Here is a 57531-nt window from a genome sequence, read left to right as displayed (position 1 = left end):
CGCCGGCCAGAAGATCGTGGCCAACGGCAAGCTTGCCGGCGGAGGCAAACCGGTGGTCCTGCTGCGGCCGGAAAAGCTCTCGCTTGCCGGCACCAACACGCCTCCCGCCGCCGGGCAGAACAGCCTCACCGGTGAGGTCAGCGAGGCGATCTATCTGGGGTCGGGTTCGAAATACCAGGTGACGCTTCGCGATGGCTCGGTCGCCATCGTGCGCTCGTCGCTGGAAGCCACACCGTTCTCGATTGGTGACACGGTCGATCTGCGCTGGTCGGTAGTCGATGCAAAACTTCTTGCCGACGACGATCGCGCCGACATGACGATGACCTGATCGCTCTTTTCCCCGCAGGATTTTTAGACATGGACGCCAAAGTCAACGGCAACGTCTCGTTCTGGTATGCCGACATCGGGCTGCCGGCCTATCGCGCGCCGCTCCCGGGTGACCTCGAAGCCGATGTCTGCATCGTCGGCGCCGGCTACACCGGCTTGTGGACAGCTTACTATCTGAAGAAGGCCGATCCTTCGATCCGCATGGCCATCGTCGAAAGGGAGTTCGCCGGCTTCGGCGCGTCGGGCCGCAATGGCGGCTGGCTGTCCGGCGGCTTCAGCTGGTCGCGCGAGAAATATCTGCGGACCTCGACGCGCGGCGCCGTCATCGACATGGAAACCGCCATGCATGGCACGGTCGACGAAGTGATCGCGGTGACCGAGGCCGAAGGCATCGATGCCGACATCCGCCGCGTCGACAATCTGACGGTCGCCACCAACCCGCCGCAGCTCGAACGGATCAAGGCCGCCTATGCCGATGCGATCGGCTGGAGCGTGCCGCAGGACCGCGTCAGCCTGATTGGCCAGGCAGAGGCCAAGGCCCGCATCAACATCAAAAATGTGCTTGGCGGCTATGTCCACCACGGCACCGCGCGCGTGCAGCCGGCCAAGCTGGTGCGTGGGCTCTCCGAAGCCGTCGAGCGGCTTGGCGTGCCGATCTACGAGCAGACCACCGTGACCGGCATCGAGAAGGGCAAGGTCACGACGAACCGCGGCACCGTGCGCGCGCCGATCATCATCCGCGCCACGGAAGGGTTCACGGCCGGCATATCAGGCAATGAGCGGCTCTGGCTGCCGCTCAACAGCGCGCAGATCATCACCGAGCCGCTGCCGCAATCGCTATGGGACGAGATCGGCTGGGAGGGCCATGAGCTTCTCGGTGACGCCGCGCACGCCTATTGCTATGCGCAGCGCACCCGGGAAGGCCGCATCACCATGGGCGGGCGCGGCGTGCCCTATCGTTACGGCTCGCAAACGGATGTGCGCGGCCAGACGCAGCAGGCCACGATCGAAAGCCTGCACGCGATCCTCACCCGGCTTCTGCCGCAGACAGCCGGGCTTCGCATCGACCACGCCTGGTGCGGCGTTCTGGGCGTGCCGCGCGACTGGTGCACGACATCAGGCCTCGACCCTGAAACCGGCATCGGCTGGGCCGGCGGCTATGTCGGGCTCGGCGTCTCAAGTTCCAACCTTTCGGGCCGCACGCTGCGCGACCTTATCCTGCGCCGCGACACCGAACTGACCCGCCTGCCCTGGGTCAACCGCCAGGTGAGCAAATGGGAGCCCGAGCCGATGCGCTGGCTCGGCGTCCACTCGATGTATCAGCTCTATCGCGTCGCCGACGAGCGCGAGGAAGCCGGCCTCCAGCATACGTCGAAACTGGCCGCAATCGCCGACCGCATCACAGGACATTGAGAGACCGCCATGACCGACTTCCAGACCTTCGCCCATCTCGCTTCCATCGACCTCGGCGAGCCTGAGCCCAAGCCGACCTCGATCAGCGGCGATCAGCTCGAAGCAGCGAAGACGCTGTGGACCTCGCCTGACGGCACACTGGAAGTCGGCGTCTGGGAGTGCACGCCGGGCCGCTTCACCGCATCGCGCGAGAGCAATTCCGAAACCTGCCACATCGTGTCAGGTCGGGTCTCGCTGCATGGTCCCGATGGCCGCAGCGAGGACGTCGGTCCGGGCGAAATGCTGGTGCTGCCGAAAGGCTGGAAAGGCGAATGGACGATCCACGAGAAGACGCGCAAGCTCTATATCCTGCACTTCGAGGCGTGAGCTGACTGGAACAGCCGCTACTCGTCGTCTGAACGATCATCCTCGGCAACAACAGGCTTGCCTTCTATCGCCTGCCGCAAGGCGTCGTTGATGCGGTCCTGCCAGCCCGGCCCATCCTCCTGGAAGTGGTCCAGCACGGCGCGATCGATCCGGATCGAAACAAGCTCCCTGACGCCTGGAGCGGCGGAGGGCTCACGAACCGGCGCGGCCGGCTTCTTCACCGGCTTGAAAGCCGCCTCGGCGGCCGTCATCGGATTTGTCGGTCGACGCGGGGGATTTGCCATCGGATGACCCTGACTGAAGACGATTCGTGCACGACGTGGCACGCTTGCGCCACCATAGCCCAACCAGCGCCGTCGCGCAGGCCCCTTTGGTCGGGACAATCACTCGGCTGCTTGAAGACTCTGCGCGTCGATGATGACCCTGATCTCGGCGCGGCAGGAGCCGCAATTCGTGCCGGCATGCAGGGCCGTGCCGATCGCCGCAACGCTGCCGCAGCCGCCGCGCACCGCTTCCGCGATCTGGTTGGCGCCGACGCCGAAACAGGAGCAGACGATGGCGCCGCGGTCGACGTCGATCCCGCCCGGTCGTCCGGCTACGATCGCCAACCTGCCGCGCCGGTCGACATGATCGGCACTCAACTGTTCCGCCGCCCAGCCGCGCGACACGGCGACCGGGCCGGGTGCGACGAACAAGGCGGCTGACAGTTGATCGCCGTCGAAGGCGGCGATGCGATGCTGGCCGGCGTCGCGGTCATGATAGGCGAGCATTTCCGCACCCGGTGACACGCCGAACAGTGACCCGGCAAAGCCAGCCCAATCGATGTCGTCTTCGGCAAAGGCAAGCTCGACCCGCCAGCCGCCCTTGCATTTGGCCACGGCCCAGTAGGCCGCGGTATCAGGCTCAGGCCTGCGCCGCGTCACCGCAAAGCCAAAGGCCTTTGCGGCGAATTTCTCGATGCGGGCGGCGACATGTTTCAGCGCCGGCTGGCCGGAAATGGGATCGGTCAGCGGCGCGGTCAGCGTGTCGAGCCGGCCCCTTGCCGCAAACTGATCGGTCCAGTGCATCGGCGCAAACAGGCTGCCCTGGCGCTGGCGCGCCGTCACCAGCGCGCGCACCAGCACGTCGCCGCGCGGGCTGGAAACCCGCGCGATGTCGGCGTCGCCGATGCCGAAGCGCTGCGCATCCGCCGGGTGGATTTCTACGAAGGGCTCGGCGATGTGCTGCGACAAACGCGGGCTTTTGCCGGTTCGCGTCATGGTGTGCCAATGGTCGCGGATACGGCCGGTATTGAGGATCAGCGGATAGTCCGGGCTGGTGCGGACTTCCGTGGTGGGGCGGATGGCGATGAAGCGCGCTTTGCGGTCGGGCGTGTAGAAATTGCCGTCGGCGAAGAAGCGGGTGGTGTTACCTTCCAGCCTCTGCCCGGCCCGAAGATGCTCGTCCGACTGATGTCGAGCCCAGCCACCCCCCTCTGTCCTGCCGGACATCTCCCCCGCAAGGAGGGAGATTGGCAGCTTTGATGCTCGCATATCTCCTGCATTGTTTGTAATTGGCGAAGGCCGTGGTGGCAGCCGATCTCCCCCCTTGCGGGGGAGATGGCCGGCAGGCCAGAGGGGGGTGGCTGGGCTCGGCGCCGGCCATTGGAACGGCTCCAGCGCCTCATACTCCTCCGCATCAACCCCGGCATAAGCACCAATATCGAAATCCCGCGCGCCATCATTCTCGAATCCTGACAGCGCGGCATGCTCGGCAAACACCTCCCCTGGCGTCGCATAGGAAAACGCCTCGCCAAACCCCATCCGCTTGCCGACCTCAGCGACAATCCGCCAGTCGGGCCTTGCCTCGCCGGGCACGGGCAAAAACGCGCGCTGGCGCGACACACGGCGCTCTGAATTGGTGACGGTGCCATCCTTCTCGCCCCAGGCGGCGGCGGGCAGCCGGACATGGGCGTGGCGGACGGTGTCGGTCTGGGCCAGCACGTCCGACACCACCACGAACGGGCACGCCTTGATCGCCGCCTCGACGGCATCGGCGTCCGGCATCGAATCGACCGGGTTGGTGGCCATGATCCACAGCGCCTTGATCCGCCCGTCGGCCAGCGCCTGGAACATCTCGACTGCCTTCAGGCCGGGCTTTCCGGCAATGGCCGGCGCGTTCCAGAAGCGCTGCACGCGGTCGCGATGGTCGGGGTTTTCGATTTCCATATGCGCGGCGAGCATGTTGGCCATGCCGCCGACCTCGCGGCCGCCCATGGCGTTGGGCTGGCCGGTCACCGAAAACGGCCCTGCTCCGGGTTTGCCGATGCGGCCGGTGGCGAGATGGCAGTTGATGATGGCGTTGACCTTGTCGGTGCCGGATGACGACTGGTTCACACCCTGGCTGTAAACCGTCACCGTTTTCGCCGTTGCCGCAAACAGGCTGTAGAAACGGCCAAGCTCGTCCTCGCTCAGGCCCGTGCCGGCAGCGACGCCGGCCAGGTCGAGCGCGGAGGCCGCGAAAAGCGCTTGCCCGAAGCCGGTCGTGTGCGTCGTGATGTAGGCGCGGTCGAGCGCATTGTGCTGGCCGAGATAAGCGAGCAGCCCGGTGAACAAAGCGACGTCGCCATCCGGCGCGATCGCCAGATGCATGTCGGCGATGTCAGCGGTCATGGTGCGCCGCGGATCGACCAGGACGATCTTCATCTCCGGCCGCTTTTCCCGGGCAGCCGCGATGCGCTGGTAGAGCACCGGATGGCACCAGGCGAGATTGGAGCCGACCAGCACGATCAGGTCGGCCAATTCCAGATCCTCATAGGTTCCCGGCACGGTGTCGGAGCCGAAAGCGCGGCGGTGGCCGGCGACCGAGGAGGCCATGCACAGGCGCGAATTGGTGTCGATGTTGGCCGAGCCGACAAAACCCTTCATCAGCTTGTTGGCGACGTAATAGTCCTCGGTCAGCAACTGGCCCGAAACATAGAAGGCGACCGCATCCGGGCCATGCTCGGCGATGGTTTGCGAGAAGGTCGAGGCGACAAGGTCGAGCGCCTCGTCCCAGCCGGCGCGGCGGCCGTGGACCTCCGGATGCAGCAGCCTGCCGTCGAGGTCGATGGTCTCGGCGAGTGCCGAGCCCTTGGAGCAGAGCCGGCCGAAATTGGCCGGGTGGTCGGGGTCGCCGCGGACGGACACCTGCCCGTCCGCGGTGGCCTTCGCCAGCACGCCGCAGCCCACCCCGCAATAGGGGCAGGTGGTCCTCACCTCGCGCGCTTCGTCGATCTCCATGGGTTCAGGCCGCGCGGCTGGCCAGCGCTTCCAGCGCAATGAACAGACGCTCGCCTTCGACCCGCACCGGAATGGTGCGCACCGCGCCCTCGTCGGCGCCGAGCGCCTTGCCCGTCTCCAACGAAATCACCCAATTGTGCAAGGGACAGGTCACCGCCGCACCGTGCACGATGCCCTGGCTGAGCGGTCCGCCTCTGTGCGGGCAATGGTCGTCGATGGCATAGACCTGATCGTCCAGGGTGCGGAATACGGCGATTTTTCCCTCGGGCGTTGCGACGCAGCGCGCGCCGCGGCGAGGGATGTCGGAGATGGAGCCGATTGCTACCCAGTTCATCTAGATTTCCTCTTTGCGCGTGTTCTTGACCGAAAACCGGTTTCCACTTTTCGGGAACACGCTCACTCCGCCGCCTGCGCAAACCCGACCGAGGCCATCGGCCGGAATTCGTGCTTGTCCTTGCCGGAAACGCGTTCCGACCACGGGTCGACCTGGGCGAATTTCTGGCTGAAGACGAAACGGTCGTAATAGGCCTTGCGCTTGTCGCCATCGTCCATGATCTGACGCTTGATCTCGGGGATGCCGATGCGCTTGGCCCATTTGTAGATGCGCTCGAGATAGCGGCCCTGCTCGCGATACATCTGCGTCAGCGCCACGATATGCTCCAGCGCCTCGTCCTCGGTCCTGACCAGGCCGAGCACCTCGGTGCCCTTGATGTCGAGGCCGGCCGCCCCGGCAAAATGGATCTCATAACCACTGTCGACGCAGATCACGCCGACATCCTTGCAGGTCGCCTCGGCGCAGTTGCGCGGACAGCCCGACACCGCCATCTTGACCTTGGCCGGCGTCCACGAGCCCCACATGAATTTTTCGATGCGGACGCCGAAGCCCGTAGAATCCTGCGTGCCGAACCGGCACCAGTCTGAGCCGACGCAGGTCTTCACCGTGCGCAACCCCTTGGCATAGGCGTGGCCGGAGACGAAGCCGGCCTGACCGAGATCGGCCCACACTGCCGGCAGGTCCTCCTTGCGGATGCCGAGCATGTCGATGCGCTGGCCGCCGGTGACCTTGACCATCGGAATTTCGAACTTGTCGACGACGTCGGCGATGGCGCGCAGTTCGGCGGCATTGGTCACCCCACCCCACATGCGCGGCACCACCGAATAGGTCCCATCCTTCTGGATGTTGGCGTGGACGCGCTCGTTGATGAAGCGCGACTGGTAATCGTCGGCGTAGTCATCCGGCCAGTCGCAGACGAGGTAGTAGTTGAGCGCCGGCCGGCATTTGGCGCAGCCGCAGGAGGTCGTCCATTCCAGTTCCTGCATGACGGCGGGAATGGTCTTCAGGCTCTTGGCCTTGATCAGCCGGCGCACCTCGTCATGGCCGAGGGTGGTGCAGGAGCACATCGGCTGCACGGCGGCGGGGTTGTACGTGTCGCCGAGGGTCAGCACCATCAGCTTTTCAACCAGCCCGGTGCAGGAGCCGCAGGAGGCCGACGCCTTGGTGTGGGCGCGCACGTCGTCAAGCGAGGTCAGGCCCTTGGCCGTGATCGCGCCGGTGATCTTTCCCTTGCAAACGCCGTTGCAGCCGCAGATTTCCGCATCATCCGGCAAGGCTGCAACGGCCGCCATAGGGTCCAGCGGGGCACCCCCCTGGTAGGACTGGCCGAAGATGAGCGTGTCGCGCATTTCGGAAATGTCGGTCTGCTTCTTCTTGAGGTCGTTGAACCAGGCGCCGTCAGCCGTCTCGCCATAGAGCACGGTGCCGATGATGCGGTCATCCTTCAGCACCAGGCGCTTGTAGACGCCTGCGGCGGCGTCGCGCAGCACGATCTCCTGGCGATCCTCGCCCTCGGCGAAGTCGCCGAGCGAGAACAGCTCGATGCCGGTGACCTTGAGCTTGGTCGGCGTGTCCATATGGACGAAGGCCGCCGCCGCGTCGCCGGCAAGCTGGCTGGCGGTCACGCGCGCCATCTCGTAGAGCGGTGCGACGAGGCCGTAGACTTGGCCGTTGACCTCGGCACATTCGCCGAGCGCGTAGATGTCGGGATCGTTGCTGCGCATGCCGGCGTCGACGACGATGCCCCTGTTGACGGCGATGCCGGCCTGTTTCGCCAGCGCCGAATTCGGCCTGATGCCGACGGCCATCACCACAAGCGTTGCTGGGATAATGGTGCCGTCAGCGAGCTCCACCTGCCCGACCTTGCCGTTGCCTGTGATCGCCTGTGTGTTGGCCTTGGTGATGACCTTGATGCCGCGCTGTTCCACCGCACGCTGCAAGAGATAGCCGGCCGCGGGATCGAGCTGGCGCTCCATCAGCGTCGGCATGACATGCAGCACGGTGACGTCCATGCCTTGCGCGTTCAGCCCTGCTGCCGCCTCCAGCCCGAGCAGGCCGCCGCCGATGACCACCGCCTTGGCCCGCGACTGGGCGGCAAGCATCATCGCCTGCACGTCGTCGAGATCGCGATAGGTCAGCACGCCCGGCAGGTCATGGCCGGGCACCGGAATGATGAACGGCACCGAGCCGGTGGCGATGACGAGCTTGTCATAGGGTTCGGTGACGCCATGATCGGAGGTGACGGTCTTCGCCGCTCGGTCGATGGCGACGATCTTGTGGCCCTTGTAGAGGGTGATGTTGTTGGCGATGTACCAGCCGTCGCCGTGGATGATGATCTCCTCATAGGCTTTCTCGCCCGACAGCACCGGCGACAGCATGATGCGGTCGTAATTAACGCGCGGCTCGGCGTTGAAGATGGTGACGGTGTAGCGGCCCGGAGCCTGTTCCAGCAGGTGCTCCAGCATGCGCCCCGGGGCCATGCCATTGCCGATGATGACAAGTCTTTCGCTCATGGTGCTACTCCGCGGCTTCGACGAAGCGGTGGCGTTCGTAGAGGAACTTCAGCACCGCCTCGCGGCAGCGCAGGAAGGTCCGGTCGGAAGAGAGTTCGACGCGCCGGCGCGGCCGCGCCAGCGGCACGGCAAGCACTTCGCCGATGGTTGCCGCCGGGCCATTGGTCATCATGACGATGCGGTCGGACAGCAGCACCGCCTCGTCGACATCATGGGTGATCATGATCGTCGTCGAGCCGAGCCTGGAATGGATGTCCATCACCGCGTCCTGCAGATGCGCGCGCGTCAGCGCGTCGAGCGCGCCGAACGGCTCGTCGAGCAGCAGGATCTTCGGCTCCATGGCCAGCGCCCGGGCGATGCCGACGCGCTGCTTCATGCCGCCCGATATCTCGGCCGGGCGCTTGTCCTTGGCATGCGCCATCTGCACGAGGTCGAGATTGCGCATGATCCAGTCATGCCGCTCGGCCTTGCTTTTCGAGCGACCGAAAACCTTCGACACCGCCAGGTTGATGTTTTCATAGACGGTCAGCCACGGCAGCAGCGAGTGGTTCTGGAACACCACGGCGCGTTCGGGACCGGGGCTGTCGACCTCCTTGTCCTCGAGCAGCACGGCGCCGGCGGACACCTTGGTCAGCCCGGCGATCAGATTGAGCAGGGTCGACTTGCCGCAGCCGGAATGGCCGATGATGGAGACGAATTCGCCCTTGTCGATGGTCAGCCTGATGTCCTTCAACACCTCGCTGACCTGGGCACCACGCGAGAAGGATTTGTCGATATGGTCGAGCTTCAGATAGGCCGTCATCGCCCTCTCCTCACTTTGCCGTTGTGCCGCGGGTGACGAAGGCGCCGACCGCCGCGACCAGACGGTCGAGGCAGAAGCCGGTGACGCCGATATAGGCGAGCGCCACGATGATGTCGGGCAGCCGCGACGAGTTCCACGCGTCCCAGATGAAGAAGCCGATGCCGACGCCGCCGGTCAGCATTTCGGCGGCGACGATGGCGAGCCAGGACAGGCCGATGCCGATCCTCAGGCCGGTGAAGATGTAGGGCGCGGCGGCCGGTACCATGATCTTGACGAAGAATTCGAACTGGTTGAGCCGCAGGATGCGCGAGACGTTGCGGTAATCCTCGGGGATGTTGCGCACGCCGACGGCGGTGTTGATGATGATTGGCCAGATCGACGTGATGAAGATGACGAAGATCGCCGACGGGCTGGAATCGCGGAACGCCGCCAGCGACAGCGGCAGCCAGGCCAGCGGCGGCACCGTGCGCAGGATCTGGAACACCGGGTCGAGGCCGCGCATCGCCCAGATCGACTGGCCGACCAGCGCGCCGAGCGCGACGCCGACCACCGCCGCCAGGCCGAAACCGATGGCGACACGCTGCAGCGAGATCAGCACGCGCCATGCCAGGCCGATATCCTGCGGGCCATTGTCGAAGAACGGATGCGCGATCAAATCGTAGGCCTCGTTCCACACCTGGGTCGGCGGCGGCAGGCTTGATGTGGGCGACGAACAGGCGATCTGCCAGACGACCAGCATGACGGCGATGACTACGATCGGCGGTAGCAGCGCGCTCGCCAGTTTGCCGGCAATCGCCAGCGGATCGAAGCGACGTCGTGCCTTTGCGGTGAAGGCGATGACCTCCGCCGGCTTCGCAGGAAAGGCCTTCACCTTGGTGTCCTCGATAGTCTGGATCGACATGTCTGGGGAAAACTCCGTGGGGCAGATAATTCGAGCGACAAACGGCGCAATGCGCCGTTTGCGCAGAGGTTCAAGCCGATGCCTTGATCTTCAGGCTGTCGAGATAGGCCGACGGGTTGGCCGGATCGAAGATCTTGCCGTCGAAGAAGGTCTCGACGCCGCGCGACGACGACGCCGGAACGTCGGCTGCCGCGACGCCGAGATCCTTGGCCGCCTCGCGCCACAGATCCTCGCGGTTGACCTGATCGACCAGCGCCTTGATGTCGGTGGTCGGCGCGAATTTGCCCCAGCGGATGTTCTCGGCGAGGAACCACGCATCATGGCTCTTGAACGGATAGGAGACGCCACCTTTCCAGAACTTCATGTAGAGATCGGTGCCGTTGGCGACGCGGCCATTGCCGTAGTTGATGTCGCCCTTGAGGCGGCCGATGATGTCGGCGACAGGCACGTTCATCCATTGCCGCTTGCCGATGATGGCGGCCATCTCGTCCTTGTTGTCGCTGGCCTCGCACCATTGCTGGGCTTCCATGACGGCCATCAGGATCGCCTTGGTGGCGTTCGGGTATTTCTCGATGAATTCGGCACGCAGGCCGAGCGCCTTTTCCGGATGGCCCTTCCACAATTCGCCCGTCGTGGCGGCGGTGAAGCCGACGCCCTGATGGACGAGCTGCTCGTTCCACGGCTCGCCGACGCAGAACACGTCCATGTTGCCAACCTTCATGTTGGCCACCATCTGCGGCGGCGGCACGACGATGGTCGAAACGTCCTTGTCGGGATCGATGCCGCCGGCGGCCAGCCAGTAGCGCAGCCAGAGATCATGGGTGCCGCCCGGGAAGGTCATGGCGGCCTTGATTTCCTTGCCGGCCGCCTTCTTGGCGGCAAAGGCGTCTTTCAGCTTCGAGGCATCGAGGCCGACGCCGGTGCCGGCATATTCCTGGGCGACCGAAATGCCTTGGCAGTCGTAGTTGAGCCGCGCCACGATCGCCATCGGCATCGGCTGGTTGTTCTGTGTCACCTTGCCGGTGTGCATGAGGTAAGGCAGCGGCGTCAGAATATGGGCACCGTCGATGCCGTTGGCGGCGCCGCCGAGCATCAGATTGTCGCGCGTCGCGCCCCAGGAGGCCTGCTTGAGCACCTCGACATCGGGCATGCCGAACTTGGCGAACAGCCCCTTCTCCTTGGCGATCATCAGCGGTGCCGCATCGGTGAGGGCAATGAAGCCGAGCTTGGCGCCGGTGACCTCCGGAGTGGCGGTCGCAGCATAGGCGCCGGAAGGGAAGAGCTTGCGGGCCGCCACGAACAGGCCGGCCGTCATTGCACTGCTGACCAGAAAATCGCGGCGCGTCATGTCTTTGAGGGTCGTTCCAGTCCTGATCCGTTTCGTCATCGTCGTCTCCGGTTGGGCGCGGCTTGGGATCCGCGTCGTCGATTGTGTGTTGATCAAAACAAAAAAGCCGCCAGCCAGGTCTTCGCGTCCGGGTGACCGGGAGCGCGTATTAACCTGAGCGGCAGCTTTGCCTGTGGCGCCCGCCATTGGGCGCCTGTTCCGTGACCCGCGAAGGGCCTGTCTATTTCAAAGCAGGAACCGTGCCAGTTTTGAGAGAGGCGAAAAAGATCAATTAAATCAGTAACCAGCGCCGATCGCGGACGCGCCGGGTCCTATGGCCGGAAGGTCAAAGATTGCTCATTCGGGCAATCGCGCGCACAATTTTTGTGCAATGCACAAGAATGACGCGGAAATGATCAGGCTTCCGCGCGAGCCGATTTCTGGCCGGTAATGTACGCGTCGACCTCGTCCGGATCGAAGATCTGGCCGTCGAAGAAACCGTCCGGACCGAGCACAAGGCCGGCGCCTGTCGCGCCGACCGCGGTTGCAACTTGGAGCGCGCCCTCGACCTTCGAATTGGCGCCGGGAAGTGCGATGCCGAGCGGCTTCAGCGCCGAACGATAGAGATCGGGACGATAGCAATCCCGCGCGATGGCGAGGTTTTCAGGCGTATGCGCCACATGCCCCCAACGCACCATCTGCGTGTAGAACCACAGCGCATGGCTCTTCCACGGAAAGTTCGCCGCCTTGTCGAAGGGGAGGAAGAAGTCGTCGATGCTCCGCTCCGCGCCGCCGCCCAGTCGGAGATGGCCGGTCAGGATCGGCATCTGCACGGCCGGCGGCAGGCCGAGAAAGCCGGCCTGCGCCATGACGGCAGCCAATTCGCCATGGTTGGCCGGATCCTGGCACCAGCGTGCCGAGTGATGCAGCGCGCGCAGCAGCGCCGCCAAGGCCTCGGGGTTTTCGTCTGCCCAGGCCTTGCGCACGCCGATCACCTTCTCCGGGCTGTTACGCCATATCCGCGCCTTGACGGTGACGATATGCCCGGTGCCGGCGGCAACCGCAGCACTGTTCCAGGGTTCGCCTACGCAGTAGCCGTCGATGCGGCCGGCGGCCAGTGCATCGGCCATGAAGGGCGGCGGCACGATGACGATCTCGATTTCGCGCGTCGGATCGATGCCGCAGGCGGCGAGCCAATAGCGCAATTCGTAATTGTGCCCGGAATGCGGATGCACCACGGCGAAGCGCAGCGGGTCGCCACCGGCCGCAGCGCGCTCGCGAATGAGCGCGCGCAGCGCCGCACCGGCGCGCGCGGGGTCGAGATCGGCTTCGGCGCTGTGCGCCACCATTCCGGCCCACACAGTGTTGGAGACGGTGACGCAATTGCCTCCGAGTCCGAGCGAGAACGGCACGATGGTTTCCGAAGCGAGCGGCGTCAGCCCGAGATTGCAGGCGAGCGGCATCGGTCCCAGCATATGCGCCAGATGGAAGTGACCGATGGCGATGCGGTCGCGGATGTTAGCCCAGGACGTCTCGCGGTGCAGGGTGAGGTCGATGCCTTCTCGTGCGGCAAAGCCAAGCTCACCGGCCGCGACCAGCACGGCGCTGTCGAAAAGCGGCATGAAGCCAGCGGTGATCTGGTGCGCGGCGTCCATGCTCATTCGTCCTCCGCCGGCCCCAGCAACCCGGCGGCAGTCACCAGGCTCTGGGCGATGTCGCCGATCTTGCGGTTCTGGTTCATCGCCGTCTTGCGCAGCAGCGTGTAGGCGGCCTCTTCGGAGAGGCCGCGCGACTTCATCAATATGCCCTTGGCACGATCGATCACCTTACGGCTCTCGAGCTCGCCGCGAACCTCTTCCAGTTCGCGCGCCATGCGCGAAAAAGCGTTGAAGCGGCTGACCGCCATGTCGAGAATGGGTTTGACGCGCTCTTGCCGCAGACCGTCGACGACATAGGCCGAAACGCCGGCATCGACCGCCGCCTCGATCGAGGCCTGGTCCGAGCGGTCGACGAACATGGCGATCGGCCGTTTTACGGCACGCGAAAGCTGGAACATGTTTTCCAGCATGTCGCGATTAGGGTTTTCGAGATCGATGACGATGACATCGGGCTCGATCTCGGCGATCCGCCGCGCAATGCCGGTCACATCATGGATGACGGTGACCCGCTCATGGCCGGCCTCGCGCAACCCCGCCTCGATGATCGCGGCGCGGATGCGGTTTTCGTCGATCACCAGGACGGCGAGTGCGGTTCGAACCATGCCTGCATTGTGACCAAGCGGAGGAATTGTGCAATGCGGTATGGTTGAACAACCCGAGATTCGCTAACCGCGCCGCAGGCGCCTAATCCGCCGCCAGCGCCGTGACCTCGCGGCGGAAGGGCAGTGCGTCGCCAATATCGGCTTCGTCCAGCTCGCGGGCGAAGCGGTGGCCGGCGTAGGTTGCCCAGGCGATCGGACCCGGCGCCTCGGCATCGCCGATGATTTTGATCGAGCGGATGCCGCTGTCGGCCCACTCGTCGCGCCGCGCCTTCAGCTCGTGCCAGACGCTATCGTCCTGCTGGCGCGATGTCACCAGCACTACTGCGTCCACGGCGATGTCAAATTGGCTGCCCGTATAGGCGCAGGCCGTGGCAACACCGCCCGGTACGATGCGCGTCACGATCCGGTTCAACACGATCTCGACGCCGAGTTCGGCCAGCCGGCGGTGGATGGCGCCCTGCTCCAGCGTGTTGCGGGTCCAGTCGGACACATAGGCGGACGGTGTCACCAGCGTCACCTTCGCGCCCTGGCGCGCCATCAGCTCGGCCAGAACGCCGCCCATGTAATAGTGATCGTCATCGAACAGCACGACAGTGCCGGTGGGCACATTGCCGCCCATCAGATCGTCCGGCGTATAGACCGGCATGGCCGGGTCCGCCGGCATCGGCACGACATGCGCGCGCGCCACGCCGTCACGGCGCCATGTCGATCCGGTGGCAAGCGCAATGTTCTGAAAGCCGAAGTCCAGTATCTCCTGCGCCGACAATCGGCTTTCGAAATAGACGTCGACATTGGACATCTGGCTGATCTGGTACTGGCGGTAGTCGCGCACGCGTCCCCATGCCGAGAGACCGGGCAAGCGGCATTCGCGCGCCACGCGGCCGCCGAGTTCGGTGCCGGCTTCGGCGATGGCCACCTGATAGCCGCGCAGGCCGAGCGCACGCGCCGCCTCCAGCCCGGTCGGGCCGGCGCCGACGATCAGCACGCTGTCGCTGTCGCCCTTGGCCTGCATGCGTTCGGGATGCCAGCCCTTGCGCCACTCTTCCATGAAGGTCGGGTTCTGCGTGCAGCGCGAGATCGACATGGTCATGTCGCCGGTGATGCAGATGTTGCAGCCGATGCATTCGCGAATGTCCTCGATCCGACCCTCCTCCACCTTCTTCGGCAGAAAGGGATCGGCGATCGACGGGCGCGCGCAACCGATGAAATCGAGCGTACCGGACTTGATCATCTTCACCATCACATCCGGCGAGGTGAAGCGGCCGACACCGACGACCGGCTTGGAGGTCAGCGTCTTGATGCCGGACACCAGGCTCTCCTGCGCGCCCTCCTCCTTGAACCGCGACGGCCCCGAACAATCCTCCCACGCGCCATGCGCCAGGTCCCAGAGGTCTGGCAGGTCGGCGTGCATCTCGATCATGTCGCGCACTTCGGAGTTGGCGAAGCCAAGCTCGCCGATCATCTCGTCCAGCGACAGCCGCAGCGTCAGGCCGCACGTGTCGCCGATGGCATCCCTGCCCTCTTCGATCAACTCACGCATCAACCGCGAGCGGTTTTCCAGCGAGCCGCCATATTCGTCGCTGCGCTGGTTGGTGGCGGTGGACAGGAAGTGCTGGATGATGCCGAAGCCATGCGCGCCGTAGAGGCAGACCAGGTCGAAGCCCGCAAGCCTGGCACGCTTGAATGCATTGCGGTGCCAGCGGCGCAGGTCGCGTATATCCTGCTTGTCCATGGCGCGCGCCTGAACCGGATCGTTGGTGAAGGTCCGGATCGGCAAGGCCGATGGCCCGCGCGGCACTTCCTTGGTGTAGAGGTTCGGCCCGTTGATGCCTGAATAGGCCAGCTGGATACCGGCCAGCGCGCCATGCTGGTGCATGGCCTTGGCCATCTTCGCCAGTGCCGGGATATCGGCATCGTCCCACAGCCTGAGCTCGATGAAGGGCGTGATCTCCGAAGTATGGTGCATCTCGGTCTGCTCGGTGAAGATGACGCCCCAGCCGCCTTCCGACTTGATGCGGCGCATCTCGGCTGCGGCCGAAGGGTCGCGGTAGCCGCCGCCATTGCAATGCGGAACCTGGTAGAAGCGGTTCTTGGCGGTCACCGGACCGATCTTCACGGGCTCGAACAAAATGTCGTAGCGCGGATCGCGCATGGAACGTGCCTTCCTGCCAGCGTCGCCTTGCACATGCCCGATCATGGTTTCGAGCCAAGGTGCAAGCCGGCCAGCCCAGTGGGTTGATGCCTTGAGACCATTCATAAATTGCGACAAGCGCCGGGAAACAACAGATTTCTTCTGTGCCGGTTAGGACGCGCCTAATCGCCCGCCGGGATTAGCATCCGCTGAATCCCGGCTGAGCCAAATGCGACTTCAAGGCCGCCGCCGCGCGATGTTAGATAGCGCGCACGCCCAATGAGACACAAGACGCATGGACAGCATCCAGATCCTTGAAAAACTCATCGCGTTCCCGACGGTGAGCCGCGATTCGAACCTCGCCCTCGTCGGCTACGTGGCGGAGCTGCTGGACGCGCATGGCATTGCCAGCCAGATCATCCACAGCGAGGATGGCCACAAGGCCAACCTCTTTGCCACCATCGGACCGGCCGACGCTTCCGGCATCATGCTGTCCGGTCACACCGACGTCGTCCCCGTCGACGGCCAAGCCTGGACGCTGCCGCCCTTCGAGATGACGAGCCGAGACGGCAAGCTTTACGGACGTGGCACAGCCGACATGAAGGGTTTTGTGGCCTGCGCGCTCGCGGCGTGCCTTAAAGCCTCGAAAATGACGCTGCGCACGCCGCTGCATTTGGCACTCTCCTACGACGAGGAGATCGGCTGCATTGGTGTGCGCAGCCTGATCGACATGCTGCAAGCAGCCCCGCAGCGGCCCTTGCTGTGCATCGTCGGCGAGCCCACCGATATGCAGGTGGCGACGGGCCACAAGGGCAAGCTTGCCGCACGCGCGCTCTGCAAAGGCCGCGAAGGCCATTCGGCGCTGGCCCCGTTGGCGCTCAATGCCATCCATCTCGGCTGCGACTTCATCGCCGCCTTGCGCCGCGAGCAGGATCGGCTGGTGCGCGATGGCGCCCGCGACGGCGACTACGACATTGCCTACACGACCGTCCATGTCGGCAAGATCAACGCCGGCGTGGCGCTGAACATCGTGCCGAACCTCTGCCAGGTCGACTTCGAGATCCGCAATGTCGCGGCCGACGATCCCCACGAGATTCTCGACCGTCTGCGCAAGGAGGCTGCTCATATTGCATCCGAAGCCTCGGCCACCGCCCCCGAGGCGGCGATCGACATAGACATCACCAACACCTATCCCGGCCTGGACACGCCGGCCAGTTCGCAAGCCGTCGCTTTCATCAAATCGCTGACCGGCGCCAACAACACCATCAAGGTTGCCTACGGTACGGAGGGCGGCCTGTTCAGCCGCGATCTCGGCACGCCGACGGTCGTGTGCGGACCGGGATCGATGGCGCAGGGACACAAGCCGGATGAGTTCGTCAGCGTCGAGCAGATGCGCCGCTGCGACGGCATGCTGGAAAAATTGCTGCAGCGGCTTGCCGACCAGCAGTTGGCTTAACCGGGGCTACTTCTGTGGAAGTGCTGCCTGGCCGACAGCCCGCTCGGCGCCGAACACGCCTTGCTCGACGACGAAATGCCGGCAGTGGTCGATGAACGCCTGGACGGTTTGCGTGCGGTGTTCGGAACTGGGTAAGGCGACGCCCATGGTCAGCGGCCGCAGATCGCCGTCCAACGGCACGAAGACCAGCGACTTGCCGTCCGGCGCCAGCGTATTGAGCGGCCGCATATTGGCGATGCCGTAGCCGAAGCCGTTGGCCACCATGGAACGCATGACGGCGATGTCGCCGGTGCGCTCGGCAATGTTGGGGCGGATCCCGCGCTGGTGGAATGCCGAAAGAAAATATTCGCGGCTGAACGGCAGGTCGAGCAGCACCATCGGCTCATCGGCCAATTCCTCCGTCGTGATCGACGCCTTTGCCGCGAAGCGATGCCCCGCCGGCAGCATGACATAGGCCGGCACCAGCATCAGCGGCTCGAAGGTCATGTCCTGCGACAGTTCGAGATCGTAGGTCAGTGCAAGATCGATTTCACCGCGCTGCAGCATCTCGAGCAATTGCCCCTGATTGCGCTCGAACTGGCGCACGCGCACATCGGGATAGGCACGCTCGAACCGCATGCGCAGCGCCGGCAGGACGATCTGCGCAAAGGTCAGCAGGCATCCTACTGCCAGCGGACCACGCACCTTTTCGGCAAAGTCGCCGGCGACGTCGTGCAAGGCGTCGGCGTCGTTGAGCAGCCGGGCGGCTTCCTTGAGGAAGACGCGGCCGCCGGCCGTGAGCGAGAGACCGTGCGAATGCTTGCGGACAAAAAGCTGGACGCCGAACTCGGTTTCCAGTTGGGCGATGGAAGCCGAAATCGACGGCGGCGAGACATTGACCTGTTCGGCCGCCTTGGCGATGGAGCCGGCTTCGCCCACGGCGACGAAATATTCCAGCTGTCTGAGCGTGAAGCGTAGCGGCATGGCTGGCTATGTTGCCGGTTTGAGGGCTTCGATCAAGCCTAATGCATGTCGCGCAAAAGTGGCCCCGGTTTTGCGCAAACGACATGCATAGAGCAAAGGCCTAAAGCGCATCGCGTGAATCCGTTCAATCGCGATGCGCTTTAGGCGCCCATCAGTACTTGATCCATGTCGTTTTGAGCGCGGTGTATTTGTCGAGCGCATGCAGCGATAGGTCGCGGCCGAAGCCGGATTGCTTGAAACCGCCGAACGGCGTCATCGGGCTCAGCGCGTCGACCGTGTTGACGGAAACCGTGCCGGCATGCAGCCGGCCCGCGATACGATGCGCGCGCGACAGGCTGTCGGTCCACAGCGATGCGGCCAGCCCATAAGGGCTGTCATTGGCGATGCGGATCGCGTCGGCCTCGTCGTCGAAGGCGATGACCGAAAGCACCGGCCCGAAGATCTCGTCGCGGGCAATCGGATCGGCAGGCGCGACATCGTCGAAGATGGTCGGCTGGACAAAGCTGCCGCGCCCGTTGACCGTGACCAGGTCGCCGCCCGCGACCAGGCGCGCGGTTTTCTTGCCGGCCTCGACGAAGCGCATGACGTTGGCGGCGTGGCGACTATCGACCATCGCGCCCATTTTCGAAGCCGGATCGAGCGGATCGCCGGGCTGCGTGACAGCCGCACGTTGCACCAGTTTCTCCACCAGAGCATCCTTGATGTCACGCTGGACGAGCAGGCGTGAATTGGCGGAACAGACCTCGCCCTGGTTGAAGAAGATGCCGAAGGCCGCCATGTCGGCTGCCGCGTCGAGATCGCCGCAATCGGCAAAGATGAGGTTCGGGCTCTTGCCGCCGGTCTCCAGCCAGACCTGCTTCATGTTCGACTGGCCGGAATACTGCAGGAACATCTTGCCCACGGCGGTCGAACCGGTGAAGGCGAGGCAATCCACATCCATATGGCGGCCAAGCGCCTGGCCGGCGGTTTCGCCAAGGCCGGGCACGACATTGAGCACGCCTGCAGGCAGGCCCGCTTCCATTGCCAGTTCCGCCAGAAGCAGGGCCGACAAAGGCGACTGCTCGGCGGGTTTGAGCACCACCGAATTGCCTGCCGCCAGTGCCGGCGCGCATTTCCACGTCGCCATGTCGAGTGGGAAATTCCAAGGCACCACCGCGCCGACCACGCCAAGCGGTTCGCGCCGCACCAGCACCAGATCACCTTCGCCGGCCGGCGCCACTTCGCCATAGATCTTGTCGATGGCCTCGCCATACCATTGAAAGATCGCTGCCGAGCCGGGGACGTCGACCGCGGCCGCATCCCTGACCAGTTTGCCCATGTCGAGCGATTCCAGCAGGGCCAGTTCATGCAGGTTTTCGCGCAGCAATTGCGCCAGCCGCAGCAGAACCTCCTTACGGTGCGCCGGGCTGGTCCGCGACCAGACGCCGGTATTGAAGCTGCGCCGCGCTGCGGCAACCGCCAGATCAATGTCTTCCTCACCGCAGGACGCCACTTCGGCCAGCACCTCGCCAGTTGCCGGATTGACGCTGGCGAAGGTCCGGCCCGAACGCGCCGCAACCGTCTTGCCGTCTATGAACGCCTTGTCGCGAAAACGGATCGCGGACGCCTTGCCGATCCAGTCCTTGTGGCTGAGCTCGCTCATCGCAGGTGACCCTGTCTTGACTATTCGTCTCCCGGCACGCCGTAGCTCGGCGCATCGGATGGGTTTATGGCGCGGGTCACATAGGCATCGAGCTGCGGCTTGTAGAGTTCCCACAGCGTCGCCAGCTGCTCGATCGGGCAGTCATCGGTCCAGTCACAGCGCAAATCGGCGACCGGCCACGCAACCTCGCGCACCAGCTTCATGCCGGCGGAATGGACAGGACCAGCCTCGCCGCCCGCCTTGAGCGCGGCGCGCATGGTCCCGATGAGGCGGTCGCCGAGATGCCCCTCGGACGCCAGGAAGGCCTCGACCATAGCTTGCGGCACGCCGTCATGGGCCAGCATGTTGCCGCCGCAGGCGACATTGTCCGCACGCGCCTCCGCCCAGATGCCAAGCGCCTTTGGACCCGAATGGATCGCGGTCTTTCCGGCGGCATCGACAGCCAGCACCTGCCGGTATTCGGGATAAGCGCCGGTGCGCTTCAGGATGGCAACCGCCTCGGCGGCCGACGCACCGCGCGCCAACAATTCGAGACCTCGCAGCCCCAGCGTCGGATCGGTGACGTTCTGGCTGGCAATGGCGCCGGCACCAGCCTGCGCATAGGCGCAGCGCGCCGCGACAGCAGGCGACGAGGAGGACACCGCGACCCCGAACATGCCGGTGTGGCTGCATCGCGCGACGATGGAGAATGTCATGACTTTAATCCGGGATAACTGCGGTGCCGTCGATCTCGACCAGCCAGTCCGGCCGCGCCAGGGCCTGCACGACAAGGCCGGTCGAGACGGGATGCACGCCTTTGATATACTCGCCCATGGTGCGGTAGACCGCCTCGCGATGGCGGACATCGGTGATGTAGACCACCACCTTGACCAAATGCTCCATGGTGCCGCCGCACTCCTCGATCAGCTGGCGGATGTTCTGCATGACCTTGTGCGTCTGCTCGACCGGATCATGGCTTTCGATATTCTTGGCCGTGTCGAGATCCTGCGGGCATTGGCCGCGCAGATGGACGGTCCTGCCGCCCCGCGTAACGACCGCCTGGCACAGATCATTGTCGAGCTTCTGCTCGGGATAGGTGTCCTTGGTGTTGAACTTGCGAATTCTTGTATGCGCCATCTTGGTCTCCGTCAGATCAGGCTCGAGGTAGGGGCGTCCGTTTCAGGTGCCGTTGCTATGCTACCCTGGTCTCGCGCTTTGCGGACGCATGATAGGCCAGGTACTTGCGCTGCGTGGAGATATGGTCCGCCACATGCTGGGCGTCGTGCCAGACGCCCCAGATGAAGCTCGATCCCCGCCGCGATTGCCACGGCAGTCCCAGGAAATAGATCCCTGGCTCGGTCGACACGCCGCGCTGATGCTTCGGCTTGCCCTTTTCGTCAAACACATCGACCTTCAGCCAGTTGTAGTCGACGGTGAATCCCGTTGCCCAGATGATCGAACCTATCCCGGCTTCCGCCAGGTTCAGCTCGAGCGTGGGATCGGTCATGCATTGCGGGTCCGGTCCGATCTCGCGGGCCGCGGGCTCCTCGGGAAGGTCGAGGCCGTTGCGGGCGACATAGGCGTCGGCCTCGTCCAGCACCGACATGTAGTTCGCATCACCGCGCGCGATATTTTTAGCCAAATCCGGAGCGAAGGTCATGACCCCTTCCTTGTAGGATTCCGTCCGGCCAACCAGCGTCATCCCTTGCGCGGCAAGACGCCGGAAGTCGATCGTCTGGCCGCCGCGCGCGCCGCTGACCGCGATGGTGACATGTTCCGTGCCGGGCGCCGGCGCCTGGGCGTCCCACTTGCCCAGAACCCCCAGCCACCAGCAGAAGTCACGCTCGCGATAGGCCCGCGGAGGCCGATCATGGGGACCGACAGAGAGATAGACGCGCCTTCCCGCGCGATGGAGTTCGTCGGCGATCTGCACTCCTGAAGATCCTGAGCCGACCACCAGAACCGCCCCTTCGGGCATCTGATCCGGATTGCGATAGGCGCTGGAATGTATCTGCATCGCTCCGGCATCCCCGGGGACAACCGCCGGAATGACCGGATGCTGGAAAGCCCCGGTAGCGGCAACCACGCTCCTGGCCTCGATCACGCCATCCGAGGTTTCGACCCGGAAGCCGGGACGGCCGACGAGTCTTTGTACTTTCCTGACCTCCACGCCGCAGCGGATGGGGGCAGCAATCATGTCGGCGTAAGCGACAAAATAATCCGCGACCTTCTCCTTGCCGACAAAGGCGTCGGGACCGGCATCCGGAAATTCCATGCCGGGAAAACGATCATGCCAGGCGGGACCATTGGCAACCAGGGAGTCCCATCTTTCGGAGCGCCAGCGTTCGGCAATGCGGCTCCGCTCTAGCACGAGATGCGGCACCCCGCACTTGCTCAGATGCTCGCTCATGGCCAGCCCCGCCTGGCCGCCGCCAACAACAAGCGTGTCTACCGTTTCGACTGGCATTTCAGCGGCCCTTTCTGGCTCTCCCCGGGAGTGTCTGCGCATGCGGCGGAGATCTGATCGTTGGTTTACTGGAGGCACCGGGCAGCGAAAATTATGATTTCATGTGGCAGTGGTTAGCTTGTCCCTAAATGCCGGGAAGCATGGCCGAAGATGTGGAGCGCGGGGCGTGGATCATCACCGTCGAGACAGAAGAAACGGACGGCTCAGAGATAAAGGCTTCTGGCCGCCTTGGACGATAGCAACTCCTTTGCCGGCCCCTCCTGGGCGACCTTACCCTTGACCAGCACATAGCCGCGATCGGCGATGCCCAGCCCCATTTCGGCATTCTGTTCGATCAACAGGATGGTCGTGCCTTGGCGATGGATCTCCCTTGTAATCTCGAAATACTCGCCGATGAGTTTTGGCGAGAGACCGAGCGACGGCTCGTCCATGATCACCAGTCTGGGTTCGCCGATCAGGGCGCGCGCCAGCGCCACCATCGCCTGTTCGCCGCCGGACAGCGTGCCGGCGACTTGGCGCAAACGCTCATGGATGCGCGGGAACAGCTTGCACATCTTGTCCAGTTGCACCGCGAAATTGGGTCCCCTGCCCGACACCGCGTCATAGCCCAGGCGCAAATTCTCCATCACGGTCAGGCCGGGGAACAGCCGGCGCCCTTCAGGAACGAGGCCGACGCCGAGCGACGCGAGGTTTTCCGTGCCGAGCGTCGCCATGTCCCTGCCCATCACCTCGACCTTGCCGCGCTGCGCCCGCACGACGCCGCAGACGGTCATGAAGGTTGTCGTCTTGCCGGCGCCGTTCGGCCCCAGCAGGCAGACCAGTTCGCCGGGACGCACGCTCATCGCCACGCCGCGCAGCATCGGCACCGCGCCATAGGAAGTATCGACATCCCTGAGCTCAAGCATGGGCGACCGCCTTCCCGAGATAGGCTTCCTGGACGCGCGGGTCAGCGCGCACCGCCGCGAAGTCGCCCTCGGCGATCTTGCTGCCATAGTCGATGCAGGTGACATGCTGCGGGAACGCTTCGACCACCCGCATGTCGTGCTCGATCAGGATCACCGACAGAGCAGGGTTTTGTACGCGCAGCCGCGTGATGTCGGCCACCAGTGCGTCGGTTTCCATGTCGTCCATGCCGACCGAAGGTTCGTCGAGCAGCAAGAGCTTGGGCTGTGATGCGAGCGCGCGGGCAATTTCCAGCCGCCGCCTGTCGGCTTGGGCCAGCGTGCCCGCTGGCCGGTAGCGTTGTTCGAACAGGTCGCCGGAGCCGAGCTTGAGCAGGGTTTCGGCCTTTTCCACGCAGGCCGCCATCTCACGGCGCGACGCGCCGGGCCGAAACAGCGCGGTCAGCACGCCGGTCCTGGTGCGGATGTGCATGCCGATGATTACGTTGTCGAGGACGCTGAGGTCGGAGAACAGACGCGACGACTGGAATGTGCGGGCGATGCCGCGGTCGACAACTTCGTAGGACGGGCGGCCGGTGATCTCGGCGCCGTCAAAGGTCACGCGACCGGAGGTTGGCCGGTAGACGCCGGTCACGACATTGAACAGCGTCGACTTGCCGGCGCCGTTCGGGCCGATGACGGCGAGCACCGCGCCCTTGTCGATCGACAGGCTGACATCGTTGAGCGCGACCAGGCCGCCGAAGCGCATCGTCAAATTCTCGACCTTGAGAAGCGCGCTCACAGTCCGCCTCCGTAGCGCCGCATGCGTTGCGGGAACAGACCTTGCGGCCGGATCATCAGGAAGCCGATGATGACGACGCCGAAGAACAGCAGGCGGTAGTCGGCGAACGCGCGCAATTTCTCCGGCAGGATGGTCAGCAGGAACGCACCGACGATGACACCGAAAATATTGTCCATGCCGCCGACGATGACCATGGTCATGATGGTGACGGAGACCAGGAAGGTGAAATTGTCGGGAGAAATGTAGGACACGTAGAAGGCGTAGATCGTGCCGGCAAAAGCGGCGAGAAAGGCATCGACCGCGAAGGCCAGCACCTTGAACCACGCCACGTTGATGCCTTGCGCCTTGGCGGCGATCTCGTCGGCGCGCAGCGCGTTCCAGGCCAACCCGATGCGCGAGCCGTGCAGCCGGTGCGCGGTGACGATGGCGACGACGACCAATGCAGCCGACAGATAATAGAAGTTCGCCTGGCTCGGCAGCTTCCAGCCGAAGATCACCAGCGGATCGGCAAAGGAATGGCCGAACAGGCTGGGCGCCGGAATGCCGACCAGTCCGTTCGGTCCGCCGGTCCAACTGAAATTGTTTAGCAATTGCTGGACCACGACACCGAAGGCGATGGTGACAAGCGCCAGATAAGTGTCGCGCGTGCGCATCGACGGGATGCCGATGATGAAACCGAACAAGGTCGCGGCCAGCGCCGCGACCGGCAGCGTCAGCCAGAAGCTGACGCCGAAATTGATCGCCAGCAGCGCCGACACGTAGGCGCCGATGCCGTAGGAAGCGCCGGTGGCGAAGTTCGGGATGTTGGCGCTGCCGAGCTGGAAATTGAGCGCCAGCGCCAGCACGGCATAGAGCTCGGCGACGATCAGCAGATGAAGGATATAGGTGTTCGAACCGACGAAGAACGGAAAGGCCAGGACGATGACCGCCGCAGTGATCATCGCCACGAGCGGAACCCGGGCAAAGCTCGCCAACGCATAGTCGGCGATCCACGGCAGCCTCTCCAGCAGATAGAAACCGAGGCCGAGCAAGGCCAGCAGGCCGACCACCTGCCAGCCGCCGTCGACTCTGAGGATGAGGTACAGGAACGCTGCCCCGATGATTTGCGAGGCGATGGCGAAGACCGTGGCCGCGGCTATGCCCGGCACGTCGGGTGAAGCACGACCCTGCATGCTAGACTTTCTCCATGACGGTGCGCCCAAGCAGGCCGGCGGGGCGGAAGATGAGCACGGCGATGACCAGCAGGAAGACGAAGACCAGCCGGTAGGAAGCGCCGTCCGGCACGAATGTCTGCGCCAGCACTTCGATGCCGGCAATGATCAGTCCGCCCAATATGGCGCCCGGCATCGAGCCGAGGCCGCCGATCACCGCGGCGGAAAAGCCGAGCAGGCCGGCCATGACGCCGAAGTCGAACCGTGTCACGCCGGCATAGCTTGCGAACAGAAGTCCGGCGATGGCGCCGATAGCCGAGGCAATGAAGAATGTCGCACGGAAGACGCGTGCATCGCGGATGCCCATCATGCGCGCTACGACCCGGTCCTCCGAGGCCGCCCGGATGCGCAGTCCGAGCGGGGTCATGCGCAGGAAGACAAACAGCATGGCAACCAGCGCGACGGTCAGCACCACCACCAGCAGCGCGAACCAACTGATGGCAACGCCGGAGATTTCGAAAGCCATGCCCGACACCAGGCGCGGGAAGGCATGCGGGTTCGATCCCTGCGGATAGAGATGGCGGATCAGCTCGCGGATGACGATGCCGAGCGCCACCGTCGCCACCAGCGCCATCATGGCGGGCGCATCGCGGAAGCGCCTGATGACCACCTTGTCGAGCAGGACGCCGATCAAACCGACGGCGAGCACGGCGACCGGAACCGCAAGCACCAGCCAGGCGGGCCCCGAGGCGCCAAGAGCGGTCGCCAGCGCCTGGGCAAGCGCCAGCGTGATGAACGGCGCCGTCATCGCGACATCGCCATGCGAGAAATGAATGACGTTCAAGACACCGAAGATCAGGCTGAATCCGATCGCCAGCAAGGCATAGATGCAGCCAAGGGTTATCCAGTTCACCAGTTGCTGGACAAGCAGTTCCGCCATGCGGTCCGTCTCTCGATTGAAGCCGACAGGTATCAACCGCCATCCCGGGCGGACAGAACGAATCTCCGAACTCACGAGTCACAATTTCCGAATTTCGTCACTGAATACGCGCCCGTACACTGATGATCAGCCGACGATCACGATCGGCCGGGTCGCTACGACGGCGGCAGATAATTCTGTTTGAGGTGGAACCATGCAAAACAGGCGCAGTGCGCTTATCCGCGTATCGTCAATTCTGGCCGGCTCTCTGTTTGCCATCGCCCTGGGCGCCGCCCAGGCGCAGGCCGACCAGATCAAGCTCGGCTTCATCGGGCCGCTCTCCGGCGGCAACGCCCAGCAGGGCCTCGGCGCCCGCAACGGCTTCCTGCTCGCCATCGAGCAGGCCAATGCCAGCGGCTATCCGCACCAGGTGGAAGGCGTCGTGCTCGATGACGCCTCCGATCCGGCCGTCGGCGTTTCGGCGGCGCAGAAGCTGGTCAACGATCCCGCGGTGGTCGCGGCAACGGGGCATTGGAACAGCTCGGTCGCGCTGGCGACGATCCCGGTCTTCAACCGCTCGCAGATGCCGTTCATCGTCTGGGGCGCGGTCAGCCCGAAGATCACCGAACAGAACTTCCCGAACGTGACCCGCGTGACGCCGACGCTGGTCAACGAGAACAAGCCGCTGGCCGAAGCCATCGCCAAGCAAGGCAAGATCAAGAAGATCGCCATCATCTCCGACACCACCGACTACGGTGCGGCCAACACCAAATGGTTCGGCGATTTCTTCAAGGCGGCCGGCGGCGAGGTCGTTTCTTCGGATGCCGCGGCTGTCGGCACGACCGATTTCCGCGCCATGCTGACTACCGCGAAGGCAGCGTCGCCCGACGCGGTCTATTTCGGCGGCGTCGTCACCGAAGCGGCGCTGGTGCGCAGCCAGATGGCCGACCTCGGCATGGGCAATCTGCCGATGTACGGAATTTCAGGCATCTACGACCCGAAATTCATCGAGATCGCGGGAGCTGCAGCCGAGGGCACCATCGCCGGAACTCCGGCCGTCCAGTCGAACCCCAAGCTGGAGGAATTCAACAAGGCCTATGAAACCAAGGCTTATCCCGATCCTGCCGGCTCCTATGCGAAATATGCCTACGAGGCGACGCAGATCCTGCTTCAGGTCATCAAGGAAAGAGGCCTCGACGACAAGGAAGCGCTGAGCAAGGCCATTCGTGACATCCACCACGACGGCATTCTGGGAGACGTCTCGTTCGATGCCAACGGACAGACCAACATGGCCATCGACATCGACATGTTCGTCGTCCGCAGCGGCAAATGGGAGAAGATGTAACTACCTGATCGACGCCGCGCCCGTTCTCCGTGGCGCGGCGTCGATCACCTTCATCACCGAGCTCGCAAAAAGTCCTGACCGGAGCGCCTGACCATGAATGACGAGGCCGGCCACGGCGCACCTCGAAAGGCCGTCGAGATCAAGGGCGTCTCCAAGGTGTTCGGCACCTATCAGGCGCTGAAGCCTGTTTCCTTCGACATCTACGACAACGAGTTCTTCACGCTGCTCGGCCCGAGCGGCTGCGGCAAGACCACCCTGCTGCGCATGATCGCCGGTTTCGAGCAGCCGACGGCGGGGCAGATTTTCCTGCACGGCTCGGACATACAGGGACTCCCCCCTCATAGGCGGCGGGTCAACACCGTCTTCCAGAGCTACGCCCTGTTTCCGCATATGAGCGTCGAACAGAACATCGGCTTCGGGCTCGAAAACCTCGGCTGGTCAAAGGACCGCCGCGATACGCGCGTCGCCGATATGCTTCGTCTCGTCCATATGGAGGCCTTTGCCGGGCGCAAGCCGCAGCAATTGTCGGGCGGCCAGCGCCAGCGCGTGGCGCTCGCCCGTGCCTTGGCGCCAGAACCGGAAGTGCTGCTGCTCGACGAACCGCTCTCGGCACTCGACCTGAAGCTGCGCCAGGCCATGCGCGACGAACTGCGCATCCTGCAGCGCAAGACCGGCATCACCTTCGTCTTCGTCACCCACGACCAGGAAGAAGCGCTCGACATGTCGGATCGCATCTGCGTTCTCGGTGATGGCGAGATCCAGCAGCTTGGCACACCCGCGGCGATCTACGAGGAGCCGTCGAACCGCTTCGTCGCCGATTTCATCGGCGAGACCAACTTCCTCGATGCTGACGTGATTGCCGTGGACGGCGAGCAGGCAACCGTGAAAACGCAGCTCGGCATGACCTTGACGGCCTCTCACAAGAAAGCGGTCGCCGGCCAGAAGGCCTTCATCTCGATACGTCCGGAGAAAATCAGCCTGCCCGCCCAGGACAACCCGATCGCTATCGACGGCACGATCATGAGCACCAACTACCTCGGCGGCTACACATACTATCTGATTGAAGCGGGCGGCACCAAGCTGCGCATCTCCAAGCGCAACAGCGTCAGCCGCGGCCAGATGTTCGAAATCGGGCAATCGGTAAAAGTTGGCTTTGCCGTCGAATCCGTGCGGATCCTCGGCGCATGAAGGCACCCACAAAAAGTCCTGACTGGAATGTCCTCGGCCTGCTGCCGGCCCATCTCATCATGCTGCTGACGCTGATCATCCCGATCGGTATCATCATCGTGGTGTCGTTCTCGACGCGCGGACCTTACGGCGGGTTCGAATATGTGTTCACCACCGCGCCCTACAAGCAGCTGCTGTTCAACGAAGGCTGGACCGGCGAGCTGGAGTTCAATCCGCAATATCTCATCGTCGTTGCCAGGACGCTGGTCCTGTCGGCCGTGACAACATCGATCTGCCTGCTTCTGAGCTTCCCGGTCGCCTATTTCATCGCGCTGCAGCAGCCGGCGATCAAAGTGCTGCTGATCTATCTCGTCACGCTGCCATTCTGGGTTTCGATGATCGTGCGCGTCTATTCCTGGATCATCATCCTTGGCAAGGATGGTGTCGTCGAAAAGACCCTTCGCGGTCTCGGCCTCATCGACAACATGGACTCGCTGCTGTTCGGCAACACCGCCATGCTGCTCGGTCTCGTCTACAGCTACATTCCGCTGATGATCCTGCCGATCTTCGCCTCGATCGAAAAGCTCGACCCTGCGCTCATCGAGGCGTCGCATGATCTCTATGGCAACCGCCTCACCACATTGCGCCGCGTTATCCTGCCCCTCACCCGGCCCGGCATGATCGCCGGCGCGATCCTGGTGTTCGTTCCAAGCCTCGGCGCGGTCCTGGAGCCGACCCTGCTCGGCGGCGGCAAGACCATGATGATGGGCAATCTCATCCAGCTGCAGTTCGGTGGCGCCCGCAACTGGCCGCTCGGCGCCGCCATCGCCATCGTGCTGATGGCCGCGGTCATGGTCTTCCTGATTTTCCAGGGTCTGCGCTCGATGCGCACCGAAGGCCTGGAGCGTGCGGCATGAACGCGGACGATGATGTCAGGCGCTATCCGGGCTTCGGTCTCTTCAGCGCGATCTTCTTCGCCTATCTCTATTTGCCCATCGCCGTCGTGGTGTTCTACTCTTTCAATGCGAACCGGATCGTCTCCAATTGGGGCGGCTTCTCATTGCACTGGTACGCCACCGCTTTGTCCAACGCGAACCTGATGACGGCGGTGAAGACCTCCCTGCTCGTTGCCGCGGTCGCTACAGTCGCCTCGACGCTTGTCGCGTTGATGGCGGCATTGGTACTGGTGCGCGGCCGCGATGTCCGGTTCCGCCGGATCTCCGAAGCGGTGGTGAACCTGCCGCTGCTCCTGCCCGAAATCGTCGTTGCTGTCGCCGTCCTGATCCTCTTCTCCGAGATCGGGCTCGCCAACGGAATGGTGAAGCTGATGATCGCCCACACCACTTTCTGCATCCCGTTCGCCTTCCTGCCGATACGCGCGCGCCTACAAGGGATGGACCTCGATCTGGAGGAAGCGGCCCGCGATCTCTATGCCACCGGCTGGGTCGCCTTTCGTCGCGTCACGCTGCCGCTCATCCTGCCCGGTGTGTTCGCCGGCGCCATGCTCGCCTTCGTCATCTCGATGGATGATTTCATCACCAGCAACCTGTTGAATTCCGGCGGCGCCACCACGCTGCCGGTCTACATTTTCTCGCTGATCAAGCAGGGCGTGTCGCCGCAGCTCAACGCAATCTCGACCTTGATCATGATTGTTTCGGTGGTGCTGGCGACCGTGGCCTTCCTGCTTCAGCGACGGCAGTAGCAGCGGCGTAGTTTTTCCTAATCAAGGCATCGGGCAAATCGAATTTATCGAACCCGACGGTTTGTTATCGTCGCCCCTGGGAGAACAACAAACAGGGGAATGACATGACGACCAAAATTGCAGCGCTCGCCATGGCCGGTGCCATGAGCCTCGCCTTTAGCGTGCCCGCTCTCGCCGAGGGCAGCCTGGCCATCTACGCATGGGCGGATTCCATCTCGCCCGAGATGGTCACGAAATTCGAGAAGGAAACCGGCATAAAGGTCACGGTCGACGCCTTCTCATCCAACGAGGACCTGCTGACCAAGCTGCAGGCCGGCTCGTCGGGCTACGACATCGTCACGCCTTCGCAGCACTTCGTGAAGATCATGATCGATAGCGGGCTGCTCGAGGATTTCGGCGCCAGCTCGATGGCTGCCTACAGCCAAGTCCTGCCGGATTGGCAGAAACCGTGGTGGGATGCGACAGGCAATCATTCGATCCCGCTCGCCTTCGGCAATGCCGGCTACACCGTCAACCGCGACCTCTACAAAGGCCCGGTCGACAGCTGGAAGACCTATTTCGAGCCACCGGCGGAGCTGCGCGGCAAGATCGCCAGCCTGGCGCAGCCCGACGAAGTCATTCCGGCAGCGGAAAACTATCTCGGCATCAAATATTGCAGCGAAGACCCGCAGGAGATGAAGCGCGTGCTCGACCTCTTGCTGGCGCAGAAGCCATTCGTGGCGGCCTATTCCAGCGACAACATCGAAAACCGCATCGGCAGCGGCGAGGTTGCCGCCCATTTCTGGTGGGACGGCAACACCATGAGGCTTCGCCGCAACGACAAGGCCAATGTCGAATACGCGATGCCGAAAGAAGGTCTGGTCGGCTGGCTGGATTCCTATGTCGTGCCGAAGGGCGCGGCCAATATCGAGAACGCCAAGAAGTTCATCGATTTCATGACCCAGATCGACAACGCGACGGCGCAGTACAATTATTACGGCCACTCTTCGCCGGTGAAGATCGACGAGAGCAAGGCGCTCTACAACAAGGAGAACGCTCCGGAGCTGTTCCCGACCGTTCCCGTCAAGATGGGCCAGGCCTGCTCGCCGGCGGCGCAGGAACTCGTCACCAAGGTCTGGACGCAGCTTCTGCAGTGAGCCGCTCAGCCGGGGCGCGCGCCGCCCCGGCATCTCCATTCTCAAAGGGGCTGGCCATGCAGACCGAAAATCTTGACTACGACTACATCGTCATCGGCGCAGGCTCGGCCGGTTGCGTCCTTGCCAATCGCCTGAGCGCCAACCCGTCCCACAAAGTGTGCCTGATCGAAGCCGGCGGCAGCGACAGCGGCCTGCGGGTCAAGGTGCCTGCCGGCATCCTCTCGCTCTACGGCAATCCGAACTATGACTACTGCTATGTCGGCGTGCCTCAGCCCAACCTCAAGGGCCGTAGGATTCCGGTCAATCGCGGCAAGGCATTGGGCGGCTCCAGTTCGATCAACTCGATGGTCTACATCAGGGGCGCCGCGCAGGACTATGACGAGTGGTCGCGACTCGGCTGCGCAGGCTGGGCATTCAGCGACGTGCTTCCCGTCTTCAAGAAGCTCGAGCGCAACCTGCTTGGCCAAGACCCGCACTACCACGGTACAGGCGGGGAACTGCTGGTCGACAAGCCGCGCGATCCGAATGTGCTGTCGTCGATGTTCGTCAAGGCCGGCAACAATGCCGGTCTTCCGGCCAACAGCGACTTCAATGCCGAAAGCCAGTTCGGCCTCGGCATCTACAATGTCACCCAGGATCGCGGCCAGCGCTTCAGCAGTTTCACCGCCTTCATGCGCCCGGTGCTCGATCGCAAGAATCTCACAATCCTCAGCGAATGCGAAGTGATCGACCTCGATATAGCCCAGGGGCGCGCGACAGGGGTACGGGTGCGGCACAAGGGCGAGCAGAAGACGCTGTCGGCCCGCCGCGAAATCGTGCTTTCGGCCGGGGCCATCAATTCACCGAAGATCCTGCTGGCGTCCGGCATCGGCGCAGCCGCCGAGTTGCAGGCGATCGGCATAAAGCCGGTTGTCGATCTGCCGGGCGTGGGCAAGAACCTTCAGGACCATATCGACGGCATGATCACGGTCCGCTCCTCGAGCACGAAGACGCTCGGCCTGTCGCTGCCCAACTTGCCCCGCGTGCTGGCTGCGCCTTTCCGGTACTTTGCCGGCCGCAAGGGCATGCTCACCACCAACTATGTCGAAGCCGGCGGCTTTGCCCGGACGAAATATGCGAACGGCATTCCCGACATCCAGTTCCACTTCGTGCCCGGCTATCGCAGCCATCGCGGCAAGCTGGTGGAGTACGGCCATGGCTACGCAATCCACACCTGCGTGCTCAGGCCCAAAAGCGTCGGCGAACTCAAACTGTCAGGCCAGGCATCGAAGCGGGATGTGCTGATCGATCATCGCTTCTTCTCGAACGACGAGGATGCCAGGGTGTTGGTCGAAGGCATCAAGATCGCGCGTCAAATCTTTGCCGCATCCGAGTTCGACCCGATCAGGGGGACGGAGATGCTGCCGGGCAAGGATGTTCGCAGCGATGACGAGATCCTCGCCTATTTGCGTGCCGAAGCGCTCACCGTCTATCATCCGGTGGGGACGTGCAAGATGGGGACCGACGCGATGGCCGTCGTCGACCCGGCAACGCTCAAGGTGCGCGGCATCGGTGGCTTGCGGGTCGCGGATGCGTCCGTGATGCCGAAGCTGATCGGCGGCAACACCAATGCCCCCAGCATGATGATCGGGCAGCGGGCAGCGGAGATGATCCTGGGCCGGGGATAATTTCTGTAGCGCAACTCCAGGAAAGGCGTACAGCGGCCTTCCTTCAGTAGCCGCGCAAAAACAATAAGTTGGAGCGGTTCAGTGAATCAAACATTGAACCGCTACCTTTTGCAGCTGGGCTGCGGCGGGCACGCGCCATCGAATTCAAGCGGCTTGATCGTCCCGCTCATCCGCCTCGCCGTTGATCTCGCGCAGCAGCCTTTCGATGTCGGCCTTCGCGAACCGCTGGCGAAACCGACGGTCGAAGGTCGTGAAGATGCCGACGAAGGAGTTGGCGCAGTGCTCCAGCATCGTATCCGCCTCCTGCGCGGAGATGCCGAGTTGCCCTTGCAGAAAGACGATGAACTTTCGCCGCGCGTCCGGGTTCTGAAGCACGACCTTGGCAGGGCCGCCGAGATCGCGGTTGGCATCAATGCAACGGGACGCAAACAAATTGCGCTGCGTGCGCCACACAACGCAAGTTTGAATTGAACCCAGCAGCCGATGAACGGCATCGGTCTGAACATCTCGTTCTATTTGCTCGGCGGTGGAGTGACATGTCATGCTTGTGGTGACATCTCATGCTGGCGGCGCCTTCGGTGGGTCCGCAATTCTGGTGAGGCCTGCTTGCACGTCCTGCATTGTTCCCTAGGGTCTGGCGACTGACGATGGAGGTCCCCGACGAGAAAGTCGATTGCATCGTCATCGGCGCCGGCGTCGTCGGCCTGGCGATTGCGCGGCAGCTGGCGCTCGATGGACGCGAAGTTCTTGTCGTGGAGGCCGAGGACAGCCCCGGGCTGGGCACGTCGAGCCGCAACAGCGAGGTCATCCATGCCGGCATCTACTATCCGAAGGGCAGCCTGAAAGCGCAGCTATGCGTCGAAGGAAAGAACGCGCTTTACCGCTATTGCGAAGCGCGCGGGATTCCGCACAAACGCATCGGCAAGCTGATCGTCGCCGCCAGCGACGCGGAATTGCCGATTCTGGAGGGGATCCGGACCAAGGCTGCGGACAATGGTGTTGCAGACCTGGAGATGCTCAGCCGCTCGGATGTGGAACGCCTTGAGCCTGAACTGGACGTTGCCGGCGCGCTTTTGTCCCCAAGCACGGGGATCGTCGACAGCCGCGCGCTGATGCTGGGGCTACAGGGCGATGCCGAGAATGCCGGTGCCACCTTTGCGTTTCGCGCGCCGGTTCTCGGCGGGAGCGTCGACGAAACGGGCTGCGAGCTCCAGTTTGGCGGCGATATGGAAGGCTATAGGATCGCCGCAAATCTGGTCATCAATGCGGCCGGATTGTCAGCCCATCTCGTTGCCCGAAGCCTCGCGGGCGGGCATGGCGGCAAAATCCCAGATGTCACCTACGTCAAAGGCAATTATTTTGCGCTTGGACGCCGCCCGTCCTTCAACCATCTTGTTTATCCGGTTCCGGAACCAGGCGGCCTCGGAGTTCACCTGACGCTGGATATGGGCGGATCGGTTCGTTTCGGGCCGGACGTCGAGCCCGTCGATGAGGTCGGCTACGCGGTCGACCCAACTCGGGCCACGCCATTTTACGCGGCCATCCGACGCTATTGGCCGGGGCTGAGGGACGGGGAACTGGAGCCGAGCTATTGCGGGCTGCGGCCTAAAACGAACGGGTTGCAGTTCGGCGATTTCGACATTCTGGCAGATTCGTCCGGACGGCTGATCAGTCTTTTCGGAATCGAGTCACCTGGCCTGACAAGTGCGCTCGCCCTGTCGGATAGGGTTGTCCAACTAGTCAGAACGACGAACTCGTCTTGCCTTAGCCTTTGACCGCTCCAGCGGTCATGGATCCTGATATCTGCCGATACATCACAAGACCCAGCAAGGCCGGCGGCAAGGCGCCCAGCATCATGACCGCGGAAGCGGTTCCCCATTTTACGCCGCCGCCGCTTGCGGCGAAAAAAAACGATGCGCCGACCGTCATCGGGACGGCACGGCTGGTTGTCAGCATGAGGCCGAAGAGGAACTCGTTCCAGGCAGTGATGAAGCCGAAAATGAAGGTTGTGACGAGCGCCGGTCGGATGACGGGCCGGACGATCATCATCATCACCTGCAAGGAACTTGCGCCATCGACTTTCGCCGCCTCGTCGAGTTCGACCGGTACATCTGAAATCGCGTTCACCAGGATGACGAGCGCAAGCGGCGCGTTGACGATGGTCAGGATGAGCCCGAGCCCGATCCGCGTATCGAGCAGGCCCAGCCACTGGTACATCATGTAAAGCGGGATCGCGAAGATGATCAGCGGCACGGCGCGAAGGTTGATGACGATCGGCAGGACCAAGCGCTTTCCCGCCTCGCTACGCGCGATCGCATAGGCAGCCGGGAACGCGAGCGCGATCGCAAGGCCGGTTCCAATCAGCGCCGCCACGGTGCTGTTCAGCAGATAGGCATAGATGTTGAAGCGGCTGGTCTGCGTCAGGACCTCCAGATAGTTGTCGAGCGTCGGCTGGCTGATCCACAAACCGGGGTTCGTCGAAAGCTCGCGCTGGCTTTTGAGCGATGTGATCAGCGTCACGATAATGGGGAAATTCATCGCCAGCACGGCGATGGCAAAAACGATCCAGCGCAGTGCCCTGACCATCGTCAAAGCTTCCTGCGGCCGGCAAGCCGGTTAAGGCCGTGGAGAACGATGAACGAAGCCAGGAACAGCACAACCGAGGCGGCGACCGCCTTGCCGATAGCCCCTTCCTTGAAGAAAGCCTGATAGATGTAGATCGACAAGGACGTCGTTGAACCGCCAGCGCCACTGCCGGTCAGTGCGAAGACATTGTCGAACACCCTGAAACCGTCGATGAAACGGATGAAAAACGCGATGACCAGCGTCGGCTTCATCAACGGCAGGTCGATCCAGCGGACGATCTCAAACGGTGATGCGCCATCGAGCGAGGAGGCTTCGCGCACGTCGAGCGGTATGGCCGAATAGGCCATGTAGAAGAGCAGGAAGGCGAAAGGCGTCCATTGCAGCGTCTCCACGACGACAAGGGTGCGGAAGGCATTGTCGATGTCGAGGAAGGCCGGGCTGTCGCCGAACCATTCGAAGAGATAGTAGGGGACGGGGCCCGCGAATTCATGCAGCACCAGCCGGTACATGAGACCGACCATGGCCGGCGCGACCATCAGCGGCAGCATCAACGGCGCCATCAGGACTGGACGCTTGCTCAGAAGCGGCGCCAGGAAGATGGCAAGGAAAAGGCCGATCAGACATTCCGCCGATGCGGTAAGAATACCGAAGCGCAGAGAGAACCAGGCCGAGCTCCAGAATTCGCGGTCGTTCAACACCGCGACATAGTTACCGAAACCGCTCAACACCGGACTGCGCAACGTCTCGAATGTGACGGTCGAAACGGAATAGATCAGATTGACGATCGCCGGAAAGCCGAGAAACAGAAGCAGGAAGCCGACCAGCGGCGTCAGATACTTCCTGCCTTCGGCACGTGTCACAAGGGCCATGTCGATCCGCCAAACGCGCCGGATACCGGGCCTCGGCCCGGCGTCCGGCCAATAATTTATTTCTTCAGAAGGTCCTGCATGCCCGCCTTGGTGTGGGCGAGCGCATCCTCGAGGCTCTGCTGGCCGGACCAGTAGCCGGTGAACTCCTTTGCCTGCAGCTCATAAACCGGGAGCGCACTCGCGGACGTCGCTCCGGTCATGACATAGCCGTACTTGCTGGCGAATTCGCCGAGCTTGACGAGGTCGGGACGTTCCTTCGCAACCTTGCCGACGACATCGGGAGACAATGCCGGCGAACCGCCGCTGCGCGCATAGAGCAAGGCCGCATCCTCGGTGGCGAGCCACTTCAGGAACTTGACGGCGCCTTCCTTGTTCTTGGCGTTCTTGTTGAGGCCCAAACCAAGGCCGTGGATATGATCGGCGCGTCCGTCGGGACCTGCCGGCGGCGCGATGATCCCGGTCACCTCGGCGACGGCCGGGGATTTTTCGGTGCTGGTCAGATCCGCCGCCGCGGCGTTCCACTGGAGCGCTGTCGCGGCCTGGCCGGATGCGAAGGCCGCGTTGGTTTCCGCATATTCGTAGCTCAGCGAATCCTTGGGCGACGACCCGGCATCATAGAGCTTCTTGTAGAGCTCGAGGCCTGTCCTGTAGGCATCGGAATCCACCGTGACATTGCCGTCCTTGTCCATCCAGTCGCCGCCGTAGGAGCGCGGCAGCGACTGGAAGACCATCATGTTGAACAGCAGGTTCTTCATCTGCAGGACCGTGCCGTAGCGCACCGGGCTGTCGGGGTTCACCCGCTTGGTGAAATAGAGGGCGGTGGCCCCCCAGTCGTCCCAGGTCCAGCTGTCCGGGTCTTTCGGCTGCAGCGGCTTGCCGAGATACTTCTGGGCGATTTCACCATAGGTCTTCCTGGCGGCGTCATCCCTGATCAAGGCGTCGATGAGATCCTTGCGGTAGTACATGAAGTGCAACGAAAGGTCTGTCGGCACGCCGTATTGCTTGCCGTCGAACTGCATCGTCTTGAGAACGGATTCGCCGAAAACCTTGGCCGCGTCCGCGCCAAGATCGATCGGCTCCATATAGGGCGCGTAGCGACCGAGCGAGTAGGTGGCGACGAGGTTCACGTCGAAGGCACTGGATCCGGCCGCCATGTCGGCCTGCAGCTTGTCGTAAAAGCCTTCGCGGTTGAAGAACAGCAACTCCACCTTGTCGGCATCACTGGCCTGCTTGTTGTAGGTTTCCACGGTTGCCCGCAGTGCGGTTTCCTCGGAGCCGCCAGGCCAGCCGAGCACGGTCACGGTTGCGTTGGCAGAGGTCGGCAAAGCCGTCCCCGCAAGGAGGGTGGCCATAAGCCCAAAAGACGTCCTGCTCAATTTCATGATTGTTCCCTTCTTTTTTGATGATTTTTGCATGGCATGGCCGGGCGCGCCGTTACCTTGCCCGTTCGGCAAGATCGGCAACACCGATGACGCCGGCGTGGCCTCCGAGCTTCGCCGCCACGAGATCGGGGGAAAGGCGCGGCGGGACCTCGCTCAGATGTGCGCGGACCCGGTCGAGATAGCCTTCTGCAAGACCGATGCTGCCGCCGATGACGATCGATTTCGGATCGAACATCATCTGAATGTCCCGGCACAGCGCCGCGACCCGCGAGGCGCTTCGCGAGACGATGGCGCCGGCCCAGTCCTCGCCCTTCAGCGCGCGTCCGAACACATCGGCGGCGTCAGCCTTGGAACCGGCCTTGAGGGCCTCCGAAGCGATCCAGCGGCCGGAGGTGCTGTCTTCGAGCGGAGCCCGGTCTTCAGACAGACCACGGATCAGACCGAAGTGACCGGCTAGACCGGACAGCAATCGGCCGTTGCAAACGACGCCGCCGCCAATTCCGGTCGAGATGGTTAGAAAGACGATGTCGCGACCTTGCCCGGCGCCGAATTTGTATTCGCCCCAGGCAGCTGCCTGGGCATCGTTGACCGCACAGACCGGCTTGCCGAAAACAGAGGACGCCCTTTCGACCAGCGGGTAGTCATCGGGAATGCCAAGCGTCGCCGGATTCAACGCCGACCAGCGTCCATCCTCTACCAATCCGGTCACCGCAATGCCGATACGACTGAAGCGGCGCGACCAGGCCGACGTGCTTTGCGCCAAGGATGCAAGCCAGGCGTCGGGTCCAGCCTCTCGCGCGGTCGGCACGATCATGTCCTCGATCACCTTGCCGCCGCTGACCAGCGCGGCCATGGTCTTGGTTCCCCCGATGTCGATGCCCAGAACGGTTGGGCCCAGGACACTTGTGCCAAGGGCGGTTTGCGCGCCCCTCGCCACATAGGCGTCGGAAAGCGCCTGATGGAACCATGAGGTGACGTGCTCGGTACGGGTGATCGCCGAGCCGACAACCACGGCACAGGCGCCGGCGCGCGCGGCGGCAGCCGCCTGCTCAGGCGACCGGATACGCCCTTCAGCAATGACGTAGGGGGTCAGGGTTCGCATTTGAGCAATGAGGGCGATGTCCGGATCCTCCGGCTCCGGCCCACCGACATAGCCGGAAAGCGTCGTGCCGACGAAATCGACACCCGCGGCAAGGGCCCGGCGCGCATCGTCAAGGCAAGAGCAATCGGCCATGGTCAGCTTGTTCCTGGCCTTGACGGCTTTCACAAGCGCTTCGACAGGAACGGGACGGACACGGTCCGTCGCATCGAAAGCGATGATATCGGCGCCCGCCTCTGCCAAGGCCTCGATATCGGCCAGATAGGGTGTGATGCGCACCGGGCTGTCGGTGAGATCCCGCTTGACGATACCGATGATCGGCACGCGGACGGCCAGGCGTGCGGCCGCGACATAGAACACGGATTCGATGCGCAGGGCCTTGGCTCCGGCTTCAACAGCGGCCCTGGCAAAGCCTGTCACGAATTGCGCACTATCCATCGGGCCGCCGGGAACCGGCTGGCAGGACACGATGAGACTGTTGGTGATGTCTTCCCGCTGCACGTCGGCACTCCCTGTCGCCATCACGATAAATGGAAAATACCAGATTACAACCAGTTCATAACTGGTATTATCTTTGCAGCTCGAAGACGAAATCGTAGACGTCGCCCTTGTATCGTGTCTCGCAGTATTCGACGATTTGTCCGTCGGCGAGAAAGCAGCGGCGCTCGGTCATCAGCAGCGGTGCGCCCGGCTCGCAATGAAGATGTTTCGCATCCTCCAGCGACGCGCCGCGCGAGCGCATGCGCTGGACTGCCCTCTGAGGCAGGAAGCCGCGTGCATCAAGCGCTTCATAAAGGGAATCCTGAACCATCTCGGGCGAAGGAAGGAAGCGAACCGGCACGGCCGAGACCTCGACGGCGATCGGCGCGCCATCGGCCGTCCTCACACGACGCATGCGAACTACATTGGTATTGCCTGCAATACCCAAGGCCATCATTTCGGCTGGGGATGGGCGGCTTATCTGCTTGGAAAGCCATAGACATCCAGGCTTCAGGCCGCGCGCCAGAATGTCCTCCGAAAAGCTCGTCAGCGTCGAAAGCGATTTCTCGACCCGCGACCCGATCTCGGTTTTGGAACCGTGCCGGCGATTGAGCTGCCCTTCCTCTTCGAGCAGCGCCAGGGCCTTTCTCACAGTGACTCGCGAGATCGACAGGGCTTCCGCCAGAACCCGCTCGCCTGGCAGAACCGCGCCGGCCTTCAATGCATTGGAGCGGATCGCTGCCTCGATCGCCGATTTCAACCGCCTGTAAAGCGGCACATCGGACGCTGTCGCTTCCATTTCCCGACTGACAAGCCCGATCAGGTTCACGGTTGTCATTGCCTTTCCTCCGCGCGAGAAGCACCCTGGATCGGAACATTCCTGACTGGACCTATACTGGTATTACCAATCCGGTGCAAACGGCCAGCGGACGGTGCTTCGTCCGCGCCCCCGGCCCACCACGATCCCTCAGCGAACCCGCGGTGACAACTTCATGGAGATGCGATCGCAGGCCGCGCGCAGGACCTCCAGAGTAAAGGCATGGCGGCTTTCACGCGTATGGCGATTGATATAGGCGACGATAATGGAGGCGACGGCGCTGCCGTCCGGTCCGATGACCGGACAGCAGATATCGGTGATGCCGACGAAGTCGCGGCTTTCGCGCATCCAGTAGCCGTCCGCGCGGATGATCCGAAGCTGCTTTTCCAGCGCGTCACGATCCAGCGGCGCCGGGGAGTGCGCCTCACTTTCATCGATCATCCGCGCCGCGACCTTTGACGGCTGGAAGGCAAGTATCACATGGCCGGAGGTCGCGTCGGTGGCCAGGCGGCCGTATCCAAGACGTAGCGTGAACGCCATGTCCTCGCCCCCGGGAACGGCCGCGGTTACGACGGTCAAGCCGTGATTGAAGACGACCAGGTGCGGCGACTGATTTGAGTCCCCCGCAATCCGCGTCAGTTCGGGCATGGCGGCGGACATGAGATCCTGAGCGCTCGGCGTGTGCAGCCCCAGCTTGAAAAGCTTGTCGGTCAACGAATAGGCGTCGGTCTCGGCGTTGCGCTCGATGTATTGACGTTCCTGCAGCGCGATCAGCATTCGGAATATCTCATTCTTCGAACGGCCGAGGCCTTCCGCGATCTCCTTCATCGTCAAGGGTGCCCGCGCTTCCGCCAGCAGTTCCAGAACATCCAGGCCCTTGCTCAGCGCCGGGGCCGAATAGGTCGGTTTGCCACTCTCTTTTGCGTCATCTGACATTCGAAGAATCCCCGGTGGTCCGCGCACGATAGAGATAAGAAATCGGAATTGCCATTGGTTTTATATCCAAACTTGACACCATATATAAAACTGACATGATGGCCGGACAATGAATTCGAGGCCGACCCGATGACCGTACCGAGACCTGCAAACACTGTGCGCGCAACCATCGCTCCCCGGAACAACAGTGTTTACACGTCGGTCGATTTCGATCGCGAGGGCAAGCAGATCGGCTTCTTCCATGTGCCCCAATCGCCGCACGACGATGCCTGGGGCACGGTCCGCGTTCCGCTCGCCGTCATCAAGAACGGAGACGGTCCGACGGTCCTGATCGAGGGCGGCAACCACGGCGATGAATATGAGGGGCCGATCGCGCTCGGCGAGCTTCTGCGCGAGATCGATTCACGGGATATTGCCGGTCGCATCATTGCGATTCCGGCCATCAACATTCGGGCTGTCGAGGCCGGCACCCGCACCTCCCCGGTCGACGGGTTGAATTTCAACCGCAGTTTCCCGGGCGATTTCAACGGCACGCTGACAAGCCAGATCGCGGCCTATGTGCATGACATCCTGTTTCCGAAGGCCGACTACTTCCTGGATCTCCATTCCGGCGGTTCGTCCCTGATGATCTTGCCGAGCGCAATCATTGAGCCATCCCCGACCGCGCAAGGGCATCGCAAGAACATCAGGGCGACGCTCGCCTTCGGGGCGCCGACCGTTGTCATGGTCGACAATCTCGGTGAAACCCGGACTTCGACCGCGTCCGCCAACCACCAAGGGCTGATCGTTATCGGCAGTGAGATGGCCGGCGGCGGCCTTGTCAGTCCGGATGCGCTGGCCATCTGCCGCAGGGGCATCCGCAATGTGCTGAAACATGCAGGCGTCCTGAAAGGCGCGCCTGACATCGCCCCTGGCGCCAACGCGCGCGTGCTCAAGGTGCCCGGAAGCGAAGGCTATCTGCTTTCCGAGGAGGACGGTGTCTTCGAGCCCTTGAGCCCGCTCGGCAGTGCCGTCAGCAAAGGCGACCTTGCCGGACGCATTCACTTCCTCCACACGCCGTCACGCGCGCCCATCGATCTCCTTCACCCCATCGACGGCATCGTTTTCGCCAAGCGTCAGCCCGGCCGCGTGCGTCCGGGGAATTGCTGCTTCGTGCTTGCCAACGAATATCCGGAGGCACTGACCGATGAGCCATGAGGACATCATTGCGGCTGCCCGGCGCATTGCCCCCTTCATACGGCGCACCCCGGTCGTCAAGCTCGACCATGCCACGGGCGCAAACCTTCAAAATGATGTCTATCTGAAACTGGAATGCCTCCAGGTAAGCGGCTCCTTCAAGATTCGGGGCGCCACGAACCGGGTTAAAACGCTCGAGCCAAGCCGGATCGAAAACGGACTGATCGCCGCATCCGGTGGCAATCACGGCCTGGCCACCGCCTATGTGGCTGCCCAGGCCGGCGTTCCCGCCACCATTTACCTGCCGAACAATGCAAGCCCGCTGAAGGCGGAAAAGCTGCGCAAATGGGGCGCTGACGTTCGCTTCGCAGGCAATGTCTGGGATGAAGCGCATGAGGCGGCATCGGCCGAGGCAAAGGCGCGCGGCGCCTTCTACATGCATCCATTCGCCGATGCGCAGATCGTGTCCGGTCAGGGAACCGTGGCGCTGGAGATGGTCGAACAGATTCCCGATGCCGACATCTACATCGTCGCGATCGGCGGTGGCGGCCTTATCAGTGGCATGTCCGAAGTCCTGAAGCACGTCAAACCTGAAGCCAGGATCATCGGTGTCGAGCCGACCGGTTCACCGACCCTTCACGCCTCCCTGGCTGCCGGCCGTGTCGTTCGCTTGCCCGAGATAACGACGAAGGTGGCGACCATGGCCTGCGGCCGCACGGATGAAAGCATCTACGCGATCGTCGCCAAGCACGTCGACGATATCGTCCTTGTCGAGGATGCGGACATGCAGAAGGCCGCTGAATTGCTCTGGTTCGAATTCGGCATCGCCGCCGACCTCAGCGGCGCGGCATCGCTGGCCGCGTTGACGAGCGGAGCTTTCAAGCCACCGCGCGGCGCCCGCATCGCCGGACTTGTCTGCGGCGCCGGTGTCGAGGGCCTGAATGGCTGAGGTCGAGCAAGGCCGGTCCACGCAGGGCGCGGCCCTGACATGGATACGGCACGAGTGCCGCGGAATACCGCCGGAATGCCTGTCGCTGGGACGGTCGTCGTGCGGGACATGAAAAAGAGGCGAAGAATCGCCCTGTCGCAACAAGAGGAGAACTGAAACATGCGCCTTTCCTTGAAAGCATCCATTGCTCTGCTCGCACTCGCCACCGCGACGCCCTCGCTTGCCGCGGAAAAGGTTCTTGGGCTTGCGGCAATCGACCTGCAGAATTCCTTCTTTGTCCGCATGAAGGAAGCGGGCGACGTGGCTGCCGCCGACTATGGGGTGAAATCCACCTGGCAGAGCGCCGAGGGCAGTCTGGAAAAACAGGTCAGCATCATCGAGAATTTCATCAATCAGGGCGTCAGCGCGATCCTGATCGATCCGATCGACAAGAACGCGGTCATTCCGGTCATCCAGAAAGCCACCGCCGCCGGCATTCCGGTGATCACCATGGGCAACAAGGTCGAGGCCGGCTCGAACTACTCGACGCTCTATCCGGACTACGACAACATGTCGATGGTTGCCCGCGCGCTCGGCAAGTCGCTTAGCGGCAAGGGCGAAGTCGCCCTGCTCGTCGGTTCGCGTGGTAACTTCGTGTCCGACACGCGCGAAAAAGGCTTTGTCGAAACCCTGAAAAAGGAGTTTCCGGATATCAAGGTTGTCGGCATCGAGCCGACCGGCTGGGACGCAGCCAAGGCAACCAATGCCGCCCAGACCTGGCTCACCACCTATCCGGATCTGAAGGCCATCGGCTGCATCTCCGACAGCCTTTGCCTGGCCGCCGATTCCGTTGCCAGCTCGATGGGAACCCAGCTGCTCTACGGCGGCTATGACGGCGACGCCGAGATGAAGCCGCTGATCGACGACGGCAAGATGGTGATGGACGTGCTGACCGGCGCCTATCGTGTCGGCTACTGGAACATCGCCGTTGCCGCTCGCCTGGCCAACGGCGAAAAGCTGCCGCAGGATCTCTACATGCCGACCTATTTCGTGACCTCGGATGCGACGGCGGCAAAGCTCAAGGCGGATGGCCTCACCTTCGAATACATCAACACCGACAAGGAGGCGGTGGAAGCCAAGAACTATACCGAGCAACTCGGTCCCAAGGTTCCGGCGACCGCCATGACCCTGGCAAAGTAACAGCCTAAAGCGGCTCAAGCGCCGGATGACATATCATCCGGCGTCCCCTTTTCCTGACGATCGCCGTCGCCGCTTCCGTGGTGACCGCGCATGATGCTCGATAAGAGGACCGACCCATGTTCCAGTCCTGGACCTCTCCGTTACTGCGGCGCAACGAACCGGTTCTCATCGCGGTGCTGCTGGTCGCCATCGCCGTCTTCGGCTGGATCGATCCGCGTTTTCTGTCGACCGGCAATCTTGTCAGTATCGCGCAGCAGAGTGCGGTCATCGCCCTCATCTCTTTTGCCATGACGGCCGTGATCATAGCGCGCGGCATTGATATTTCCGTCGGCAGCAATCTTGCCTGTTCCGGCATCGCCGCGGGCCTTGCCTACACGGCAACCGGCTCGGCGAGCTTGAGCCTTCTCGCCGCGATCGGTGGCGGTGCCGCAATCGGTCTGCTCAATGGAGCGCTGATCGGCTTTGCCGGCATCTCCCCATTCATCGCAACGCTCGCCACCATGGCGTTTGCGCGCGGCCTGGCGCTCAGTCTCTCCGGCGCATCGAGCATCGCGGTCGCCGATCCGGTCCTGCTTTTCGCGGGACGCGAGACGATCGGCCTCCTGCCGGTCTCCGTCATCATCGCCGCCATCTGCCTGGGCCTCTGGTGGTTCGTGCTCAATCGCACGGTGTACGGGCGCTGGATCTATGCGGTCGGCGGCAATGCGGGAGCAGCGCGGGCCTCACTGGTTCCCGTCGACCTCGTGCGCATCTCCGTCTACCTGATTGCCGGCGCAACGGCCGGGCTCGGCGCGATCCTCACCATCGGCCGCCTTGGTTCGGCACAGCCGCTTGCCGGCACCGGGCTTGAATTTACAGCCATCACAGCCGCCATCATCGGCGGCACGAAACTGTCCGGCGGCCAGGGCTCCATCTGGGGAACGGCGATCGGGGCGCTGCTGCTGGGCGTCATCAACACCGGCCTGTCCTTCCTGCAGGTACCACAGATCCTGATCTACTTCGTGACCGCGAGCCTCATTCTGGTGGCCGTTCTCACCAGCCAGCCGGAGAGTGTCGCCGCCCTGTTCAAAACCAGTGGCCGCAAGTCCACCCCGTCGCCCCGCAACACCGCCGCAACACCGGTCGGCAAACACAGCATCGCCTTGCGCGGGCTTGGCAAGTCTTTTCCGGGCGTCAAGGCACTCGACGGTGTCAGCTTTGCCGTCTCGGCCGGCGAGGTGGTAGGACTTGCCGGCGAGAACGGGGCCGGAAAATCGACGCTGGTGAAGTGCATTTCCGGTCTGCATCGTCCGGACGAGGGTGAGATCGTCATCGACGGCAACGCCGTCCAGTTCCACTCCCCCAGCGACGCCAAGGGCATCAGCGTCATCCATCAGCATTTCAGCCTTTCGCCGGACCTGACGGTGGCGGAGAATCTCTTCATCGGCCGCGAACCGCATACCCGCCTGGGATTTCTCGACCGGGCCCGGATGCGGCGCGATGCGAAATCCATCATGGACGAGCTGTCGCTCGATATCGACATTGGCGCGGAGCTGCGAACGCTTTCCGTCGGGCACCGGCAGATGGTGGAAATTGCCCGTGCCGTTCTGTCCGATGCCTGGTTCTTCATCATGGACGAGCCGACCAGCGCGCTCTCCAACCGCGAGCGCGACCAGCTCTACGACCTGATCGACAGGCTGAGAGCTCGCGGCGCCGGCATCCTCTACATCTCGCACAAGATGGAAGAGATCTTCAGCCAGTGCGACCGCGTCGTCGTTCTGCGTGACGGACGGTTCATCGGCGAGCGCCAGACCCGCCAGACCAACGAGGCCGAGATCGTCTCCATGATGGTCGGGCGCGATGTCGGCGACATCTTCCCCTATCTCGAAGCGCAAGTCGGCGAAACCGCGATCGAGATCAGCAACATCTCCGATGGCAAGCTCTTGAAGTCGGCCACGCTCAGCGTGTGCAGGGGCGAAATCGTCGCGCTCGCCGGCCTGATGGGAAGCGGCCGCTCCGAGGTGCTCAGGCTGATTGCCGGCCTCGAGACCATGCATGGCGGCACGCTCAGAATTTTCGGCGGGCAGCAGACCGGCGGCGACACCAAGGCCGCCAATCGCGCCGGCATCGTCTACATACCCGAAGACCGGCATCTGGAAGGCTTCGTCGGCACGATGTCGATCAGGGACAATCTGTCCCTCGCCTGGATTCGCGACAACAGTCACTTCGGCCTGCTGAGACCTCGCCGCATCCTGGCACTCGCGCGCGATCTCATCGGCTCACTGGGCGTGCGGCCGGCCCAGCCCGACAAGATGACCATCGAGCTTTCGGGCGGCAATCAGCAGAAGGTCGTCATCGGCAAATGGCTTGCCACCAAGCCGAAGATCATCCTGCTCGACGAGCCGACACGCGGCGTCGACGTCGGCGCAAAATCCGAACTCCATCACCTGATCGCAAGATTGAAGGCCGAGGGCGCGGCGATCCTCATGGTGTCGAGCGAGTTGCCCGAGGTTCTCGGCGTTGCCGACCGCATCGTCGTCATGCGCGAAGGCCACTCTGTCGGCACGCTGGCTCGTGGGGCGACGGAAGAAGACGTGATGACGCTGGCCTTCGGTGATCGCACGATCACACCACCAGCTTGCGCACCCCGGCCAGCATCCAACCTTGCACCATGCCTGTAAGGAGAGACCCTTTGAGCAAGCTGAAAATCGCCATCGTCGGTGCCGGCTACATGGGTCTCCTGCATGCGCAGGTGGTTGCCGCGAGCCCTGTCGCGGAACTGTCGGCATTCCTTGATCCGAATGCTGCCACGGGGAGCAAGGCCGCGTCCGATTTCGGTGCCCGGCATTTCCGCGATGCCGCCACAGCGCTGGCCGCCAATGCCGCCGACGCCTATATCGTGGCGGCACCCGACACGCTGCATGAAGACGTCTGCCGCACGCTGCTCGATGCCGGCAAGCCGGTGCTGCTCGAAAAACCGATGGCTCACGATCTTTCCGCTGCCAAGGCGATTGCTAGAGCGGCGGAGAGAAACGGCGCGCGCCTGTTGGTCGGCCACATCCTGCGGTTCGACCCGCGCTATTGCGAGGCCGCGGCAGCGGTAAGATCCGGGCGGATCGGCGAGCCGATCCACGGCAGCAGCGGCCGTTTCACCAGTCGCGAAGTCGGTCTTCGCATGAACGGAAATTCGAGCGTCTGCTTCTACCTCGGCGTGCATGACGTGGATGCGCTGCAATGGATCTCGGGTTCGGACATCATCGCCGTCTACTCCCGGCCCGTCGCCAAGCTCATGCCTTCGCTCGGAGTTAGATCCGAAGATGCGATCTTCTCCACCGTCGAGTTGTCGAACGGAATGAGCGGACAGCTCTATTTCGGCTGGACGCTGCCACCGACCGTTCCGACCGGCATCTGGGCACGCACGGAAATCATCGGCACCGAAGGCATGATCGACCTCGACGTGCGCGACCACGGTCTACGCATCCTGTCGCATGGACAGTGGTCGCAACCCGACGCCCTGCACTGGCCGACCGTCAATGGCCGTATCACCGGGGATCTCTTCGAGGAGGTCCACCATTTCATTTCGGCGGTTCGCGACGATACCCCTTTCGTGATGCCGGTTGGCGACGCCCTGCGCGCCGTCGCCGTCAATGATGCAATCCTGCGCAGCGTCAAATCAGGCCTGCGCGAACCGGTCGAAGACTGGCACATCCGATGAGAGAACCCTCATGACCCGCCAACAGAACATCTGGTGCAGGCGCTTTCTCGACCTCTCGCCGTTGATCCTGCTGGTCATCCTGCTGGCGATCTTCGCGCTCATCGACGCCCGCATCGTTTCAACCGCCAGCCTCATCAACATCGTCGCCCAGGCGACCCCGATCGCCATCCTGGCGCTTGGGGCTCTGATCGTTCTGCTGACGGCGGGCATCGACCTGTCCGCCGGCGTCGGCGTCGCCTTCTGCGCCGTCTTCATCGCCAGCCTGATCGACGGCGGCGCCGGCCTGCCGCTTGCCTTGCTCGTCGGCTTTGCCGTGATGGTGGTGATCGGCCTCGCGAACGGCGCCGTTATCGCACTGTTGAAGATACCGCCCTTCGTGACGACACTGGCCACAATGGTCGCGCTGCAGGGCGCAACGCTTGCCGTTGCCTCCAAAGGCGTCCTGATGCTGAAGGATCCGACGCTTCGCGCGGTCGGCATTGAGCGCAGCTTTGGCATTCCCAATGTCATCTTCGCAACGCTCCTGATCGTTGCCGTAGCAGCAATCCTGATGCGGCACAGCCGTTTCGGGCTGCGTACCTATGCGCTCGGGTCGGATGCCGGAGCCGCGGAACTTGCCGGCATCCCGGTGACGAAACACACGATCCTCGTCTATTGCGCCTCCAGCATCTTCGTCTTCCTGACGGCCGTGATCATGATCAGCCGGGTGCCTGTCGTGACGCCCAATATCGGCGGTACCTCGCTGCTTCTGGACGCGATCGCCGCTGCCGTGCTTGGAGGCACCAGTATCTTCGGCGGACGGGGAACGGTGTGGGGGGCGGTCGTCGGCGCCCTGATCGTCAGTCTGCTGACAACTGCGCTTCGGGTGTTCGGCACGGATCCTTCCAGCCTCGAACTCTACAAGGGTGCAATCATCATGGTCGCTCTCCTGGCCGATTCCGGCATGACCTACGCCAAGGCGCGGCTCGTCGAGGCAGCACGATGAGCGAGCCAGTTCCGGCCTTGCCGATCCCGCTCAGGTCCAGCTTTGCGCTGATGACCTCGCCGGATACGGAAAGACACGCGACAGCCGGCGTGCATAAACCCGTCGTCATTCTGCCGCTCGGCGCTGTCGAGCAACATGGCCCGCATCTGCCTCTCGGCGTCGATTGCTGGCTTGCGGAAGCAGTCGCTCTCGCCGCGGCGGAAGGACAGGCTTCCATGCGGGTCGCCGAACCTTTCGCCTATGGCTCGTCCGAGCATCATCGCTCCTTCTCCGGCACGATGAGCCTCAGTCCGCGGACCTTCATCGCCGTGCTCGTCGATCTCTGCACCTGCCTTGCCGAAGACGGCTTCCTGCCGGTCATGCTGAACGGCCATGGCGGAAACCGCGCCGCGATCCAGGTGGCGATCACCACCCTTGGCCAGCGTGGCATCGTCACCGCGGGTTTCTCGTATTTCGATCTCATCGCCGACGTGGCGGCGCAGGCCCTGCCCGATGCCGCCACGGGCACCGGTCACGCTTGCGCGCTTGAAACCTCGTTGATGATGCATGTGCTTGGCGACAGCGTTCGCCGCGATCTCATCCCGCCAGGCGGCACTTCGCCATCCTGGCCGGATCCTCACCTTTACGCCGCGCCGGCCGTCACCGTCTGGCGCCGTTTCGAAGCCATCCGCGACAACGGCGTCATCGGCACGCCATCGGAGGCGAGCGCAGAGGCCGGCAGCAGACTTTTCATCGCAGCCGTGGAGCGCAGCCGTGCCGCCATTTTGAACATCCAATCCGAATTCGGCCAAAGGAACGCATGATGACAGTCCATTTCAAATCGTCTCTCGAAGGCCCCAACCTGCGCGGCATGGCGATCGTCTCGGAGCCGGAAGCAGCCGCCCGCATCGGCATCAACCGCATCGGCGGCGAGTGGATTGCCGGCAGCTCGGGCAAATTCCTGAAAATCGACAGTCCTTCGACGGGCGAGCATCTCGGCTATCTCTCCCTTTCCACCCGCGCCGATGTCGGTCGCGCGGTGAAAGCCGCCGAAGGCGCACGCGAGACCATGCGCAAGATGGGAACCTTCGCGCGCGCTCAACTATGCATGCGCATTGCCGACGCGATCGACAGGCGCGCCGAGGAGCTTGCGCGCCTGCTCTGCCTGGAACAGGGTAAGCCGTTCCACAGCGAAGCAAAGGCCGAAGCGTCGGCGGCGGCTCTCGGCTTCCGCAATGCGGCAGAACAGATGAAGTGGCTGGAGACGGCGGCGTTTCCGCTTGCCGATGCCAACAAGCGCGCCTTCAGCTTCCTGCAGCCGAAGGGCGTCTTTGCCATCATCACACCCTGGAATTTCCCGCTTGCCCTGCCCTGCCTCTACTATCTCGGACCGGCCGTCGCAACGGGCAACACCGTCGTCTGGGTGCCCGCGCCGACGACGTCGCTGATTGCCACTGCACTTGTCGAATGCTTCATCGAGGCGGGCCTGCCGGACGGCGCCATCAATCTCGTTCTGGGTGACGGTGCGGAGGTGGGCGACGAGGCGGTCGTTCATCCGGGCACCCATGCCATCGGCTTCACCGGCAGTTCCGCCACCGGCGCGACGATCGCCCGGCGTGGCGCGGGCAAGCCGCTTCTGCTCGAAATGGGCGGCAACGGTCCGACCATCGTCCTGGCCGACGCCGATATCGACATGGCCGCCGCCCAGGTGGGAGCCGGCTGCTTTGCCAATGCCGGGCAGATCTGCACGGCCACCGAACGCGTTCTGGTGCACAAATCCATCCATGACCGTTTCATCGAAGGTCTCGTGAAAGCGGCCGCGAAGGTGAAAATGGGCGACCCTTTCGATCCCGCGACGACGATGGGGCCGATCAACAATGCGGTGGCCGTCGACAAGGTGCTCAGCCACATCGCGGACGCCCGCGCGCGTGGCGCCGAGATCGTCACCGGCGGCAATGTGGCAGCGGGCTTTGCCACCAATCTCTATTTCGAGCCGTCGATCGTCACAGGACTGACCCGGGAAAGCCTGCTCAATGTCGAGGAATCCTTCGGGCCGATTGCACCGGTGCTGACCTTCGAGACCGACGAAGAGGCGATGGAACTTGCGGCGTCCAGCCCCTACGGCCTGTCGGCCGCGGTCTTCACCAGCACCATAAAGAACGCCTTTGCCTTTGCTGAAAGCCTGAAGGTCGGCATCGTCAACATCAACGAGATGAGCTGTTATTGGGAGCCGCACATCCCTGCCGGCGGCGCCGCCGGGACGCAGAGCGGCCTCGGTCGCACCGGGGGTCGGCACACGCTGATGGAAATGTGCGACCTGAAGACGATTACCGTGGACGTCACTCGCTGACATTCAAGGCCCGCGCCTTTTTGCGCGGGCCTGCCCTCGCGACCATATGCAGTTCGGCAGAGAGCTGTCAGGTGGACCGGCGCAGGCTGTCGGCCATTTTCTCGCCAATCATGATCGAGGTGAGATTGGTGTTTGCCTGGCAATCGAGTGGCATGATCGACGCATCGATAACCCGCAATCCTTCCAAACCGTAGACCCGGCATTCCGGATCGACCACGGCCTCGCCGGGCCGTCCCATGCAACAGCCTCCGATCCCATGCTGCGCATCGGAAGACTGCGCCAGCAGGAAATTGTCGACCTCCTCGTCACTTGCCGTTTCGAGCCATGACAAAGGCAGATCGGAATCCCCCAGCAGGACGCGCTCGGCGATCGCCTGGATCGGCGCCTGCCGGGCAATCTCGCCGAGGTGGCGATAGGCGATACGCATGCGCTGGAGATCCATTGGATCGTCCAGCATGTTCTCTTCCACGATCGGCTGGTCGAAAGGGTTGGCGGAACGCAGTTGCACGGTGCCGCGGCTCTTGGCCTCCATCAGGATCAGATTGACCATGGCCTCGCCGAACTGGGCGCTGTCGGACTCCACGCCGATACCGCCATGGTTCATGCCGACGTAGAGAATGTCGTCGCGCTCGGCACCCGGCACGCCGGAACTCATCCGCACACAGCAGTTGGTATGCCGCGCGTCGACATCGGTCGCCTTGAATTCCGGCTTCAGCTTCAGTTCGATGCGGCAATAAGGATGGTCGAAAAAACCTTCGCCGACCGGCAGGTCGGCAAGCACCTCGATGTCCTTTCGATTCAAGAGAGCCGCCGGACCGATGCCCGAGCGCTGCAGGATGACCGGAGAGTGGATGGCGCCGGCCGAGAGGACGATCAGCGGCGCCTCGAATTTGCGAACCTGACCGGCCACGATGGCCAAAACGCCGATCGCTTTCCTGCCATCGAAAAGCACCTTGTCCACTGTCGCCTGCCCGATGATGGTGAGGTTCGGCCGGTCGCGGGCCGCTTCCAGATAGCCGTCATTGACCGACACGCGCTTGCCGGCTCGACTGTTGATGGGATAGGTGCAAGCCCCTTCGGCATCCGGAGCATTGAGATCGTCATGCCAAGGATGGCCGAGAGCCATCGCGCTTTGGCGCATGGCCTTGTCGACGCTTCCCCAGCTTTCGACAGGCGCGCGGTAGATCGGAATCGGGCCGCCGCTGCCGTGAAAATTGGCCGCGATCGGGTCGTCCTCCAGGCGGCAGAAGAAGGGCAGCACATCCGCTCCCGACCAGCCCTTGCATCCGATTTCCTCCCAGCGGTCGAATGCATGGAGCACGCCGCGAATGGCAATCTGCCCATTGACGGCCGTCGAACCGCCAAGCCCCTTGCCGCGCCAGTAGACCCGATGCTCCTGCCGCTTCGTGCGGCGAGCCATCAGGTCGGGATACATGTATTGCTGCTGAAAATGATCGGGAAGCAGCAGGTTGAAGGGATTTGGGCTCGTCATCTCGGCAGGTTGCTCGCCGCTCCGGTAGTCCGGCCCCGCTTCCAGCAAAAGCACGGTCGTGGCCGCATCTTCGGTGAGCCGGGCGGCAAGAACAGCCCCGGCTGCGCCGGCTCCGACAACGATGACATCAAACGGCATGCCGTACTCCCCGGATCCGACCAATGCACGGCTGGCTCGACCGCGACATCATGTTGATTTCATTTGTGCACGATCATCTGCTGGCATTCAGGCTCAGCGATATACGCCGGAACCAACCACCTTAGCGTTGCACGACTGCAAGATCATCATGATTTGTTTTATATGTAAATATGATTTCGTATATGAACCCATCGGAAGGGTTTCTTTTCACCATCTGCTCCATATCGCGCGAAGAACCCCGGTGCTCTCCGTCCCCTGCCGGCGGTTCTCACACCGTCATCATCCATCGCCTTTTGACAGCGATCGGTTTTCGACAAAAGCGGTGTTTGGCGTGCTGCCCTTCCGAGTCGCGCCCAGGGAACAACTGCTTCCATGGAAAGTTAGTCCATGGCTACACCGCCGGTGAGCTTTCACGACAATCCAGGGAGACAAATCATGGCGACTGCAAAAAGAGCGACGACAAAGGGACTGGAGGCTTTGTTCCTCGATGGGCTGAAGGACATTTACTACGCTGAAAAGAAGATACTCAAAGCCTTGCCGAAGATGGCAAAGGGCGCCGAATCCGAGGAGGTGGCCGCGGCCTTTGAGAAACATCGCATGGAAACCGAAGGCCAGGTCGATCGGCTCGAGCAAGTGTTCGAACTTATGGACAAACCGGCCCGCGGCAAGACCTGTCCGGCGATCGACGGCATTCTTGAGGAAGGGTCGGAAATTCTCGACGAATACAAGGGTGACCCGGCGCTGGATGCAGGGCTGGTCGGCGCGGCACAGGCCGTCGAGCATTATGAAATCGCGCGCTATGGCACGTTGGTCGCGTGGGCTGAACAGCTTGGCAAGAGCGACGTGGTCAAGCTCCTCAACGAGACATTGAAAGAGGAGGTCGCGACGGACGAAGCGCTTTCCGGGCTGGGCGAAGGCGGTGTCAATGAGCGCGCCCTGGAGCAAGCTGCCTGACTGGTTGTGCCCGGCGCCAAAGCCGCCGGGGCGACTTCGCGACCCGGCCTCTTCGTCGGTACCCCTTCAGATGCAATCAGACCCACCCCGATACTTCGGGGTGGGTCTGCTGAAATCAACCGCGATCAGCGGTTCTTGTGGCTTTGTTCGCCAGCTTTCACGTGCTGTTCGTGGGTTCCACCACGCATGCCGGATCCATCGCCCTGCTGCCGTTGACCACCACCAGCGGCCTGCTGTTGCTGACGGTTTTTATTGTCGGCGTTCTTGTGGCTCTGCTGGCCTGCCTTCACATGCTGTTCGTGACTACCACCTTGATTGGGCATTCTTCTTCTCCTTCAAAATCCACGAGGCGACAACCGCCTCGATTGCCTAAGAAGAGTCAGGCGCGAACGTTCCCTCACGTAACATTTTGTGAAGACCACAAAGCCCGCGGCGTTCGAAGGCGCCTGAGATGGCTGTCGGATTTATTTTCTTGGCGTTGGCAACGAGTTCATCTTGGCCGTGACCGACGTTGCCGGCGGGTCTCATGCCTGTGCCCACCCAGGAGGAAAATGCATGTCATTCCGATCCGAGAGATTTACAACCGCTTTGACGTATAGCGAGGATGATAGAGCGCGGGCCGCCGCAGCGCTCTATCAATACAACATCGCACAGACCGGGATCGACGACCGAGCTGTCATCGGAGCGGAGCTTTGCGACCACTCAGGAAGAGTCTGGGGCGGGCTTTGGGGCAGAACGGAGCTCGGGCTCCTGTTTCTCGACATGTTCTTCCTGCCTGAGCAGTTGCGTGGCCAATCCTTTGGCTCACAACTTCTCAGGACTGTCGAGGAAGAAGCCATCCGGCGTGGCTGTAAGAAGGCCGTCGTGGAGACGAGCAGTTTCCAGGCACCGGTATTCTACATGCGCCATGGTTTCGAGGAATTTGGCAAAGTCGAATTCGGGATCCCTGGACATGCCCGCATCTTCCTTCGGAAAGATCTGCTGTGAAATTGATCGCGAACCTGCCGTCATGGCCTCAATCGCGAGGCAGCGACGGGTCGGTTCATTTTCCCGCAGCGAGCAGTGACTGTTCATATGATCTGCCAAGGCTGATCCAACGCCGATTTGCGACGCCATGCTCCACAGCCAAATTCTTGAGCGCCACAGCCTCGTGTGAACCGACTCAGGCCGTGGGTGTTGCTGCTTGGAACAAATCGGCGGCGGCAGAAGTTTGGCGTGCGCTACGAGGACCGCATGGCGAGCAAATCGACCGTGGTAGGCCGCTCCGGCGCACGCAAGCTTTGCTCTCGCCGCGCTCACAAGTGCAAGTCTGCCAGGGCGTGGTTGAAAGGGAGAAATCATGGCCAAGGTTTCAAGTCCGACCCCTGCCGCGGCCAGAGGCGAAGTTCAGGCAGGAGCGACGCAGGACAAGACGCCGGGGTTCGATCCCGCCATTGCCCCGCTTGAGACAGACGCAGAGGCCGCGGACACACAAAATCCGGTCGCTGGGACAAGTCCGCCGCGCAATCGTCCAGAATTCGAAAACGATGCCAGCTTTGCCAATGCCATGCGCCCGGTCGAAGGCGAGCCGGAACTGCGGCCTGGCGCCAACTGGCCGGTTTTGGTGATTGCAGCTGTCGTTTTGATAGCAGCCGTGGTTTTCCTGGCGGCAAGCATGCTGCGCTGAGAATGATCCCTACGATGCGGCACCACGGCCTATTCCTGGAGGTCTGGTGCGCCCTTCATGCCTGAGAGTTCGGTCATTGGGCACAGCAGCCGCGGTCGCGCGGGATCGGAAATGTCGAGCTTGTTCCAAGGGATGCGATATAGACCGTCGCGGCGGCGCAATCGGAAAAGATCCAGCATTGCCACGCCTATGGCCGAGGCCGAGAGGCGCTCGAAAGCGGCGTAGACCCCGACATGGAATTCGGTGACGACGAAATCGTCACCATCCCGTTCGGCGTGGATCTCCTCGATATAGCCGACATTCTTGCCGCGCTGCGAGAGTACGCGTCGCCCAGCCAGATGCTCGAGATTGACCGTGGCCATCATCAAGCTCCCGGAATGCGCCCGATGACATGGTCGCGCAACCAGTCCTGCCAGGCGAAGATCGACGTTTCTCGCACATCGATGTCGAACTCGATATCGATGCCGATATCTTTTACCTTGTGCCAGGCGATCCGATGGGGTTCGCCATGCTGCTTGCCACCCAACTTGACCGCGAGCCGCGCCATCCAGCGCCCAGGCCGTGCGCCGAGGCGACGTGCCAGGGTGATGGAGCCGAGCTCGATGGCAATGATCCGAGGCGGCTTGCCAGGCCGCAACTCCGCCACCAGCCCGTCGACCTTGCCGATCTTGACCTGCTCGCGATCGACCACCTGCTTGTCCAGGAGATCACGCAGCAACTTCATCATGTGCCTCCGAATATCTGCAGCGGGATGGTCACCACGGCCAGCACGAAGCCAAGCGCGATGATGAAGATGACCGCGGCATTCGAGATAATGCCGTTGCGATGCTCGCCGACATAAGTTTTGTCGTTCAGCAGAAACAAGAACGGGACGACCGTCAGCGGCAGGCTGGCTGCCGTCAGCGCCATGGAAAAGATGGTGAGCCTCAGCGGATCGAGACCAAGCGCTATGGGAATAGCCGCCAAAAGCAATGATATCGTGTAGGTAGCGCTGAAACCCGGATCGTCGCGCGGCTTGCGATCCTCGCCCCAATTCCAGCCGAAACCCTGGGCCACAAGATAGGCTTGTTGCAATCCGACCTCTAGTGCGGCGCCGAAGCAGGCAATGGCGAGGGAGGCAACAAACAGCACGAAGCCCCAGAAGCCGAATATGGATATCAGCATCAACGGCAATTGGTGATAGTCGTCCACCTGGGTGACGCCATGCGTGGCGAGCACGAGAGCGGCCACGATCAACACGCCGATCGAGATGGTGCCCCCGAAGGTCATGCCCAACCCCGCTATGGCCCGATTGGCTCCGAGATAGCTTTTGTCCCACCGGTCCTCGATGGCCCCCGAGGAATAGAACATGAACAGGTAGGGCGATATCGAGGCGCCGAGAATGCTGACCGCCATGAACCAGTAATTGGCGGCATCGTGGACTGGCAGCGAAGGCACGGCGCCCCTTGCGACTGCCGTCCAATCGGGTCTCAGCATCACCGCTCCGACGACGAAACACAGCGTCACCAGACCGAGGATCGATACGCCCTTCTCGATGAAGCCGAACGTGCCTTTCCAGAGCAGCAGCCACGCCAGCAAAGCCACCGGCAGTGCCCACCACTGGAAGCCTATGCCGGTGGCAAATTCGAGCGCAATGGCAACGCCGCCGATCTCGGCGGACAGCACCAGGAAATTGACCAGCAGGGCGGCAAGCAACGGCCATAGAAAGACGTTGAAGCCGAACCTCTCGCGGATGCCGTCGGAGATCGTGTGATGGCTCACAGCCGCGAACCGGCCGGACATTTCGACAAGAAAGATGATGCAGATGGTGCCTAGCACCACCGCCCAGATCAACTGGAAGCCAAACATCGCGCCTGCCTGCGCCGCCGTCGCCATGGACCCAACTTCGA

At 63.0% G+C, this 57531-nt stretch carries 53 protein-coding genes (2 of these 53 running past the window's edge); 23 read left to right on the top strand and 30 right to left on the bottom strand.

Annotation, left to right across the window (positions count from 1 at the left end; translation table 11 throughout):
- The 3 genes in view from EOA19_RS13850 to EOA19_RS13840 are tightly spaced (at most 29 nt apart) and all read left to right on the top strand, a layout consistent with a single transcriptional unit that may run on beyond the window.
- On the top strand, positions 1-328 hold the 3' end of the coding sequence (locus tag EOA19_RS13850; protein WP_128303923.1) for an ABC transporter ATP-binding protein. The gene continues 782 nt to the left of window position 1, outside the view; only the last 328 of its 1110 coding nucleotides appear in the window; its start codon lies beyond the left edge, outside the window; it ends in the stop codon at positions 326-328.
- A 29-nt stretch (positions 329-357) separates the two neighbouring features.
- A complete protein-coding gene (locus EOA19_RS13845) occupies positions 358-1740 on the top strand; it encodes an FAD-binding oxidoreductase (protein WP_128303922.1) in 1383 nt (460 codons plus the stop codon).
- 9 nt (positions 1741-1749) lie between these two features.
- Positions 1750-2106 carry a cupin domain-containing protein gene (locus tag EOA19_RS13840; protein WP_023809412.1) on the top strand — a complete coding sequence of 119 codons (357 nt, stop codon included), beginning with the start codon at positions 1750-1752 and terminating at the stop codon, positions 2104-2106.
- A 17-nt stretch (positions 2107-2123) separates the two neighbouring features.
- On the opposite strand, the gene EOA19_RS13835 is transcribed toward EOA19_RS13840, so the two are convergent.
- From EOA19_RS13835 to EOA19_RS13790, 10 genes are all read right to left on the bottom strand, one after another.
- A complete protein-coding gene (locus EOA19_RS13835) occupies positions 2124-2390 on the bottom strand; it encodes a BrnA antitoxin family protein (protein WP_023809413.1) in 267 nt (88 codons plus the stop codon).
- A 99-nt stretch (positions 2391-2489) separates the two neighbouring features.
- A complete protein-coding gene (locus tag EOA19_RS13830; RefSeq protein WP_128303921.1) occupies positions 2490-5366 on the bottom strand; it encodes a nitrate reductase in 2877 nt (958 codons plus the stop codon).
- A gap of 4 nt (positions 5367-5370) precedes the next feature.
- A complete protein-coding gene (nirD, locus tag EOA19_RS13825; RefSeq protein WP_023809415.1) occupies positions 5371-5700 on the bottom strand; it encodes a nitrite reductase small subunit NirD in 330 nt (109 codons plus the stop codon).
- A gap of 62 nt (positions 5701-5762) precedes the next feature.
- Complete coding sequence (gene nirB / locus EOA19_RS13820) at positions 5763-8213, bottom strand: nitrite reductase large subunit NirB (protein ID WP_023809416.1); 2451 nt, start codon at positions 8211-8213, stop codon at positions 5763-5765.
- Between the two features lie 4 nt (positions 8214-8217).
- Positions 8218-9015 (bottom strand): ABC transporter ATP-binding protein, encoded by a 798-nt coding sequence (locus EOA19_RS13815; RefSeq protein WP_023809417.1) that lies wholly within the window; start codon positions 9013-9015, stop codon positions 8218-8220.
- A gap of 10 nt (positions 9016-9025) precedes the next feature.
- Positions 9026-9916 carry a nitrate ABC transporter permease gene (ntrB, locus tag EOA19_RS13810; protein ID WP_023809418.1) on the bottom strand — a complete coding sequence of 297 codons (891 nt, stop codon included), beginning with the start codon at positions 9914-9916 and terminating at the stop codon, positions 9026-9028.
- 70 nt (positions 9917-9986) lie between these two features.
- Positions 9987-11303, bottom strand: coding sequence for a CmpA/NrtA family ABC transporter substrate-binding protein (locus tag EOA19_RS13805; RefSeq protein WP_023809419.1), 1317 nt, complete (start codon positions 11301-11303; stop codon positions 9987-9989).
- Positions 11304-11659: 356 nt separating this feature from the next.
- Positions 11660-12898 carry a CmpA/NrtA family ABC transporter substrate-binding protein gene (locus EOA19_RS13800; protein WP_031212563.1) on the bottom strand — a complete coding sequence of 413 codons (1239 nt, stop codon included), beginning with the start codon at positions 12896-12898 and terminating at the stop codon, positions 11660-11662.
- Positions 12899-12900: 2 nt separating this feature from the next.
- Positions 12901-13503 carry an ANTAR domain-containing response regulator gene (locus EOA19_RS13795; protein WP_013530455.1) on the bottom strand — a complete coding sequence of 201 codons (603 nt, stop codon included), beginning with the start codon at positions 13501-13503 and terminating at the stop codon, positions 12901-12903.
- Between the two features lie 82 nt (positions 13504-13585).
- A complete protein-coding gene (locus tag EOA19_RS13790) occupies positions 13586-15655 on the bottom strand; it encodes an NAD(P)-binding protein (RefSeq protein ID WP_128303920.1) in 2070 nt (689 codons plus the stop codon).
- A gap of 274 nt (positions 15656-15929) precedes the next feature.
- On the opposite strand from EOA19_RS13790, the gene argE reads away from it, so the two are divergent.
- On the top strand, positions 15930-17090 hold the full coding sequence (gene argE / locus EOA19_RS13785) for an acetylornithine deacetylase (protein WP_128303919.1): 1161 nt from the start codon (positions 15930-15932) through the stop codon (positions 17088-17090).
- Positions 17091-17096: 6 nt separating this feature from the next.
- On the opposite strand, the gene EOA19_RS13780 is transcribed toward argE, so the two are convergent.
- The 9 genes from EOA19_RS13780 to EOA19_RS13740 all read right to left on the bottom strand — a co-directional run bounded on the left by EOA19_RS13780 (position 17097) and on the right by EOA19_RS13740 (position 25915).
- Positions 17097-18053: a LysR family transcriptional regulator gene (locus tag EOA19_RS13780; RefSeq protein ID WP_128303918.1), complete on the bottom strand. Its 957-nt coding sequence runs from the start codon at positions 18051-18053 to the stop codon at positions 17097-17099.
- A 151-nt stretch (positions 18054-18204) separates the two neighbouring features.
- Positions 18205-19695 (bottom strand): aldehyde dehydrogenase, encoded by a 1491-nt coding sequence (locus tag EOA19_RS13775; RefSeq protein WP_127292350.1) that lies wholly within the window; start codon positions 19693-19695, stop codon positions 18205-18207.
- A gap of 20 nt (positions 19696-19715) precedes the next feature.
- Positions 19716-20390 (bottom strand): DUF1028 domain-containing protein, encoded by a 675-nt coding sequence (locus tag EOA19_RS13770; protein ID WP_128303917.1) that lies wholly within the window; start codon positions 20388-20390, stop codon positions 19716-19718.
- Positions 20391-20394: 4 nt separating this feature from the next.
- Positions 20395-20811 carry a RidA family protein gene (locus tag EOA19_RS13765; RefSeq protein ID WP_128303916.1) on the bottom strand — a complete coding sequence of 139 codons (417 nt, stop codon included), beginning with the start codon at positions 20809-20811 and terminating at the stop codon, positions 20395-20397.
- A 55-nt stretch (positions 20812-20866) separates the two neighbouring features.
- Positions 20867-22141, bottom strand: a complete 1275-nt coding sequence (locus tag EOA19_RS13760) for an NAD(P)/FAD-dependent oxidoreductase (protein ID WP_128303915.1) — start codon at positions 22139-22141, stop codon at positions 20867-20869.
- Positions 22142-22344: 203 nt separating this feature from the next.
- Complete coding sequence (locus EOA19_RS13755) at positions 22345-23046, bottom strand: ABC transporter ATP-binding protein (RefSeq protein ID WP_127292339.1); 702 nt, start codon at positions 23044-23046, stop codon at positions 22345-22347.
- A complete protein-coding gene (locus EOA19_RS13750; protein WP_245486175.1) occupies positions 23039-23824 on the bottom strand; it encodes an ABC transporter ATP-binding protein in 786 nt (261 codons plus the stop codon). The genes EOA19_RS13755 and EOA19_RS13750 overlap by 8 nt, the downstream gene beginning before the upstream one ends.
- Entirely contained in the window at positions 23821-24996 is a 1176-nt protein-coding gene (locus EOA19_RS13745) for a branched-chain amino acid ABC transporter permease (RefSeq protein ID WP_127292336.1), read from the bottom strand. The genes EOA19_RS13750 and EOA19_RS13745 overlap by 4 nt, the downstream gene beginning before the upstream one ends.
- Position 24997: 1 nt before the next feature.
- Positions 24998-25915, bottom strand: coding sequence for a branched-chain amino acid ABC transporter permease (locus EOA19_RS13740; RefSeq protein WP_023809431.1), 918 nt, complete (start codon positions 25913-25915; stop codon positions 24998-25000).
- A 193-nt stretch (positions 25916-26108) separates the two neighbouring features.
- Here EOA19_RS13740 and EOA19_RS13735 point away from each other — a divergent pair, with 193 nt between their 5' ends.
- The 8 genes from EOA19_RS13735 (at position 26109) to EOA19_RS13700 (ending at position 34686) form a co-directional block, all read left to right on the top strand.
- Positions 26109-27239 carry a branched-chain amino acid ABC transporter substrate-binding protein gene (locus tag EOA19_RS13735; RefSeq protein WP_128303914.1) on the top strand — a complete coding sequence of 377 codons (1131 nt, stop codon included), beginning with the start codon at positions 26109-26111 and terminating at the stop codon, positions 27237-27239.
- A 93-nt stretch (positions 27240-27332) separates the two neighbouring features.
- Entirely contained in the window at positions 27333-28427 is a 1095-nt protein-coding gene (locus EOA19_RS13730; RefSeq protein WP_128303913.1) for an ABC transporter ATP-binding protein, read from the top strand.
- On the top strand, positions 28424-29323 hold the full coding sequence (locus tag EOA19_RS13725) for an ABC transporter permease (protein WP_128303912.1): 900 nt from the start codon (positions 28424-28426) through the stop codon (positions 29321-29323). The genes EOA19_RS13730 and EOA19_RS13725 overlap by 4 nt, the downstream gene beginning before the upstream one ends.
- Positions 29320-30108 carry an ABC transporter permease gene (locus tag EOA19_RS13720; protein WP_128303911.1) on the top strand — a complete coding sequence of 263 codons (789 nt, stop codon included), beginning with the start codon at positions 29320-29322 and terminating at the stop codon, positions 30106-30108. The genes EOA19_RS13725 and EOA19_RS13720 overlap by 4 nt, the downstream gene beginning before the upstream one ends.
- A gap of 104 nt (positions 30109-30212) precedes the next feature.
- Positions 30213-31244, top strand: coding sequence for an extracellular solute-binding protein (locus tag EOA19_RS13715; RefSeq protein ID WP_023809436.1), 1032 nt, complete (start codon positions 30213-30215; stop codon positions 31242-31244).
- Positions 31245-31300: 56 nt separating this feature from the next.
- The gene (locus EOA19_RS13710; protein WP_128303910.1) at positions 31301-32911 is read left to right on the top strand and encodes a GMC family oxidoreductase N-terminal domain-containing protein; all 1611 of its coding nucleotides are present in this window, start codon (positions 31301-31303) and stop codon (positions 32909-32911) included.
- A gap of 81 nt (positions 32912-32992) precedes the next feature.
- Positions 32993-33382, top strand: a complete 390-nt coding sequence (locus EOA19_RS13705; RefSeq protein ID WP_128303909.1) for a hypothetical protein — start codon at positions 32993-32995, stop codon at positions 33380-33382.
- 176 nt (positions 33383-33558) lie between these two features.
- Complete coding sequence (locus EOA19_RS13700; RefSeq protein WP_128303908.1) at positions 33559-34686, top strand: NAD(P)/FAD-dependent oxidoreductase; 1128 nt, start codon at positions 33559-33561, stop codon at positions 34684-34686.
- Here the strand turns inward: EOA19_RS13700 and EOA19_RS13695 are convergent.
- The 6 genes from EOA19_RS13695 to EOA19_RS13670 form a co-directional block, all read right to left on the bottom strand.
- Positions 34676-35497, bottom strand: a complete 822-nt coding sequence (locus EOA19_RS13695; RefSeq protein ID WP_023809440.1) for a carbohydrate ABC transporter permease — start codon at positions 35495-35497, stop codon at positions 34676-34678. The genes EOA19_RS13700 and EOA19_RS13695 overlap by 11 nt on opposite strands.
- Before the next feature lie 2 nt (positions 35498-35499).
- On the bottom strand, positions 35500-36366 hold the full coding sequence (locus EOA19_RS13690) for a sugar ABC transporter permease (protein ID WP_128303907.1): 867 nt from the start codon (positions 36364-36366) through the stop codon (positions 35500-35502).
- Positions 36367-36422: 56 nt separating this feature from the next.
- Positions 36423-37718 carry a sugar ABC transporter substrate-binding protein gene (locus EOA19_RS13685; RefSeq protein WP_245486173.1) on the bottom strand — a complete coding sequence of 432 codons (1296 nt, stop codon included), beginning with the start codon at positions 37716-37718 and terminating at the stop codon, positions 36423-36425.
- A gap of 82 nt (positions 37719-37800) precedes the next feature.
- Entirely contained in the window at positions 37801-39369 is a 1569-nt protein-coding gene (locus tag EOA19_RS13680) for a putative N-acetylmannosamine-6-phosphate 2-epimerase (RefSeq protein WP_164892924.1), read from the bottom strand.
- A 46-nt stretch (positions 39370-39415) separates the two neighbouring features.
- Positions 39416-40165: a GntR family transcriptional regulator gene (locus EOA19_RS13675; RefSeq protein WP_023809444.1), complete on the bottom strand. Its 750-nt coding sequence runs from the start codon at positions 40163-40165 to the stop codon at positions 39416-39418.
- Positions 40166-40294: 129 nt separating this feature from the next.
- Entirely contained in the window at positions 40295-41080 is a 786-nt protein-coding gene (locus tag EOA19_RS13670) for an IclR family transcriptional regulator (RefSeq protein ID WP_023809445.1), read from the bottom strand.
- 129 nt (positions 41081-41209) lie between these two features.
- Here EOA19_RS13670 and EOA19_RS13665 point away from each other — a divergent pair, with 129 nt between their 5' ends.
- From EOA19_RS13665 to EOA19_RS13630, 8 genes are all read left to right on the top strand, one after another.
- On the top strand, positions 41210-42277 hold the full coding sequence (locus EOA19_RS13665) for a succinylglutamate desuccinylase/aspartoacylase family protein (protein WP_050592648.1): 1068 nt from the start codon (positions 41210-41212) through the stop codon (positions 42275-42277).
- Entirely contained in the window at positions 42267-43205 is a 939-nt protein-coding gene (locus EOA19_RS13660; protein ID WP_023809447.1) for a threonine/serine dehydratase, read from the top strand. The genes EOA19_RS13665 and EOA19_RS13660 overlap by 11 nt, the downstream gene beginning before the upstream one ends.
- 159 nt (positions 43206-43364) lie before the next feature.
- Entirely contained in the window at positions 43365-44384 is a 1020-nt protein-coding gene (locus tag EOA19_RS13655) for a sugar ABC transporter substrate-binding protein (RefSeq protein WP_128303904.1), read from the top strand.
- A 116-nt stretch (positions 44385-44500) separates the two neighbouring features.
- Complete coding sequence (locus tag EOA19_RS13650; RefSeq protein ID WP_128303903.1) at positions 44501-47044, top strand: ATP-binding cassette domain-containing protein; 2544 nt, start codon at positions 44501-44503, stop codon at positions 47042-47044.
- Positions 47045-47055: 11 nt separating this feature from the next.
- Entirely contained in the window at positions 47056-48078 is a 1023-nt protein-coding gene (locus EOA19_RS13645) for a Gfo/Idh/MocA family oxidoreductase (protein WP_128303902.1), read from the top strand.
- A gap of 10 nt (positions 48079-48088) precedes the next feature.
- On the top strand, positions 48089-49063 hold the full coding sequence (locus tag EOA19_RS13640; RefSeq protein ID WP_023809451.1) for an ABC transporter permease: 975 nt from the start codon (positions 48089-48091) through the stop codon (positions 49061-49063).
- Positions 49060-49866, top strand: coding sequence for a creatininase family protein (locus tag EOA19_RS13635; protein WP_128303901.1), 807 nt, complete (start codon positions 49060-49062; stop codon positions 49864-49866). Before EOA19_RS13640 ends, EOA19_RS13635 begins: the two co-directional genes overlap by 4 nt.
- Entirely contained in the window at positions 49866-51392 is a 1527-nt protein-coding gene (locus EOA19_RS13630; RefSeq protein WP_128303900.1) for an aldehyde dehydrogenase family protein, read from the top strand. The genes EOA19_RS13635 and EOA19_RS13630 overlap by 1 nt, the downstream gene beginning before the upstream one ends.
- Positions 51393-51459: 67 nt before the next feature.
- Here the strand turns inward: EOA19_RS13630 and EOA19_RS13625 are convergent, their stop codons facing one another.
- Positions 51460-53022, bottom strand: a complete 1563-nt coding sequence (locus EOA19_RS13625) for a GMC family oxidoreductase N-terminal domain-containing protein (protein WP_128303899.1) — start codon at positions 53020-53022, stop codon at positions 51460-51462.
- Positions 53023-53457: 435 nt separating this feature from the next.
- Here EOA19_RS13625 and EOA19_RS13620 point away from each other — a divergent pair, with 435 nt between their 5' ends.
- The gene (locus EOA19_RS13620; protein ID WP_013530428.1) at positions 53458-53976 is read left to right on the top strand and encodes a ferritin-like domain-containing protein; all 519 of its coding nucleotides are present in this window, start codon (positions 53458-53460) and stop codon (positions 53974-53976) included.
- Between the two features lie 125 nt (positions 53977-54101).
- Here EOA19_RS13620 and EOA19_RS13615 read toward each other — a convergent pair whose 3' ends face one another.
- Positions 54102-54299: a hypothetical protein gene (locus tag EOA19_RS13615; protein ID WP_013530427.1), complete on the bottom strand. Its 198-nt coding sequence runs from the start codon at positions 54297-54299 to the stop codon at positions 54102-54104.
- Positions 54300-54531: 232 nt separating this feature from the next.
- On the opposite strand from EOA19_RS13615, the gene EOA19_RS13610 reads away from it, so the two are divergent.
- Both EOA19_RS13610 and EOA19_RS13605 read left to right on the top strand, forming a co-directional pair.
- Positions 54532-54963: a GNAT family N-acetyltransferase gene (locus EOA19_RS13610; protein WP_023809456.1), complete on the top strand. Its 432-nt coding sequence runs from the start codon at positions 54532-54534 to the stop codon at positions 54961-54963.
- Positions 54964-55315: 352 nt separating this feature from the next.
- Positions 55316-55642: a hypothetical protein gene (locus EOA19_RS13605; RefSeq protein WP_023809457.1), complete on the top strand. Its 327-nt coding sequence runs from the start codon at positions 55316-55318 to the stop codon at positions 55640-55642.
- Positions 55643-55671: 29 nt separating this feature from the next.
- On the opposite strand, the gene EOA19_RS13600 is transcribed toward EOA19_RS13605, so the two are convergent.
- The 3 genes in view from EOA19_RS13600 to EOA19_RS13590 are tightly spaced (at most 2 nt apart) and all read right to left on the bottom strand, a layout consistent with a single transcriptional unit that may run on beyond the window.
- Positions 55672-56004 (bottom strand): hypothetical protein, encoded by a 333-nt coding sequence (locus EOA19_RS13600; RefSeq protein ID WP_128303898.1) that lies wholly within the window; start codon positions 56002-56004, stop codon positions 55672-55674.
- Positions 56005-56006: 2 nt separating this feature from the next.
- Entirely contained in the window at positions 56007-56366 is a 360-nt protein-coding gene (locus tag EOA19_RS13595) for a hypothetical protein (protein WP_128303897.1), read from the bottom strand.
- Positions 56366-57531, bottom strand: the 3' portion of a protein-coding gene (locus EOA19_RS13590) for a divalent metal cation transporter (RefSeq protein ID WP_128303896.1). Its footprint extends 55 nt past the window's final position; 1166 of the gene's 1221 nt are visible here — the last part of the coding sequence; its start codon lies off the right edge, out of view; its stop codon occupies positions 56366-56368. Before EOA19_RS13590 ends, EOA19_RS13595 begins: the two co-directional genes overlap by 1 nt.

Source organism: Mesorhizobium sp. M7A.F.Ca.US.010.02.1.1, assembly GCF_004023085.1.
Classification (GTDB): domain Bacteria; phylum Pseudomonadota; class Alphaproteobacteria; order Rhizobiales; family Rhizobiaceae; genus Mesorhizobium.
This window is presented reverse-complemented; position numbering and strand designations above follow the sequence as displayed.

Excerpts from the sequence above, each read along its gene's own strand:
- EOA19_RS13845 (WP_128303922.1), top strand. The coding sequence starts at position 358 with ATGGACGCCAAAGTCAACGGCAACGTCTCGTTCTGGTATGCCGACATC.
- EOA19_RS13840 (WP_023809412.1), top strand. The coding sequence starts at position 1,750 with ATGACCGACTTCCAGACCTTCGCCCATCTCGCTTCCATCGACCTCGGC.
- EOA19_RS13835 (WP_023809413.1), bottom strand. The coding sequence starts at position 2,390 with ATGGCAAATCCCCCGCGTCGACCGACAAATCCGATGACGGCCGCCGAG.
- EOA19_RS13830 (WP_128303921.1), bottom strand. The coding sequence starts at position 5,366 with ATGGAGATCGACGAAGCGCGCGAGGTGAGGACCACCTGCCCCTATTGC.
- nirD (WP_023809415.1), bottom strand. The coding sequence starts at position 5,700 with ATGAACTGGGTAGCAATCGGCTCCATCTCCGACATCCCTCGCCGCGGC.
- nirB (WP_023809416.1), bottom strand. The coding sequence starts at position 8,213 with ATGAGCGAAAGACTTGTCATCATCGGCAATGGCATGGCCCCGGGGCGC.
- EOA19_RS13815 (WP_023809417.1), bottom strand. The coding sequence starts at position 9,015 with ATGACGGCCTATCTGAAGCTCGACCATATCGACAAATCCTTCTCGCGT.
- ntrB (WP_023809418.1), bottom strand. The coding sequence starts at position 9,916 with ATGTCGATCCAGACTATCGAGGACACCAAGGTGAAGGCCTTTCCTGCG.
- EOA19_RS13805 (WP_023809419.1), bottom strand. The coding sequence starts at position 11,303 with ATGACGAAACGGATCAGGACTGGAACGACCCTCAAAGACATGACGCGC.
- EOA19_RS13800 (WP_031212563.1), bottom strand. The coding sequence starts at position 12,898 with ATGGACGCCGCGCACCAGATCACCGCTGGCTTCATGCCGCTTTTCGAC.
- EOA19_RS13795 (WP_013530455.1), bottom strand. The coding sequence starts at position 13,503 with ATGGTTCGAACCGCACTCGCCGTCCTGGTGATCGACGAAAACCGCATC.
- EOA19_RS13790 (WP_128303920.1), bottom strand. The coding sequence starts at position 15,655 with ATGCGCGATCCGCGCTACGACATTTTGTTCGAGCCCGTGAAGATCGGT.
- argE (WP_128303919.1), top strand. The coding sequence starts at position 15,930 with ATGGACAGCATCCAGATCCTTGAAAAACTCATCGCGTTCCCGACGGTG.
- EOA19_RS13780 (WP_128303918.1), bottom strand. The coding sequence starts at position 18,053 with ATGCCGCTACGCTTCACGCTCAGACAGCTGGAATATTTCGTCGCCGTG.
- EOA19_RS13775 (WP_127292350.1), bottom strand. The coding sequence starts at position 19,695 with ATGAGCGAGCTCAGCCACAAGGACTGGATCGGCAAGGCGTCCGCGATC.
- EOA19_RS13770 (WP_128303917.1), bottom strand. The coding sequence starts at position 20,390 with ATGACATTCTCCATCGTCGCGCGATGCAGCCACACCGGCATGTTCGGG.
- EOA19_RS13765 (WP_128303916.1), bottom strand. The coding sequence starts at position 20,811 with ATGGCGCATACAAGAATTCGCAAGTTCAACACCAAGGACACCTATCCC.
- EOA19_RS13760 (WP_128303915.1), bottom strand. The coding sequence starts at position 22,141 with ATGCCAGTCGAAACGGTAGACACGCTTGTTGTTGGCGGCGGCCAGGCG.
- EOA19_RS13755 (WP_127292339.1), bottom strand. The coding sequence starts at position 23,046 with ATGCTTGAGCTCAGGGATGTCGATACTTCCTATGGCGCGGTGCCGATG.
- EOA19_RS13745 (WP_127292336.1), bottom strand. The coding sequence starts at position 24,996 with ATGCAGGGTCGTGCTTCACCCGACGTGCCGGGCATAGCCGCGGCCACG.
- EOA19_RS13740 (WP_023809431.1), bottom strand. The coding sequence starts at position 25,915 with ATGGCGGAACTGCTTGTCCAGCAACTGGTGAACTGGATAACCCTTGGC.
- EOA19_RS13735 (WP_128303914.1), top strand. The coding sequence starts at position 26,109 with ATGCAAAACAGGCGCAGTGCGCTTATCCGCGTATCGTCAATTCTGGCC.
- EOA19_RS13730 (WP_128303913.1), top strand. The coding sequence starts at position 27,333 with ATGAATGACGAGGCCGGCCACGGCGCACCTCGAAAGGCCGTCGAGATC.
- EOA19_RS13725 (WP_128303912.1), top strand. The coding sequence starts at position 28,424 with ATGAAGGCACCCACAAAAAGTCCTGACTGGAATGTCCTCGGCCTGCTG.
- EOA19_RS13720 (WP_128303911.1), top strand. The coding sequence starts at position 29,320 with ATGAACGCGGACGATGATGTCAGGCGCTATCCGGGCTTCGGTCTCTTC.
- EOA19_RS13715 (WP_023809436.1), top strand. The coding sequence starts at position 30,213 with ATGACGACCAAAATTGCAGCGCTCGCCATGGCCGGTGCCATGAGCCTC.
- EOA19_RS13710 (WP_128303910.1), top strand. The coding sequence starts at position 31,301 with ATGCAGACCGAAAATCTTGACTACGACTACATCGTCATCGGCGCAGGC.
- EOA19_RS13700 (WP_128303908.1), top strand. The coding sequence starts at position 33,559 with ATGGAGGTCCCCGACGAGAAAGTCGATTGCATCGTCATCGGCGCCGGC.
- EOA19_RS13695 (WP_023809440.1), bottom strand. The coding sequence starts at position 35,497 with ATGGTCAGGGCACTGCGCTGGATCGTTTTTGCCATCGCCGTGCTGGCG.
- EOA19_RS13690 (WP_128303907.1), bottom strand. The coding sequence starts at position 36,366 with ATGGCCCTTGTGACACGTGCCGAAGGCAGGAAGTATCTGACGCCGCTG.
- EOA19_RS13685 (WP_245486173.1), bottom strand. The coding sequence starts at position 37,718 with ATGGCCACCCTCCTTGCGGGGACGGCTTTGCCGACCTCTGCCAACGCA.
- EOA19_RS13680 (WP_164892924.1), bottom strand. The coding sequence starts at position 39,369 with ATGGCGACAGGGAGTGCCGACGTGCAGCGGGAAGACATCACCAACAGT.
- EOA19_RS13675 (WP_023809444.1), bottom strand. The coding sequence starts at position 40,165 with ATGACAACCGTGAACCTGATCGGGCTTGTCAGTCGGGAAATGGAAGCG.
- EOA19_RS13670 (WP_023809445.1), bottom strand. The coding sequence starts at position 41,080 with ATGTCAGATGACGCAAAAGAGAGTGGCAAACCGACCTATTCGGCCCCG.
- EOA19_RS13665 (WP_050592648.1), top strand. The coding sequence starts at position 41,210 with ATGACCGTACCGAGACCTGCAAACACTGTGCGCGCAACCATCGCTCCC.
- EOA19_RS13660 (WP_023809447.1), top strand. The coding sequence starts at position 42,267 with ATGAGCCATGAGGACATCATTGCGGCTGCCCGGCGCATTGCCCCCTTC.
- EOA19_RS13655 (WP_128303904.1), top strand. The coding sequence starts at position 43,365 with ATGCGCCTTTCCTTGAAAGCATCCATTGCTCTGCTCGCACTCGCCACC.
- EOA19_RS13650 (WP_128303903.1), top strand. The coding sequence starts at position 44,501 with ATGTTCCAGTCCTGGACCTCTCCGTTACTGCGGCGCAACGAACCGGTT.
- EOA19_RS13640 (WP_023809451.1), top strand. The coding sequence starts at position 48,089 with ATGACCCGCCAACAGAACATCTGGTGCAGGCGCTTTCTCGACCTCTCG.
- EOA19_RS13635 (WP_128303901.1), top strand. The coding sequence starts at position 49,060 with ATGAGCGAGCCAGTTCCGGCCTTGCCGATCCCGCTCAGGTCCAGCTTT.
- EOA19_RS13630 (WP_128303900.1), top strand. The coding sequence starts at position 49,866 with ATGACAGTCCATTTCAAATCGTCTCTCGAAGGCCCCAACCTGCGCGGC.
- EOA19_RS13625 (WP_128303899.1), bottom strand. The coding sequence starts at position 53,022 with ATGCCGTTTGATGTCATCGTTGTCGGAGCCGGCGCAGCCGGGGCTGTT.
- EOA19_RS13620 (WP_013530428.1), top strand. The coding sequence starts at position 53,458 with ATGGCGACTGCAAAAAGAGCGACGACAAAGGGACTGGAGGCTTTGTTC.
- EOA19_RS13615 (WP_013530427.1), bottom strand. The coding sequence starts at position 54,299 with ATGCCCAATCAAGGTGGTAGTCACGAACAGCATGTGAAGGCAGGCCAG.
- EOA19_RS13610 (WP_023809456.1), top strand. The coding sequence starts at position 54,532 with ATGTCATTCCGATCCGAGAGATTTACAACCGCTTTGACGTATAGCGAG.
- EOA19_RS13605 (WP_023809457.1), top strand. The coding sequence starts at position 55,316 with ATGGCCAAGGTTTCAAGTCCGACCCCTGCCGCGGCCAGAGGCGAAGTT.
- EOA19_RS13600 (WP_128303898.1), bottom strand. The coding sequence starts at position 56,004 with ATGGCCACGGTCAATCTCGAGCATCTGGCTGGGCGACGCGTACTCTCG.
- EOA19_RS13595 (WP_128303897.1), bottom strand. The coding sequence starts at position 56,366 with ATGAAGTTGCTGCGTGATCTCCTGGACAAGCAGGTGGTCGATCGCGAG.